Annotated in this window: 63 protein-coding genes and 4 pseudogenes (2 of these 67 only partly in view); 25 read left to right on the top strand and 42 right to left on the bottom strand. The window is 68.1% G+C overall.

Annotated features, from left to right (window positions below; genetic code table 11):
* The 5 genes from ACFE6Z_RS12605 to ACFE6Z_RS12585 form a co-directional block, all read right to left on the bottom strand.
* Positions 1–285, bottom strand: the 5' portion of a protein-coding gene (locus tag ACFE6Z_RS12605; protein WP_375386032.1) for an HtaA domain-containing protein. Its footprint begins 216 nt before the window's first position; 285 of the gene's 501 nt are visible here — the first part of the coding sequence; it begins with the start codon at positions 283–285; its stop codon lies off the left edge, out of view.
* A 204-nt stretch (positions 286–489) separates the two neighbouring features.
* Positions 490–1104 carry a TetR/AcrR family transcriptional regulator gene (locus tag ACFE6Z_RS12600; RefSeq protein ID WP_375386031.1) on the bottom strand — a complete coding sequence of 205 codons (615 nt, stop codon included), beginning with the start codon at positions 1102–1104 and terminating at the stop codon, positions 490–492.
* Between the two features lie 85 nt (positions 1105–1189).
* On the bottom strand, positions 1190–1657 hold the full coding sequence (locus tag ACFE6Z_RS12595) for an SRPBCC family protein (RefSeq protein ID WP_375386030.1): 468 nt from the start codon (positions 1655–1657) through the stop codon (positions 1190–1192).
* A gap of 10 nt (positions 1658–1667) precedes the next feature.
* A complete protein-coding gene (locus tag ACFE6Z_RS12590; protein WP_375386029.1) occupies positions 1668–2075 on the bottom strand; it encodes a nuclear transport factor 2 family protein in 408 nt (135 codons plus the stop codon).
* Between the two features lie 147 nt (positions 2076–2222).
* Positions 2223–3080 carry an SDR family NAD(P)-dependent oxidoreductase gene (locus tag ACFE6Z_RS12585; RefSeq protein WP_375386028.1) on the bottom strand — a complete coding sequence of 286 codons (858 nt, stop codon included), beginning with the start codon at positions 3078–3080 and terminating at the stop codon, positions 2223–2225.
* A 184-nt stretch (positions 3081–3264) separates the two neighbouring features.
* Between ACFE6Z_RS12585 and ACFE6Z_RS12580 the strand changes: the two genes are divergently transcribed.
* Together ACFE6Z_RS12580 and ACFE6Z_RS12575 are read left to right on the top strand one after the other, a co-directional pair.
* Positions 3265–4152 carry a helix-turn-helix domain-containing protein gene (locus tag ACFE6Z_RS12580; RefSeq protein ID WP_375386027.1) on the top strand — a complete coding sequence of 296 codons (888 nt, stop codon included), beginning with the start codon at positions 3265–3267 and terminating at the stop codon, positions 4150–4152.
* A gap of 13 nt (positions 4153–4165) precedes the next feature.
* Positions 4166–5188 carry a LacI family DNA-binding transcriptional regulator gene (locus ACFE6Z_RS12575; protein WP_375386026.1) on the top strand — a complete coding sequence of 341 codons (1023 nt, stop codon included), beginning with the start codon at positions 4166–4168 and terminating at the stop codon, positions 5186–5188.
* A gap of 10 nt (positions 5189–5198) precedes the next feature.
* On the opposite strand, the gene ACFE6Z_RS12570 is transcribed toward ACFE6Z_RS12575, so the two are convergent.
* Together ACFE6Z_RS12570 and ACFE6Z_RS12565 are read right to left on the bottom strand one after the other, a co-directional pair.
* Complete coding sequence (locus ACFE6Z_RS12570) at positions 5199–6686, bottom strand: aldehyde dehydrogenase (RefSeq protein ID WP_375386025.1); 1488 nt, start codon at positions 6684–6686, stop codon at positions 5199–5201.
* 28 nt (positions 6687–6714) lie between these two features.
* Entirely contained in the window at positions 6715–8076 is a 1362-nt protein-coding gene (locus ACFE6Z_RS12565; RefSeq protein ID WP_375386024.1) for an adenylosuccinate lyase family protein, read from the bottom strand.
* Positions 8077–8199: 123 nt separating this feature from the next.
* On the opposite strand from ACFE6Z_RS12565, the gene ACFE6Z_RS12560 reads away from it, so the two are divergent.
* Positions 8200–8904 carry a type 1 glutamine amidotransferase domain-containing protein gene (locus ACFE6Z_RS12560; RefSeq protein WP_375386023.1) on the top strand — a complete coding sequence of 235 codons (705 nt, stop codon included), beginning with the start codon at positions 8200–8202 and terminating at the stop codon, positions 8902–8904.
* Between the two features lie 45 nt (positions 8905–8949).
* The gene (locus tag ACFE6Z_RS12555; RefSeq protein ID WP_375386022.1) at positions 8950–9270 is read left to right on the top strand and encodes a Dabb family protein; all 321 of its coding nucleotides are present in this window, start codon (positions 8950–8952) and stop codon (positions 9268–9270) included.
* 25 nt (positions 9271–9295) lie between these two features.
* On the opposite strand, the gene ACFE6Z_RS12550 is transcribed toward ACFE6Z_RS12555, so the two are convergent.
* Positions 9296–10132, bottom strand: coding sequence for a ribokinase (locus ACFE6Z_RS12550; protein WP_375386021.1), 837 nt, complete (start codon positions 10130–10132; stop codon positions 9296–9298).
* A 96-nt stretch (positions 10133–10228) separates the two neighbouring features.
* Between ACFE6Z_RS12550 and ACFE6Z_RS12545 the strand changes: the two genes are divergently transcribed.
* Entirely contained in the window at positions 10229–11191 is a 963-nt protein-coding gene (locus ACFE6Z_RS12545) for a nucleoside hydrolase (protein WP_375386020.1), read from the top strand.
* 37 nt (positions 11192–11228) lie between these two features.
* Here the strand turns inward: ACFE6Z_RS12545 and ACFE6Z_RS12540 are convergent, their stop codons facing one another.
* From ACFE6Z_RS12540 to ACFE6Z_RS12530, 3 genes are all read right to left on the bottom strand, one after another.
* Entirely contained in the window at positions 11229–11597 is a 369-nt protein-coding gene (locus ACFE6Z_RS12540; RefSeq protein WP_375386019.1) for a hypothetical protein, read from the bottom strand.
* Positions 11598–11719: 122 nt separating this feature from the next.
* A complete protein-coding gene (locus tag ACFE6Z_RS12535; protein WP_375386018.1) occupies positions 11720–12595 on the bottom strand; it encodes a DMT family transporter in 876 nt (291 codons plus the stop codon).
* A gap of 10 nt (positions 12596–12605) precedes the next feature.
* Positions 12606–13883, bottom strand: a complete 1278-nt coding sequence (locus tag ACFE6Z_RS12530) for a serine hydrolase domain-containing protein (protein ID WP_375386067.1) — start codon at positions 13881–13883, stop codon at positions 12606–12608.
* Between the two features lie 80 nt (positions 13884–13963).
* Here ACFE6Z_RS12530 and ACFE6Z_RS12525 point away from each other — a divergent pair, with 80 nt between their 5' ends.
* Together ACFE6Z_RS12525 and ACFE6Z_RS12520 are read left to right on the top strand one after the other, a co-directional pair.
* Positions 13964–14275: a DUF2470 domain-containing protein gene (locus tag ACFE6Z_RS12525; protein WP_375386017.1), complete on the top strand. Its 312-nt coding sequence runs from the start codon at positions 13964–13966 to the stop codon at positions 14273–14275.
* Between the two features lie 41 nt (positions 14276–14316).
* A complete protein-coding gene (locus tag ACFE6Z_RS12520) occupies positions 14317–14970 on the top strand; it encodes a heme oxygenase (biliverdin-producing) (protein ID WP_375386016.1) in 654 nt (217 codons plus the stop codon).
* A gap of 278 nt (positions 14971–15248) precedes the next feature.
* Here ACFE6Z_RS12520 and ACFE6Z_RS12515 read toward each other — a convergent pair whose 3' ends face one another.
* The gene (locus ACFE6Z_RS12515) at positions 15249–16607 is read right to left on the bottom strand and encodes an ATP-dependent RecD-like DNA helicase (protein WP_375386015.1); all 1359 of its coding nucleotides are present in this window, start codon (positions 16605–16607) and stop codon (positions 15249–15251) included.
* Positions 16608–16736: 129 nt separating this feature from the next.
* On the opposite strand from ACFE6Z_RS12515, the gene ACFE6Z_RS12510 reads away from it, so the two are divergent.
* Positions 16737–17822: a hypothetical protein gene (locus ACFE6Z_RS12510; RefSeq protein WP_375386014.1), complete on the top strand. Its 1086-nt coding sequence runs from the start codon at positions 16737–16739 to the stop codon at positions 17820–17822.
* A 38-nt stretch (positions 17823–17860) separates the two neighbouring features.
* Here the strand turns inward: ACFE6Z_RS12510 and ACFE6Z_RS12505 are convergent, their stop codons facing one another.
* From ACFE6Z_RS12505 to ACFE6Z_RS12425, 17 genes are all read right to left on the bottom strand, one after another.
* Entirely contained in the window at positions 17861–19939 is a 2079-nt protein-coding gene (locus ACFE6Z_RS12505; RefSeq protein WP_375386013.1) for a cytochrome c oxidase assembly protein, read from the bottom strand.
* A 141-nt stretch (positions 19940–20080) separates the two neighbouring features.
* Positions 20081–20368 carry an HU family DNA-binding protein gene (locus ACFE6Z_RS12500; protein ID WP_150449442.1) on the bottom strand — a complete coding sequence of 96 codons (288 nt, stop codon included), beginning with the start codon at positions 20366–20368 and terminating at the stop codon, positions 20081–20083.
* Between the two features lie 313 nt (positions 20369–20681).
* Positions 20682–20987: a 30S ribosomal protein S14 gene (rpsN, locus tag ACFE6Z_RS12495; RefSeq protein ID WP_375386012.1), complete on the bottom strand. Its 306-nt coding sequence runs from the start codon at positions 20985–20987 to the stop codon at positions 20682–20684.
* A 3-nt stretch (positions 20988–20990) separates the two neighbouring features.
* Positions 20991–21161, bottom strand: a complete 171-nt coding sequence (gene rpmG / locus ACFE6Z_RS12490) for a 50S ribosomal protein L33 (RefSeq protein WP_150449444.1) — start codon at positions 21159–21161, stop codon at positions 20991–20993.
* Positions 21161–21397, bottom strand: a complete 237-nt coding sequence (gene rpmB / locus ACFE6Z_RS12485) for a 50S ribosomal protein L28 (protein WP_036301133.1) — start codon at positions 21395–21397, stop codon at positions 21161–21163. The genes rpmG and rpmB overlap by 1 nt, the downstream gene beginning before the upstream one ends.
* A 202-nt stretch (positions 21398–21599) precedes the next feature.
* A complete protein-coding gene (locus ACFE6Z_RS12480; protein WP_375386011.1) occupies positions 21600–22277 on the bottom strand; it encodes a DNA-3-methyladenine glycosylase in 678 nt (225 codons plus the stop codon).
* On the bottom strand, positions 22274–23719 hold the full coding sequence (locus ACFE6Z_RS12475; RefSeq protein WP_375386010.1) for a hypothetical protein: 1446 nt from the start codon (positions 23717–23719) through the stop codon (positions 22274–22276). Before ACFE6Z_RS12475 ends, ACFE6Z_RS12480 begins: the two co-directional genes overlap by 4 nt.
* A complete protein-coding gene (locus tag ACFE6Z_RS12470) occupies positions 23709–24518 on the bottom strand; it encodes a DUF1980 domain-containing protein (protein ID WP_375386009.1) in 810 nt (269 codons plus the stop codon). Before ACFE6Z_RS12470 ends, ACFE6Z_RS12475 begins: the two co-directional genes overlap by 11 nt.
* Before the next feature lies 1 nt (position 24519).
* A complete protein-coding gene (locus tag ACFE6Z_RS12465; protein ID WP_375386008.1) occupies positions 24520–25566 on the bottom strand; it encodes a permease in 1047 nt (348 codons plus the stop codon).
* Entirely contained in the window at positions 25563–25964 is a 402-nt protein-coding gene (locus tag ACFE6Z_RS12460; RefSeq protein WP_375386007.1) for a Fur family transcriptional regulator, read from the bottom strand. The genes ACFE6Z_RS12465 and ACFE6Z_RS12460 overlap by 4 nt, the downstream gene beginning before the upstream one ends.
* 65 nt (positions 25965–26029) lie before the next feature.
* Positions 26030–26863 carry a metal ABC transporter permease gene (locus tag ACFE6Z_RS12455; protein WP_375386066.1) on the bottom strand — a complete coding sequence of 278 codons (834 nt, stop codon included), beginning with the start codon at positions 26861–26863 and terminating at the stop codon, positions 26030–26032.
* 23 nt (positions 26864–26886) lie between these two features.
* Positions 26887–27702 carry a metal ABC transporter ATP-binding protein gene (locus ACFE6Z_RS12450; protein ID WP_375386006.1) on the bottom strand — a complete coding sequence of 272 codons (816 nt, stop codon included), beginning with the start codon at positions 27700–27702 and terminating at the stop codon, positions 26887–26889.
* Positions 27699–28622, bottom strand: a complete 924-nt coding sequence (locus ACFE6Z_RS12445; protein WP_375386005.1) for a metal ABC transporter solute-binding protein, Zn/Mn family — start codon at positions 28620–28622, stop codon at positions 27699–27701. Before ACFE6Z_RS12445 ends, ACFE6Z_RS12450 begins: the two co-directional genes overlap by 4 nt.
* A gap of 91 nt (positions 28623–28713) precedes the next feature.
* Complete coding sequence (locus tag ACFE6Z_RS12440) at positions 28714–30048, bottom strand: dihydrolipoamide acetyltransferase family protein (protein ID WP_375386004.1); 1335 nt, start codon at positions 30046–30048, stop codon at positions 28714–28716.
* Between the two features lie 11 nt (positions 30049–30059).
* Positions 30060–31058, bottom strand: coding sequence for an alpha-ketoacid dehydrogenase subunit beta (locus tag ACFE6Z_RS12435; RefSeq protein WP_375386003.1), 999 nt, complete (start codon positions 31056–31058; stop codon positions 30060–30062).
* The gene (locus tag ACFE6Z_RS12430) at positions 31055–32200 is read right to left on the bottom strand and encodes a thiamine pyrophosphate-dependent dehydrogenase E1 component subunit alpha (RefSeq protein WP_375386002.1); all 1146 of its coding nucleotides are present in this window, start codon (positions 32198–32200) and stop codon (positions 31055–31057) included. Before ACFE6Z_RS12430 ends, ACFE6Z_RS12435 begins: the two co-directional genes overlap by 4 nt.
* Before the next feature lie 9 nt (positions 32201–32209).
* On the bottom strand, positions 32210–33334 hold the full coding sequence (locus tag ACFE6Z_RS12425) for a histidinol-phosphate transaminase (RefSeq protein ID WP_375386001.1): 1125 nt from the start codon (positions 33332–33334) through the stop codon (positions 32210–32212).
* A gap of 79 nt (positions 33335–33413) precedes the next feature.
* Between ACFE6Z_RS12425 and ACFE6Z_RS12420 the strand changes: the two genes are divergently transcribed.
* Genes ACFE6Z_RS12420 through ACFE6Z_RS12410 form a run of 3 tightly spaced genes read left to right on the top strand, consistent with a single transcriptional unit; the run spans position 33414 to position 34408 of the window.
* Positions 33414–33620: a ribbon-helix-helix protein, CopG family gene (locus tag ACFE6Z_RS12420; RefSeq protein ID WP_375386000.1), complete on the top strand. Its 207-nt coding sequence runs from the start codon at positions 33414–33416 to the stop codon at positions 33618–33620.
* A gap of 1 nt (position 33621) precedes the next feature.
* Positions 33622–34008, top strand: coding sequence for a type II toxin-antitoxin system death-on-curing family toxin (locus tag ACFE6Z_RS12415; RefSeq protein ID WP_375385999.1), 387 nt, complete (start codon positions 33622–33624; stop codon positions 34006–34008).
* 7 nt (positions 34009–34015) lie between these two features.
* Entirely contained in the window at positions 34016–34408 is a 393-nt protein-coding gene (locus ACFE6Z_RS12410) for a phage holin family protein (RefSeq protein ID WP_375385998.1), read from the top strand.
* Here the strand turns inward: ACFE6Z_RS12410 and ACFE6Z_RS12405 are convergent.
* Positions 34380–35738: a hypothetical protein gene (locus tag ACFE6Z_RS12405; protein ID WP_375385997.1), complete on the bottom strand. Its 1359-nt coding sequence runs from the start codon at positions 35736–35738 to the stop codon at positions 34380–34382. The two genes, ACFE6Z_RS12410 and ACFE6Z_RS12405, sit on opposite strands and share 29 nt — an antisense overlap.
* On the bottom strand, positions 35735–36028 hold the full coding sequence (locus ACFE6Z_RS12400; RefSeq protein ID WP_375385996.1) for a hypothetical protein: 294 nt from the start codon (positions 36026–36028) through the stop codon (positions 35735–35737). The genes ACFE6Z_RS12405 and ACFE6Z_RS12400 overlap by 4 nt, the downstream gene beginning before the upstream one ends.
* A gap of 162 nt (positions 36029–36190) precedes the next feature.
* On the opposite strand from ACFE6Z_RS12400, the gene ACFE6Z_RS12395 reads away from it, so the two are divergent.
* On the top strand, positions 36191–36697 hold the full coding sequence (locus ACFE6Z_RS12395; protein ID WP_375385995.1) for a low molecular weight protein-tyrosine-phosphatase: 507 nt from the start codon (positions 36191–36193) through the stop codon (positions 36695–36697).
* A 42-nt stretch (positions 36698–36739) separates the two neighbouring features.
* Entirely contained in the window at positions 36740–38119 is a 1380-nt protein-coding gene (gene purB / locus ACFE6Z_RS12390; protein ID WP_375385994.1) for an adenylosuccinate lyase, read from the top strand.
* A gap of 61 nt (positions 38120–38180) precedes the next feature.
* Here the strand turns inward: purB and ACFE6Z_RS12385 are convergent, their stop codons facing one another.
* Entirely contained in the window at positions 38181–38513 is a 333-nt protein-coding gene (locus ACFE6Z_RS12385; protein WP_375385993.1) for an amino acid transporter, read from the bottom strand.
* Positions 38510–39202 carry an acyl-CoA synthetase gene (locus ACFE6Z_RS12380; protein WP_375385992.1) on the bottom strand — a complete coding sequence of 231 codons (693 nt, stop codon included), beginning with the start codon at positions 39200–39202 and terminating at the stop codon, positions 38510–38512. The genes ACFE6Z_RS12385 and ACFE6Z_RS12380 overlap by 4 nt, the downstream gene beginning before the upstream one ends.
* A gap of 179 nt (positions 39203–39381) precedes the next feature.
* Here ACFE6Z_RS12380 and ACFE6Z_RS12375 point away from each other — a divergent pair, with 179 nt between their 5' ends.
* Positions 39382–40116, top strand: coding sequence for a sulfurtransferase (locus ACFE6Z_RS12375; RefSeq protein WP_375385991.1), 735 nt, complete (start codon positions 39382–39384; stop codon positions 40114–40116).
* Here the strand turns inward: ACFE6Z_RS12375 and ACFE6Z_RS12370 are convergent.
* Together ACFE6Z_RS12370 and ACFE6Z_RS12365 are read right to left on the bottom strand one after the other, a co-directional pair.
* Positions 40088–40315, bottom strand: coding sequence for a hypothetical protein (locus ACFE6Z_RS12370; RefSeq protein ID WP_375385990.1), 228 nt, complete (start codon positions 40313–40315; stop codon positions 40088–40090). The genes ACFE6Z_RS12375 and ACFE6Z_RS12370 overlap by 29 nt on opposite strands.
* The gene (locus ACFE6Z_RS12365; RefSeq protein ID WP_375385989.1) at positions 40309–41790 is read right to left on the bottom strand and encodes an SDR family NAD(P)-dependent oxidoreductase; all 1482 of its coding nucleotides are present in this window, start codon (positions 41788–41790) and stop codon (positions 40309–40311) included. Before ACFE6Z_RS12365 ends, ACFE6Z_RS12370 begins: the two co-directional genes overlap by 7 nt.
* Positions 41791–41874: 84 nt before the next feature.
* Between ACFE6Z_RS12365 and ACFE6Z_RS12360 the strand changes: the two genes are divergently transcribed.
* The 9 genes and pseudogenes from ACFE6Z_RS12360 to ACFE6Z_RS12320 all read left to right on the top strand — a co-directional run bounded on the left by ACFE6Z_RS12360 (position 41875) and on the right by ACFE6Z_RS12320 (position 48028).
* Positions 41875–42033 (top strand): hypothetical protein, encoded by a 159-nt coding sequence (locus tag ACFE6Z_RS12360; protein WP_375385988.1) that lies wholly within the window; start codon positions 41875–41877, stop codon positions 42031–42033.
* 19 nt (positions 42034–42052) lie between these two features.
* Positions 42053–43126, top strand: coding sequence for a DNA polymerase IV (locus ACFE6Z_RS12355; protein WP_375385987.1), 1074 nt, complete (start codon positions 42053–42055; stop codon positions 43124–43126).
* Between the two features lie 42 nt (positions 43127–43168).
* Positions 43169–43618 (top strand): annotated as a pseudogene (locus ACFE6Z_RS12350) (NAD(P)-binding domain-containing protein); the annotation flags it as partial.
* Positions 43592–44059 (top strand): NAD-binding protein, encoded by a 468-nt coding sequence (locus ACFE6Z_RS12345; protein WP_375386065.1) that lies wholly within the window; start codon positions 43592–43594, stop codon positions 44057–44059. The pseudogene ACFE6Z_RS12350 and the gene ACFE6Z_RS12345, both read left to right, overlap by 27 nt.
* Before the next feature lie 70 nt (positions 44060–44129).
* Positions 44130–44770, top strand: a pseudogene (locus ACFE6Z_RS12340) (dihydrofolate reductase family protein).
* A gap of 8 nt (positions 44771–44778) precedes the next feature.
* Positions 44779–45453: pseudogene (locus ACFE6Z_RS12335) on the top strand (cyclodeaminase/cyclohydrolase family protein).
* 71 nt (positions 45454–45524) lie between these two features.
* The gene (locus tag ACFE6Z_RS12330) at positions 45525–46715 is read left to right on the top strand and encodes a CE1758 family FMN-dependent luciferase-like monooxygenase (protein WP_375385986.1); all 1191 of its coding nucleotides are present in this window, start codon (positions 45525–45527) and stop codon (positions 46713–46715) included.
* Between the two features lie 17 nt (positions 46716–46732).
* Positions 46733–47413 (top strand): CE1759 family FMN reductase, encoded by a 681-nt coding sequence (locus tag ACFE6Z_RS12325; protein WP_375385985.1) that lies wholly within the window; start codon positions 46733–46735, stop codon positions 47411–47413.
* 51 nt (positions 47414–47464) lie between these two features.
* Entirely contained in the window at positions 47465–48028 is a 564-nt protein-coding gene (locus ACFE6Z_RS12320) for an NADPH-dependent FMN reductase (RefSeq protein WP_375385984.1), read from the top strand.
* An 88-nt stretch (positions 48029–48116) separates the two neighbouring features.
* Here ACFE6Z_RS12320 and ACFE6Z_RS12315 read toward each other — a convergent pair whose 3' ends face one another.
* The 4 genes and pseudogenes from ACFE6Z_RS12315 to ACFE6Z_RS12300 all read right to left on the bottom strand — a co-directional run bounded on the left by ACFE6Z_RS12315 (position 48117) and on the right by ACFE6Z_RS12300 (position 49696).
* Complete coding sequence (locus ACFE6Z_RS12315; protein WP_375385983.1) at positions 48117–48638, bottom strand: MarR family winged helix-turn-helix transcriptional regulator; 522 nt, start codon at positions 48636–48638, stop codon at positions 48117–48119.
* A 185-nt stretch (positions 48639–48823) separates the two neighbouring features.
* Positions 48824–49288, bottom strand: coding sequence for a hypothetical protein (locus ACFE6Z_RS12310; RefSeq protein WP_375385982.1), 465 nt, complete (start codon positions 49286–49288; stop codon positions 48824–48826).
* Positions 49245–49334: pseudogene (locus ACFE6Z_RS12305) on the bottom strand (transcriptional regulator); the annotation flags it as partial. The gene ACFE6Z_RS12310 and the pseudogene ACFE6Z_RS12305, both read right to left, overlap by 44 nt.
* 29 nt (positions 49335–49363) lie before the next feature.
* Positions 49364–49696, bottom strand: coding sequence for a helix-turn-helix domain-containing protein (locus ACFE6Z_RS12300; RefSeq protein WP_375385981.1), 333 nt, complete (start codon positions 49694–49696; stop codon positions 49364–49366).
* 150 nt (positions 49697–49846) lie between these two features.
* Between ACFE6Z_RS12300 and ACFE6Z_RS12295 the strand changes: the two genes are divergently transcribed.
* A complete protein-coding gene (locus tag ACFE6Z_RS12295; protein WP_375385980.1) occupies positions 49847–50686 on the top strand; it encodes an SDR family NAD(P)-dependent oxidoreductase in 840 nt (279 codons plus the stop codon).
* Between the two features lie 151 nt (positions 50687–50837).
* Here ACFE6Z_RS12295 and ACFE6Z_RS12290 read toward each other — a convergent pair whose 3' ends face one another.
* Both ACFE6Z_RS12290 and ACFE6Z_RS12285 read right to left on the bottom strand, forming a co-directional pair.
* Entirely contained in the window at positions 50838–51485 is a 648-nt protein-coding gene (locus ACFE6Z_RS12290; RefSeq protein ID WP_375385979.1) for a GNAT family N-acetyltransferase, read from the bottom strand.
* A gap of 249 nt (positions 51486–51734) precedes the next feature.
* Positions 51735–52946, bottom strand: coding sequence for an FAD-dependent oxidoreductase (locus tag ACFE6Z_RS12285; protein WP_375385978.1), 1212 nt, complete (start codon positions 52944–52946; stop codon positions 51735–51737).
* A 57-nt stretch (positions 52947–53003) separates the two neighbouring features.
* On the opposite strand from ACFE6Z_RS12285, the gene ACFE6Z_RS12280 reads away from it, so the two are divergent.
* Positions 53004–53483, top strand: a complete 480-nt coding sequence (locus ACFE6Z_RS12280) for a MarR family winged helix-turn-helix transcriptional regulator (RefSeq protein WP_375385977.1) — start codon at positions 53004–53006, stop codon at positions 53481–53483.
* A gap of 35 nt (positions 53484–53518) precedes the next feature.
* Here ACFE6Z_RS12280 and ACFE6Z_RS12275 read toward each other — a convergent pair whose 3' ends face one another.
* Positions 53519–53522, bottom strand: the final stretch of a protein-coding gene (locus ACFE6Z_RS12275; RefSeq protein WP_375385976.1) for a helix-turn-helix domain-containing protein. Its footprint extends 590 nt past the window's final position; 4 of the gene's 594 nt are visible here — the last part of the coding sequence; its start codon lies off the right edge, out of view; its stop codon occupies positions 53519–53521.

The raw sequence follows: 53522 nt of genomic DNA, 5'->3' as shown, positions 1-53522 counted from the left end.
ACCCGCTCCAGCGGAGATCCGCAGCAGCGGATCGCGCACGGTCACGTCGAGCCCCCCGAAATGGCCGGTGAAGCGCACCGAGCCGCGGAAGCCGAGCTCGCCGTCACCGCTGGCCGGGTCGAAGTGGCTCGCTCCGGGCGCGAACACCAGATCCCACTCAGGCAGCACCTCGGCACCGTCGCCGATGGTGATTCCGCCGCCGGGCGAGGCGGCGACGTAACGGGCGAAGCTCTGCTTGACCGGCCAGCTCAGGCCCGACAGCGCGATGCGGGGGAGAGTCCACACAACTGCTCCTTCGGAGTCGTGGCGAATGACGGATCCAAAATGGACACGTGTCTATTCTTGTGTCGAGTATCAGCATCCCCCGCGTCCGCGTCAAGCGACTGATCCAGTGAGTGGAATGCAGGCGCGACGGAGCACTCGGCCGGGCGGCGTGCGTGTCGCCGTTATCGATGAGGTCGAGAGATTGCCTGACAGATCGAGGTGTGTTCAGGCGCCCCAGTCGGGCAGCAGCACCACGAGGCGTGCCACCATCGTGTCGACCTCCATGTGCGGGTCGGTGCGCAGCCAGTGGACGATCAGCGAGAGCGTGCCGCTGGCGATGAAGCGGGCCGCGTCAGTGAGCTCGACGTCGGGCGGCACCGCGGGCATCTCGGCGATCGTGCCGGCGATCACGGCCGACAGTTCCCGTACCGCGGCCTCGAAGGCGGTCGAGCTGCCCGGCATCCCGAGCACGCTGAGGTAGAGGCCGCGGTGGTGCACCATCTGCTCCACGTTGCGCGTGAGCGTGGCGATCGAGGTTTCGCGCCAGCCCGCGTGCGTGGTACGCCGCGCCTGGAGGTCGAGCGTCGTGATCTTCGCCAGCATGTCGTGCATGATCGCGATGGCGAGCTCGTCGAGTCCGGCGAAGTGCGTATAGAACGCCGCCCGGCTGATCCCGGCGCGCCGCACCACTTCGCTCACCGTGACGGGCTCCCCTGCGGGCATCGATTCGACCGCGTCGAAGATCGCCTGCCGAGTCCGCGCCACCCTGGTGGCCCCCGAGCGGCTCATGCTGCGGCGCGTGTCCTCGATCGCGGAGATCTCCGTCGGGCGGCCCGTCACGAGTCCATGCTAACGAAATGGACATCCGTCCAGATGCGCCGCGCAGCGGCCCCCGGATCAGAGGGCCGCCGCTGGGAGCGGTTCGTCAGGCCGCGGCGATCGACTCGTCCGCCGTTCGGCGCACCGCAGCGAGCGTCGAAGCCACGGCTTTGAGGTAGTCGGCCGTCATGCCTTCCGCATACCGCGACTCTTCTGCCGAGCCGGGCTCGACGTCGCTCACCACGAGCGCGAAGCTGAATCGCAGCCTGAGGTCGTCGTCGGTGCCTTCGATCTCATTCGCGATCGTTCCCAGCACCGGTCCCGCGATCCTCGTGAAGACGACACGCACCGGCTCCTGCAGGGTGATGCGCTCGGTGTGCGGCTGCCCGCGTAGGACGATGTCCCTGTCGAAGACCGTGTCGCTCCGTCGGTCGGTCACGACGCAGTCCGTCATGGAGGCAACGAACGGCAACGCGTTGTTCGCCTTCATGACGAGACCCAACCAGACCTGCTCCCGCGATAGTCGTGTGAGGCCTTCTTCGTTCACTGGCAGTACATGGCTGACGAAGATCATGAGTCTTGCCTCACGCGTGGGCGGATGCCGGCGTGCGAACCGCGGCCGGGACCTGGTCGATCGGCGAGTAGACGGGGGCGACATCGATGAAGATCTGCCAATCGCTCACCAGGTCACCGTCCCACTTCAACACGTCGACGTTGGGGATGTACACGGTCTCGCCGTCGTGGCGGCGATATTCGACGTCGATGTGCGCGATCGTCGTGGACCCGTCGACTTCCCAGACCTTGAGGATGTGGTGCGTCAACCCCTGGATCGACGAGTAGAAGCCGGTGAGTGCGTCCTTCACGGCCTCTTTCCCGACGGCGGGGTCGGCATTCCCGAACCGAAATACGACATCTTCGGTCAGGTGGACGATGAAATCATCCGGGTTGAACCCGTCGATGTCAGCGAAAATCTGGTTTACGTCGCGAGTCATAGCTGCTCCTTCGAAGCTCGTTGCGCCCGGCGATCCCGGTGGCCCGAGGGTACCTCCGGCATCTTGCCGAGCGCACGAAGTGACCCGCTGGGCGGAACAAAGTCCTCCCACGGCTCTGCGCAGCTGCCGGTCACGGAATTCAGAGACCTACGACGAGGGGATATCCGTCGTGACCGCGAGGGCACGCCCCGCCTCGATGTCGGCGGCGAGCGCTTCCACCGTCGCGGCTGCGAGCGACAACGAGTCGGATCCGAGCACCTGGTGAAGCGGTGCGTCGCCGGCGACCGCGATGCTGATGATCGCGGACGCTGCTTTCGCGGGGTCTCCGAGTTGCGAACCGGGCATTGCCTGGTGTGTGGCGGTCATCGTCCGGATAGCCTCGTATCCGGTCGCAGTCGCCGCCGGGAGACCGAGCGAAACGGGCTTCAAGAAGTCGGTGCGCATGTAGCCGGGCTCGACGAGGTTGACCGTGATCCCGAACTCGGCCACCTCACCGGCGAGCGAGCCGGTCAATCCTTCCAGCGCATACTTGCCGGCGGCGTAGAGTCCCCAACCCGGGAAGGGGATCAGGCCCACGATCGACGAGATGTTGATGATGTGGCCGCTGCGCGCGCCACGCATCTGCGGCAGAACCGCGCGCAGCACGTTCCACACACCGAAGATCTGCACGTCGAACATCGCGCGAACTTCGGAGTCGCTCGTCTCCTCCACCGCGCCGAGGTAGCCGTATCCGGCGTTGTTGACGACGACGTCGATGCCGCCGAAACGATCGTTCGTCGCTGCGATGGCCGCCGCCACCGCTGTTTCGTCGGTGAGGTCGAGACTGATGGGTAGAAGCCGCGAGGTGTCGGCGGTGCCCAACGCCGCGGTCAGCCGCTCCACTGAGCGGGAGGTGGCAGCCACATTGTCACCGCGTTCGAGGAGCTGCCCGACGAGCTCGAGGCCGAGGCCACGCGATGCTCCGGTGACGAACCAGGTGGCGGGGGACGCTGCGGGGTAGACCATTTCAGGACTTCTTTCGTTGAGTGGGAGTGGAGCGGCGCGCTTCGTCCGGGAGGAGGCGCACATCAAGTGTCGAACCGTCGAAGGCTGAAAAATGTGGCATATCGCGCCCTGTCCGAACTCGGACTGATCCGCATAGGACTGAGACGCCCAGGCTGAAAATCAGGCGGTCCGGCAAGATGGAGGTATGCCCGCCGATAATCAGGAACTCGCCGATTTCCTTCGGCGCGCCCGGGGTGGCATCGACCCACTTCGCGCGGGACTCCCGGCCGATGATCGGGTTCGGCGGGTTCCTGGGTTGCGGCGTGAAGAGGTGGCGCGGCTCGCCGGCGTATCGACCGACTACTACGCGCGCCTCGAACAGGGCAGGCGGATGACGCCGTCCCCCGGAGTCGTGGACGCGATCGCACGCGCCCTCGAATTGGACGCGGCGGGCCGCACCCACCTCGACCACCTGATCGGCATTCCTTCTGCGCGCAAGCCGCGGCGTCCGGCCACGGTCCAGCGGGTTCGCCCCGGACTCCACCAGTTCCTCGACGCACTCGAAGGACAGCCGGCATTCATCCTCGGCAGGCGAACCGATGTGCTCGCCAGCAACCGAATGGCCAGAGCCCTGCTCACCGACTTCGACCGGCTGAGCCCTCGAGAGCGCAACTACGCGCGGTGGGTTCTGCTCAGCGATGATGCCCGCAGCCTGTTCGTCGACTGGGAAGTTCAGGCCAGAGCCGCCGTGGAGAGCCTGCGGCTCGACCTCGGAATCGATCCGGAAGACCGCGCATCCCAGGAGCTGGTCGCAGACCTCATGGAACGGAGTGCGGAATTCGCGCTGTGGTGGCGCGAACACCGTGTCTATCAGCGCACCTTCGGTTCGAAGCGGCTCCGGCATCCCCTCGTCGGTGACGTCACGATCGACTACGAATCGTTGACCTTGCCGGGCGATCCGGATCAGACTCTGTTCGTCTACTCGACCGAAGCCGGGACGTCGTCTCGCCACGCTCTGAACCTGCTCGCCAGTTGGACGGTCGGAACGGCGCAGGCAGAGGCTCGCACATCGCAGACGAAAGAGACTCGTTGAGGAGGTTCGTCGCGTGACCACAACGCCTCGGCGGGCCACCCTCGTCCAGGTCGCGCAGTTGGCGGGCGTCGACAAGGCCATCGTTTCGCGCGTGCTCAACGGCGATCCGACGTTGCGGGTCAAGGACGACACACGGCGTCGCGTCGAATCCGCGATCGCCCAACTCGATTACGTGCCCAATTACGCCGCGCGGCAGATGCGCACGGCCAGGTCCGATACCTACGGTCTCGTGATTCCGGATTTCTCGAACCCGGTGATCGCCCGGATCATCTCGGGAGCGCAGGATGAAGCAGCACTGCACGGGCGTCTCATCACCGTGGTGTCTGAGGGGCTTCGGATCGGGGGGAAACCCGGCTTCCTGCGCCTGTTGACCCAGAACCGGATCGACGGACTGCTGATCGCCGGAGACAGTGTGTCCGGCGAGGCGTACGGCGCTCTTCGTTCGAGCGAGATCCCCTGGCTGTTCGTCAACCGGCAGGACCCCGACCACACTCGATACGTCGTCTTGGACGACTACCGCGGCGCGCGGGTCGCGGTCGAGTACCTGATCGGGTTAGGACACCGATCCATCGGGCACATCGCGGGGCCCGACGGGATCGACACCGCGGATCGGCGCCGAAGAGGCTACGAGGACGCCCTGACCAACGCACCGGACATGAAACCTGCCATCGAAGTGCCGGGGGGATACTCGGCCGAGGGAGGCTATGCCGCCACCGCAACCCTGCTCCGCTCGCCCGAACTGCCCACCGCGCTCTTCGTCGCGAATATCGTCTCGGCCGTGGGCAGCATCCGCGCCATCCTCGACGCCGGACTGCGCATCCCCGAAGACATCTCCGTGATCGCCCTGCACGACCACGCCCTCGCCGCCCACCTTGCTCCCACCCTCAGCGTGGTGCAGATGCCGCTCGAGGAATTGGGCGCCACCGCCGTGCGACTGCTCCACTCCGCTCAGCGCGACGACGTCGTGACCGAGCAGGTATCCGAGCCGATCGTGCTGATCCCGCGGCAGTCCACGGCGCCGCCGCCGCACCGGTAGCGGGGCCGGATCATCCGATTCTGAACGGGTCGCGCGTCTCTCCCGACAGCTCGACCCAGATCGCCTTGGTGACGGTGTACTCCTTGACGGCATCGATGCCGCTCTCCCGTCCCCAGCCGCTCGCCCCCGAGCCGCCGAAAGGAACATTCGGAGCGACCACCCGATAGCTGTTGATCCACACGTTTCCGGCCCGCACCGCGTGTGCCACCCTGTGGCCAGTGCGCATGTCGTTCGTCCACACGCCGGCTGCGAGTGCGAAATCGGTGCCGTTCGCGATCGCGATGGCCTCATGCTCGTGCTCGAAGTCCAGGACGGCGAGCACCGGTCCGAACACCTCCTTCTGCGCGATCTCCATGTCGTTGGTGACATCTGCGAGGATGGTCGGGCGATAGAAGAGTCCGCCGAGCGCATCGTCCACCCGCCCGCCCGTGACGACGTTCGCGCCATCCTCGACCGCACGCTGAACGAAACCCTGAGTGGTCTGCAGCTGTGCCGCGTTGGCCAACGGGCCCATTTCCGTCTCGAACGAGAGCGGATCCCCCAGAACGATCTCTTGCGCTCGCTCGGTGAGACGTCGAACGAAGGCGTCACGGATGTCTTTGTGGATGACCAAGCGAGAGCCTGCGACGCAGGTTTGTCCCGACGCCGCGAAGATCCCGGAGATCACCCCGTTCACGGCGCCTTCGATGTCGGCGTCGGCGAAGACGATCTGCGCCGACTTTCCGCCGAGCTCCAGGAGCGTGCGCGCGAAATGCGAAGCCGCGGACTGCGCGATGCTCGCTCCCACCTGCGGCGAGCCCGTGAAGGCGACCTGGTTGACTCCCCGGTGCGCAACGAGCGCCTTCGCGGCGTCGGCACCGTTCGCGGTGATGACGTTGAACACCCCGTCCGGGAACCCGGCCTCGCGAACGCGCTCCGCCAAAGCCAACGCCGATACCGGGGTGTACGGGGACGGCTTGACGACCACCGTGCATCCGGCCGCCAGAAGTGGCGCGAGCTTCCACATCAGCAACGACAGGGGCGAATTCCACGGCACGATCGCGGCGACGACGCCCACCGGCTCGTGCCGGGTGTAGATCATGAAGTTCTTCCGATCCGAGGGGATCACCTCCCCTTCGAGCTTGTCGGCCACGCCCGCGAAGTAGTAGAGCCACTGGGAGAGCGCTTTGGCCTGCGCAGACGTTTCGCGGATGAGCTTGCCGTTTCCGCGAGTCTCGATTTCTGCCAGGGCGTCCGCATCCCGCTCCAGAATGCCGGCCAAGCGGCGCATGAGCGTCGCGCGCTCGAATCCGGTCGCCTGCCCCCACGGGCCCTCCAGGGCGCGGGTCGCCGCGGTCACTGCCGCGTCGACGTCATCCGCATCGCTCTCCGGAACACGCGCCCATGGTCGGCCGGTGTAGGGGTTCAGGGTTTCGTAGTACTCGCCGGAGGTCGGAGACTGCCACTTCCCGTCGATGAAGAGCTCATACGTGGGGATGTCGCTGGTCGTGAGGGTCATCGGTTTTCCATTCGATCGTTCGAAGCTGTCAGGATGCGGCGCGCAATGCGCGATCGACGAGTTCGCCAGACAGGCCGGTGTAGTTCTCGGGCACGAGCAGGCGCGACAGTTCGGCGGCCGTCACTCCAGCTTGCGCGAATCCGTCCTGCTGCACGAGCGAGCCGATCAACGACTGGCCGGTCGACCAGGATTGCATGGCGGCCGCATATACGAGGTCGTGCGCTTCCACTTTGCCGAGGCCTTTGGACAGTGCCATCATCGCGACCTCGGAGAGCATGAGATCTCCGAGCTGATGCAGATTCTTGTGGATGTTCTCCCGATGGACGATCAGACCGCTGAGCAGAAAGTTCGTCTTGTCGAGCAGGCCGGAAGCCAGGGTGAACGCATCCGGGATGACGGTCCACTCGACGCCCCACATGGTCATGTCCCTCTCATGCTCCTGCATCATCGCGGTCAGCATCCCTGCGGGCTTCTCTCTCGCGAGGATGGCGTTGGCGATGATGAATTCCGCGTACATCGGGTTCTTCTTGTGGGGCATGGTGCTGCTGCCCACCTTCCCGTCGACGAACGGCTCTTCCAGCTCAGCAACCTCGGTGCGCTGCAGCACGCGGATTTCGTTCGCGATCTTTCCGCACGACGCCGAGATCATCGCCAGCACGCTCACCAGTTCGGTGAAGCCATCGCGTGATGTATGCCACGGCGTGACCGGAACTTCGAGATCGAGGTGAGCCATCATCCGCTCGAGGATGTCGATACCGCGGTCGCCGAACGCGGCGAGAGAACCGACGGCGCCGCCGAGCTGCCCGACCAGAACGCGTGGTTTGAGCTCCCGCACTCGTTGCTCGTGACGCTGGAATTCGGTCAGGAGGACGGCGAACTTGAGTCCGAGAGTGATCGGGAGCGCGTGCTGGGCATGAGTACGCCCCACCATCGGAAGGTCGCGGTAGCGCTCGGCAAGGTCTCGCAGAACTACTTGGACGGTGCCCAGCTGCTCCTCGATCACGGCGATCGCGGCCTTGCACTGCAGCACCAGTCCAGTGTCGGTGATGTCTTGCGTGGTCGCTCCCAGGTGTACGTAGGGCTCGCCATCGCGCGACGCCGCGGCCAATTCGCGGATCACGGAGATGCAGGGGTGCGCCGTGAACGCGACGTCTTTGCCGAGCTCGTCGAGGTCGAAGTCGTGGTCACTCGCGGCGCGGGCGATGTCGACCGCGGCCTCTGGGGGAATCACGCCCAGCTCGGCCTGGGCCGTCGCCAGACCGACTTCGGCCTGCAACCACGACCTCACCATCGCCTCATCGGTGAACAGGCCCTGGACCCGTTCGGACGAGAAGAGTCCGCCCAGCACGCGCGAATCGGTCAGGTGGGATGACGGCGGAGGGGGTTTCATGATCTCATTCCTGGCTTCGAGGTGCCCTCCGCAGTCAGCGGAGTGAACTCGGGGTGTTGACAATCTCGGTGCTACTGGAGAATATAGTAAAACGTTTGAACGCATTCAGCAAGGGAGCAGATGATGGCGAAAGTATTGATGGTGGTCTCGGCCGCAACCCATTGGACTCAGGCGGACGGCAGCAAGCATCCGAGCGGATACTGGGCGGAAGAACTCGTGGTGCCGCACGAGGCGCTCACGCGAGCGGGGCACACCGTCGACATCGCGACACCGGGGGGCCGCGCACCGACGGTGGACCAGACGAGTTTCAATCCCGATATCGCGGGGCCCGAGGTCGAGCGCTTCGCGGCGTATATCGACGGGATCTCGGATGTGCTCGAGAACACCGTGCCGCTCGAAGAGGTGGATGTCGCCGGGTATGACGCCGTCCTCATTCCCGGCGGGCACGGACCGATGGAGGACTTGGCGGTCGACCGCTCCATGGGGCGGGTGCTGCGCGCAGCGCACGCGGACGACAAGATCATCGCAGCCATCTGCCACGGTCCTGCGGCGCTGCTCAGCGCCGCCGATGGCGACGGGGAGTGGCCCTTCGCCGGCCGAACGGTCACGTCGCTGACCGACGAGGAGGAGACGCTGTTCGGCACCGCCGCGAACGCAGCGTGGCTCTTGGAGTCTCGGCTACGCGAGAACGGCGCACAGTTCGTCGGAAGCGTTCCGTGGCAGTCTCATGTGGTTGTCGATGGGCGGCTCATCACGGGCCAGAACCCCGGTTCGAGTGCCGAGACCGCACAAGAACTGAATGCCCTGCTCGCGTCGGACGCGAACTGAGACACGGCGCTAACGACATCCGTTTCCCGGTGAGGATGCACTCGAATGATCGCTCACGTCGTCACCTTAACCTTCGTGGAGGGAGCAGGCCCGGCCACGATCGATGAGTTTCATACCGCGTTGACGCGGATGCGGGTTGAACTCGGAGACCGGATCGTGTCGTACCACCACGGCCCCGCGCTGGGCCTTCGTCCCGACGGGGCCGACTACGCCATCGTGTCGGTCGTACGAGACGAAGAGGCGCTGCACCACTACCTGGACAGCAGCGCGCACCAGGCCGTCAACGCCGAATTCGCAGATCGGCTCTTCGCCGAGCGCCGGGCGGTGCAGATCGACTACGTCGCCGAAGGAGGCTCGCCAGACTGATTCGCCCTGCGGGGCGCAGCCCGCCTCAGCGGTACGAGTGGAGCGTGCGCAGCGGCGGCTGCGCTTCCGCGTGGGTGACAGCATCCGCTCCCACAGCGCTCGCGGCGCGCAGCGCCTCGTCGTCCGCCCACCCGGCGTGCAGGGCGAGAGTGATCGCCGCGCAGAACGCGTCGCCCGCTCCGACCGAGCTCACGACCGAGACGCGCGGCGCTGACACCCGGGCGACCTCGCGACCGTGCCGCCGCAACGCAGCCCCATCGGCCCCGTACGTCACCGCGACCAGCCGCGCGCCTGTCAGTTCCGGCAGCAGCGCGAACTCGTTCTCGTTCACGATGATCAGGTCGGCCCGACGGACGAGCGAGTCGGGCAGCGGGCGGGCGGGCGCCGCGTTGATCGCGAGGAATCCGGCGACATCGGCCAGGGCCGTCACGATCTCGAACGGGATCTCGAGCTGGGCGAGCACCGCTTCGTCGGGCGAGAAGCTCACGCCGTCCAGCGACACGTCCGCGTTCGCCCCCGGGCACACCACGATCTGGTTCTCGCCGGCCGCATCCACGGTGATCAGCGCGGTGCCCGTCGCCGACTCGCCCAGCCAGACGTCGGCGGTGTCGACTCCGGCATCGCGCAGGCTCTGCAGCATCCACTGGCCGTCCGAATCGTCGCCCACAGCGCCGATCATCCGCACCCGGCCGCCGAGCCGCGCCGCGGCGGCGGCCTGATTGGCACCCTTGCCTCCGGGAAGGCGCTGCAGGGTGCCGCCGAGAACGGTCTCGCCGGCGCCGGGAAGACGGGCGACGGATGCGGTGAGGTCGACGTTGATGCTGCCGACGACCGCGAGCGAACCGAGCTGCGACGAGGTCATGTGCTCATTCCATCACGGGCAGGCGGCCGGGCCGGGGTATAACCGATGGTGGGCCGGCTGCACTGCGCGAGCCGACGAATCACGACGAGGAGCGCCATGACCGACCCGATACCCGTCTACCTCGACTGCGATACGGGAGTGGACGACGCCGTCGCGCTGGCCTATCTGCTGCGCTCACCGCACGTCGATGTGGTCGGCATCGGCACCGTGAGCGGCAACACCTCGGCCGCCCAGGCGGCGCGCAACACCCTCGACCTGCTCGGCCTCGCGGGCGTCGACAGCATTCCCGTCGCGATCGGCGCGCACCACCACTCGTCGCACGAGTACGCCGGCGGCGCCGCGCACGTGCACGGCGACAACGGCATCGGCGGCGTCGAGCTGCCCCGTTCGGCCCGGGAGCCCGAAGACGTCACCGCGGTCGAGTTGCTCATCGACCTCTCGCACCGCTACGAGGGGCGCCTGCACCTGGTCACGATCGGACCCCTGACCAACATCATCGAGGCCTTGGCGGCCGACCCGACGCTGCCGACGCGCATCGCGGGCGTGGCGACGATGGGTGGCGCAGCATCCGTCCCGGGCAACATCACGCCGGTGGCCGAGGCGAACATCTTCAACGATCCGGCCGCGGCCGACGCGCTGCTGACGGCTGAATGGGACGTCACGCTCGTTCCACTGGACGCCACGATGGAGCACACCCTCAGCGAAGACGATCGCGTCACGCTCGCCGAAGCATCCGATCCTCTCTTGCGCGCAGTGGGAGCGATGCTCGACCACTACTTCGAGTTCTACCTGCCCACCTACGGCGTGCGCACCAGCGCCCTGCATGACCCGCTCGCGGCCGTGATCGCGGCGGGCGGTACGACGATCACGCGCGGACCGAGGGTGCCCGTGCGGGTCGACACCACCCACGGCCCCGGGCGCGGTCAGACGATCGCCGACCTGCGCGGGCAGCGGCTGGGCGATCGCGATCACCCGGAGGCGCGCACCCGCGTGGTGCTGGAGGTCGACGGATCGATCTCGGCGCACCTCATGGAAGTGCTCACCGGCGAGCGCCCCTAGCGGCGCACCGCGGGATCAGCGGCGGATCAGCGGCGGATCAGCGGCGGAAGAACGCGCTGGCCGCCTTCGTCCAGAGCAGGATGATGCCGATCAGCGCGAACAGTCCGCTCACGATGGCCGACCACGCGTTCGCGGGCGTCGCGAACAAGGTGAAGACTGCGTTGACGAGGTTGAGCACGAACACGATGGTCGCGATGAGCCGCGCGGCCGGGCTGCCGCGCCAGAGCCCCGCACCCACGAGGATCGTGATGACGCCCAGCGCGATCGAGATCCACGCGGCGACCGTGATCGCCGACGAGATCGGCACTACGAACAGGGCGAGGATGCCGGCAATCAGCTGCAGAAGCCCCGAGATCCAGGCGAGGATCGATACGACAGTGACTCCGCCGGGCCGGGTTCCCGCCATGACGACTCCTCCGTTCGGCGCACTGTGCGCGGTATGAGTTCGCGCGCTGTGCGCGGTATGTGCCGCCAGGATATACCCGCGCCGGGCCGCGACCGCGGCGCCCAGGGCGGTGTATCGGATGCTCAGCCCAGTGGCTGCGCCGTCTCACGCGCCGCCCGGTTGGAGGCCAGCACCGCGCCGATGCTCGCCGCGATGACCAGCGCGATGCCGACCACCTCGACCCACGTGAGAGCCTGACCGAGGAGCACGAATCCGGCGAGCGCCGCCGTCGCCGGCGAGACCGCCATGAGGATCGCGAACACGGCCGGCGGCAGCCGGCGCAGGGCGATCAGCTCGAGCGCGTACGGGATGGTCGAGGAGAGCAGCGCGACGGCCGCTCCCAGCGCGAGCAGGTCGACGCGCAGCAGCGCGGATCCGGCCGAGACCACACCGAACGGCAGCGACAGCAGGGCGCCTGCGGTCATCGCGAGCGCGAGGCCGTCGAGTTTGGGGAACTCGCGGCCGACCCGTGCCGAGGCGAGGATGTAGAACGCCCAGCTCGCCGCAGCGCCGAGGGCGAACATCACGCCGATCGGATCGAGGCGGTCCCAGCCGCCGCCGCCCAGCGCGACGACGCCGGCCAGGGCCAGCAGCGCCCAGAGCCAGGCGGACGCGCGGCGGCTCGCGACGATCGAGAGGACGAGCGGCCCGAGCACTTCGATCGTCACGGTCACGCCGAGGGGAAGCCGCTCGAGGGCGAGGTAGAACAGCCCGTTCATGAGGGCAAGGACCCCACCGAGCCAGAGCACCGACCGCCAGGCGAAGCCAGAATGGCCGCGCAGGCTCGGCCGGGCGATCAGGAGGAGCGCGATCGACGAGAAGACGAGCCGCAGCATCACCATGCCGAGCGCCCCGACCGACGGGAAGAGCAGCACCGCGAGGGATGCCCCGACCTCCTGGCAGATCAAGCCGACAACGACGATCAGGATGGCGGGGGTCGTCCCCGCGCGGGTGATCAATGACGTCGGGTCATTGCGCCGGGGCGCACATCGCACCGGCGGTGATCAGATCGCGGTACTGTTCCGGCGTCCAGGGCAGGCCGGCGTCCGGGGCGGTCTGCCCCGCCGCGGGCGGCGCCTTCGACGCGATCGCGGCGAGCTCCCAGCTGAGCGCCGAAGCGAAGCCGGGACCGGCGGCCGAGTTGTTGAGCACGACGGCCACGGTCAGCCCGCTGTCGGGATCGGAGAAGGCCGCAGTGAGGTAACCGGGAACGGCGCCGTACTGACCGATGAGAGACCCTGCCTTGTACACGCCCCCGCCCGTCGTGAACCACGACGGCGCTCCGTCGGCCGGCGGCGTCGCCGTGGCGAGCCGGTCGGTTCCTGCGGGAAGGAGCGAGCCCTGCGCGAGCGCCCGCGCATAGTGCCCGAGATCCTGGATGTCGGTGACCGCGCCCGAGTCGGTGAACGCCGAGCTCGGCGACAGAGCGGTGATGTCGAGCGGCGCGGCGCAGTTCACGACGCCGTCGCCGCCCCGTTGGGAGTAATAGCCCTTGAGCACGGTGGCACTCGCGGAGTCGGGTGCCGAGTCGGGCAGGCTGCTCGCGTCCATGCCGAGCGGGCCGAACACGTCCTCCTGCAACAGCTCCGCTGCGCTCTGGCCGCTGGCCCGCTCGAGCGCGAGACCGAGGAGGAGGTAGCCCGCGTCGGAGTCGCGCCATGCCGCGCCCGGCTGAGTCGTGCGAGCCTGACCGAGTCCGAAGCTCGCGAATTCCCGGGGGTTCCACACGCGCGACGGGTTGGCCAGGAGCTCGCCCATCAGCACCGCAGACGACGAGCCGATCCCCGACGTGCCGTCGCACAGCTGGCGGAGGGTGACGTCCTTCAGGTCGGGCACGCCCGACACCCACTTCGTGACGCTGTCGTCGAGACCCATCGTCCCTGCCGCGGCGAGCCGGTAGAGCACGTCGCACGTCATGGCGCGCGTCACGGTGCCCGCCCGGAACTGAGCATCGACGCTCACCGCATCGCTGCCGGCCGGAGTCTGCGTGCCCAGCGCGGTCACCCAGGTTCCGCTCCATGGCGCCCACACCCCCACGATCGCCCCCGGTGACCCGGTCGCCGTCATCGCGGCGGTCACGGCATCCTGCAACTGCTGCACGGTCTCAGCGGTGAGCGTCGCCTCGACCTGAGCGGGACTGTCGACCCGGACGCGGGCGTCGGCGGCACAGCCGGCGAGCACCACGATCATCGCGACGACGCCCGATAGCGCCGCGACGACGCGGTGACGTCTAGGACGGGCCCGCATACTCACCCCCGAGGAATTATGCATTGAATTCAAACACACCGCGGCCGCTGCACGATCATCGGCGTCCGTAGGCTGGATGGATGACGCACCTCTTCGACGACGCCGCCCGCGCGGGTGTGCTCGGCCACATGAACGACGATCACTCCGACGACAACCTGCTGATCGCGCGTGCATTCGGTGAGGATCGGGATGCTGCGGCCGCCGTGATGACGGGGTTCGACGGTGACGGCGGCACATGGCTGGTCGAGCTCTCCGACGGTGCGCCGGCGACGCTGAAGGTGCCGTGGCCGGGCGGGGCGATCACCGAGCGTCGCGAGGTGCGCCGCGAAATCGTCGCACTGTACGACGAGGCGTGCCTCCGCCTCGGACTGGAACCCCGCCCACACGCGTGATCATCAGTAAGGGGCGCCTTACCTTGAGCTATGATGAAGGTATGGCCGACCTCGTCTCCTTCTCCGCAGCCTTGCGCGAGCGCTCCAGCGGAGCGCACTCCGGCAGCGAGCATGCCGGATTCATGTCCGACCTCATGCAGGGCAGAGGTACCCGCGAAGACTATGTCGCCCTCGTGGCCCAGCACTGGTTCATCTACGCCGCGCTCGAGAGCGCCGCCGAACGGATGCGCGTCGACCCCGTGGCATCCGTCTTCCTCAGCGACCGCCTCACCCGGATTCCCGCCCTCGAGGCCGACCTCGAGTTCTTGATCGGCGCTGAGTGGCGCGAGCGCATCGAGCCGCTGCCGACCACGCAGCGCTACGTCGACCGCATCAACGCGGTGGCGGCCACGTGGCCGGGCGGCTTCGTGGCGCACCACTACACCCGCTACCTCGGCGACCTCTCGGGCGGACAGTTCATCGGCCGCCTCATGGCCAGGCAGTTCGGGTTCGAGACGAACGGCATCGGGTTCTACCTTTTCGCCGACATCGCCGATCCGAAAGCGTTCAAGGAGTACTACCGCGAGCAGCTGGATGCCGCGCCGTGGGATGCCGCGGAGCAGGAGCGCGTGATCGACGAGGTGCTGGTGGCCTACGGGTTCAACACCGACCTGTTCGTCGACCTTGCCGAGGCGAAGGCGCGGCAGGTCGCCTGATCCACCCCCCTGCGGTGATCGAGTAGCGAGCTTGCGAGCGCCCTTTGCGGTGATCGAGTAGCGAGCGCCAGCGAGCGTATCGAGATCCCCCGGACCGACGTACTACGCAGGCCCTGATCTCGATACGGCGCTGGCGCGCCTACTCGATCTCCGCGGGGCACGGCGCTCGCGCGCCCCTTGCGGTGATCGAGTAGCGAGCTTGCGAGCGTATCGAGATCCCCCGGACCGACGTACTACGCAGGCCCTGATCTCGATACGGCGCTGGCGCGCCTACTCGATCACCGCGCGGCCCGGCGCCGCTCGGCCATGAACCGCTGCACGTCGGGGTCCACGCGGATGTCGCTCGGGCGCAGCGGCCGCGACAGGTACAGCCCGTCGAGCGAGGTCAGCCGCGACAGCGCCACGTACGTCTGCCCCGGGGCGAACGCGCCCGAGCCCAGGTCGATCACCGCGCGGTCATAGGTCTTGCCCTGCGACTTGTGGATCGTGACCGCCCACGCCAGCCGCAGCGGAAACTGCGTGAACTCGGCCACGATCTCGCGGGTCAGCGCCTTCGAACCCGGGTCGTACGCGTAGCGGTACCTCTCCCACACGGCCGGTTCGACGTCGTGCGTCTCGCCGTCCACCTCGACGCGCACGCTGCCGCCCGCGATCCGCGTGACGGTGCCGATCGTGCCGTTCACCCAGCGCGGCGGCTCGCCGAACGTCGACGTGTCGTTGCGCAGGAACATCACCTGGGCGCCGACCTTCAGCTTGAGCTCGGCATCCGCGGGATACGAGGCATCCCCCCTCCCGAAGTCGCCGCTGATCTCGGCATTCGCGGTCTGCTCGCGGCCGACCAGCTCGGTCAGATGCCGGCGGTTGATGCTGTTGACGATGTCGTTGCGGGTCGCCAGGGTGATGATCGGATGCTCGCCATCAGCCGGATCCGGAGGCGTGCGCGCGCCGGTGTCGTTGAGCACCTGCGCGATGTCGGCGGTCACGTGCCCGTACCGCACCGCGTTGAGCATGGCCTTGAAGGCTGGATCGGCCTGGCGGTGGATGTCGACGAGTTCACGGATGTGCAGGTGCGCACCGTAGGCGCCGAGATCCATCAGCCCGTCGCTCGCGACGTCGCCGACCCATACCTTGGCGTCGAAGAACCAGAACGAGCGGTAGTGGTCGTTGACGTAGCGCAGCTCGTCGCCTCGGGGTGGCACGGGGGCGAGCTGGTACGGGTCGCCGAACATCACGATCTGCACGCCGCCGAACGGCTCGGCCTTGCGCCCACGAGCCTGCCGCAGGGAGCGGTCGATGCCGTCCATCAGGTCGGCGTTGACCATCGAGATCTCGTCGATCACGAGGGTGTCGATCGCGTTGAGGATCTTGCGTGTGGCGTCGGACTGGTCGAGCTCGCCGTCGGCGATGAGACCGATGGGTAAACGGAAGAGGGAGTGGATCGTCTGACCTTCGACGTTGAGCGCCGCGACACCGGTCGGCGCACACACGGCGATCTGCTTCGACGTGTTCCACGCGAGGTGCTGCAGAAGCGTGGATTTGCCTGTACCCGCGCGACCGGTCACGAAGACGTGGTCGCGCGTGTCTTCGATGAGCCGGAACAGCGCCTCCTGCTCGGCGGACAGGGCAGGCGCGTTCACCGCTTCATGCTAACCGCGGGCGTGCTGAGGCCCGTGCGCCGCACCCGCAACGGTGGACAGCCCAGCGAACCCGTGTCGGGAATGACCGCGCCCAGCACCATCCCTGGCGGCCTTTCCTAGACTGAGCCCGTGGACCAAGGGGCGGTGGATTCGACGACGCGCCCCCGCGCGCGCGCTCCTCGGCGCAAGGGCCTCGCCTTCGACATGACCGCGCTCGCCGTCGTGGGCATCCTGCTCATCGCCGCCGTCGCGGCCGGTGCCCTGTCGATCTCGCAGGAGTTCTACAGCGCGCGGGCCTTCGTCGAGCGCTACCTCGGACTGCTTTCGGAGCGACACGCGGCAGATGCGCTCGCCCTCCCCGGCGTCGCGATCGAGAGCGAAGACCTCGCCGCTGCCGGCATCCCCGCTCACGCGGACGATGCTCTGCTGCGCCGTGACGCTCTCGCCAGCCTCACCGATGTGCGCACGGTGTCGGAGGAGGTATCGGGCGAGCTGACCCGCGTCACCGTCTCGTACGTGGCGGGCGGCCACCCCGGGACGACCACGTTCGAGGTGGAGCGCGATGGATGGATCGGCATCGCGCCTGTCTGGCGCTTCGCGACGAGCCCGCTCGCGGTGATCGATCTGACGGTCCGCGGCTCGATGACCTTCGACGTCAACGGCTTCGCGCTCGACAAGCGCCAGGTCTCGCCCGACGGCCTCGACGCCGCTGGCATAGCGCCGCTCCCTCTGCTGGTGTTCTCACCGGGTGTCTACTCGGTGTCGGTGAACACCGCGATCGCCACGACGCCGGGTGTCGCCGTGCTCTCCGACAGCCCGCTCACCTCGGTTCCCATCGAAGTGCAGGCACAGCCCACGCCCGAGTTCATCCAGGTCGTGCAGGAACGCGTCGACGACTTCCTGGCCACGTGCGCCCGGCAGCAGGTGCTGCAGCCGACGGCATGCCCGTTCGGCTATCACCTCGAGGATCGCGTCGTGTCACCGCCGACGTGGTCGATCGCACAGTCGCCCGCCGTCGCGGTCGTGCCGGACGGTGCCGGCTGGCAGATTCCGGCGACCTCGGCCCTGGCCCATATCCAGGTCGAGATTCGCTCGCTCTACGACGGCTCGCTGAGCGAGGTCGACGAAGACGTGGCGTTCGATGTGAGCGGCTCGATCGTGATCCTGCCGGACGGCAGTGCGTCGATCATGGTGAGCGGGCCCGGTTCGTCCTGAGAGGGATGCTGTCGCTTCGCGCACCGCCTCCCGCAGCGTCAGCGGCCGGCCCGCGCGTCGTGCTCGGCCAGCGCCGCGAGTCTGGCGTTGTAGGCGTCGAGTTCGGAGTCGCCCGAGCGGTCGACCTGACGGTCGCGACGCTTCTGCGCCCTGTCGTCGTTGCGGCTCCACTGGATCGCGACGACGATCGCGAGGATCAGGGTCGGCAGCTCGCCGATCGACCACGCCACGCCGCCGCCGATGTATTGATCCTCGAGCGGAGTCGCGCCCCACGTTCGCCCCAATGCCCCGAACCACTCGGACACCATCAGGCCGGACTGCATCATGATCGCGATGCCGAAGAACGCGTGCATCGCCATGATGCCGATGAGCACCACGAGCCTGCCCGCGTACGGCAGACGGTAGGGGACGGGGTCGATGCCGATCAGCGTCAGCACGAACAGGTACCCGGTGATGAGGAAGTGGGCGACCATCCACTCGTGACCGATGTGATCGTACAGCGACCAGCGGAACAGATCGGTGAAGTAGAACACCCAGAGCGACCCGATGAACAGCCCCGCCGCGACGAACGGATTCGTCAGCACTTTGGCCAGGGGCGACTGCACCGCCCAGAGGATCCACTCCCTGCCCCCGCGCGATCCGTCGTCGCGCTTGCGGATCGCACGGGCGGCGAGCGTGACCGGCGCCCCCGACACCAGCAGGAGCGGGATCGCCATGGTCAGGAGCATGTGTCCGACCATGTGCACACTGAACAGGTAGTCCTGGTAGGCGTTCACCGGGCCGCTCGTGACCCACAGAAGCAGCAGCATCCCGAGCACCCAGAAGACGGTGCGGTAGAGCGGCCACCGGTCGCCTCGGCGATGCATGCGCCATACGCCTGCGAGGTAGAAGAACAGGCCGAACCCGACGACGAACGCCCAGAGCATGTCGACGTCCCACGACGTGAACCAGCGCGCGAGGGTGAGCTCGGGAGGCATCGCCGAGCCGGTGAGGATGACGGCGGGTGTCTGCTCGGGAAGAGCGCCGCCCGTCGGCGGCGGTGTGCGAGCGAGGGCCGCGGCCGTGCCGCTGGCGACGCCCATGAACGCGAGCTCGAGCGCGATGAGCCACCAGAACAGACGCGATGCGCTGCCACTCGGTGACGTCGTCGCTGTCGGTGGTGCGGTGGGCGCAGCATCCCCCATCCGTGCGATCAGGAAGCGACGGTAGATCGCACCGAGCACGCCGATCGCGATCAGCGCCGAGGCCTTCACGAGCACCAGTGCGCCGTAGGGCGACGAGAAGAGGGCCTCCCACGTGCCCACGCCGATTGCGGCGCGCACGGTGCCGGAGACGGCGACCACGACGAATGCGCCCAGCGCGATGCTGGAGTACCTCAGCAGCACGGCCTGCATCCGCTCGATGGTCAGCAGCGGTCGGATCGCGACGAGCAGGATGAGCCCGCCCAGCCACACCGCCGCGGCGATCATGTGCAGGACGAGCGTCATCACGGCCGTGGTGTGGTTCGACTCCTCGCCCGAGTGGCCGAGCGTGCCCATCGGCACGACTGCGGCGACGGCGAGGATCGCCACGAACAGCGTGGCCGTCCACGATCGCACCGCGAACGTGAGGACGGTCAGGCCGGCTCCGGCGATCGTCGTGATGAGCCAGCCCCGACCCGTCTCGACGTCGACCAGGAAGCGCCCGAGCTGCTGACCGAACGCGGCGTCAGGGCTGACTGCCGCCGGGATCACGTTGAGGAATGTGAGGAATCCGGTGACGCCCGCGGCGATGGTGAACAGGGCGGCGGAGATGGATGCCACATCCAGCGCCGTGTCGAACTCCTGCTCGCCGGCGCGCAGTGCGAACAGGGCGAGCACGAGCGACCCGACCATCCCGGCGGCGCTGAGATTCACCGCGAGCGTGGCGATGGGAAGCCCCCACCGGACGACCACGCCGGGGTCGCCGATCACGAGCGGCACGGCGCCGCCGCCGAACGCGAGCCCGCACAGCAGCGCGACGAGCGCGACCACGATGAGGATCGCGGGGCCGGCCACGCGGAGCGCGCGGGCGGGGACCCCAGGCGCCGGGGCTCGGCTCGGCGCTTGAGCGCCGCGCTGAGTGGGCGTGAGGGTCATCGTTCCAGCCTACGTTCACGATCGGAGCCGGTGCGTTCCGTCTCCTCGCTGCGCTCGTCGCTCAACGACCGCCTCGCTCGGACCAACGAGAAGGGGGGATGCCGCAGCATCCCCCCTCTCGAGGGTCGAACCGAGTCGCGTCTACTTGACGGCAGCCTTCAGCTTCGAGCCGGCCGTGACCTTGACGCGCTTGCCCGCGGGGATCTTGATCTCGGCGCCCGTCTGCGGGTTGCGGCCCGTGCGAGCCGACGTCGCGACCTGCTCGAAAGCGATCCAGCCCGGGATCGACACCTTGCTGCCCTTGGCGACGGCCTCGGACACGGTGGAGAAGAGGGAGTCGAGCACGCCCGACACAGCAGCCTGGCTCTGACCGGTGGCGCTGGCGATGCTCGCGACGAGCTCGGTCTTGGTGATGGACTTGTCAGCCATGGGGTTGTCCTCCAAGGCGGCAAGCGCCGCCTTTTCATTGCTCGGACCGGACGGCGTCTGCCTTCCGGCTGGTCGGATCGACCGCCCTCGACTATAGCCAGAATCCGCGGAAATACGCGGATTTCCGGCCGCCGCGGGCGATTCGACCGGCGTGTCGTCGTGTTTCGTGTGATTGGTGGTGCCCCTGTGGCTGGTGCTGACCATCGGGCACACGCACTCTTCATCCCCTCGAGAATCGGTGTGGCGCGTGGGCGAGAGCGCGAAAGGCCCGCAGATCCGAGGATCTGCGGGCCTTTCGCGTGGTGCGGGTGGGCTACCAGCTCGACTTGGTCACGCCGGGCAGCTCGCCGCGGTGTGCCATGTCACGGAAGCGGACACGCGAGATGCCGAACTTCGTGAGGACACCGCGGGGGCGACCGTCGATGACGTCGCGCGAACGCAGACGCACCGGCGACGCGTTGCGCGGCAGCTTCTGCAGACCGACGCGAGCGGCTTCACGCTCTTCGTCGGTCGAGTTCGGGGCGATGAGCGCCTTCTTCAGTTCGGCGCGCTTCGCGGCGTAGCGGTCGACGACCACCTTGCGCTGCTCGTTGCGCGCGATCTTGCTCTTCTTGGCCATGGATCAGCGCTCCTCTCGGAAGTCGACGTGCTTGCGGATGACCGGGTCGTACTTCTTCAGCACGATGCGGTCGGGGTTGTTGCGGCGGTTCTTGCGCGTCACGTAGGTGTACCCCGTGCCGGCGGTCGAACGCAGCTTGATGATCGGACGGATGTCCTGGGCCTTCTTCGCCATTAGAGCTTCACACCCTTCGCGATGAGGTCTTTGACGACGGACTCGATTCCGCGGGCGTCGATGACCTTGATGCCCTTGGCCGAGACGTTGAGCTTGATGTTGCGGCCCAGCGACGGCACGAAGTACGTCTTCTTCTGCACGTTCGGGTCGAAGCGACGCTTCGTCCGGCGGTGCGAGTGGCTGATCGAGTGACCGAAGCCGGGAACAGCTCCAGTCACCTGGCACACTGCTGCCATAGTGATTTCTCCTTCAATACCGTGAGACCGGACGGCCTCACCCAAGATCCCTTGTCTGTCCCGCACACCATGACGCGGCCCTGTGGAGGACCGAGAGGAGTGTGGGGGCGAACTGCTCGCGTGGAAGGCGCGCAGACAAAGAGTCAGTCTAGCACGGGCCGCGTCTCGCGCCGGGTGACGGACGGATGCCGGAGCCCGGCGCTCACGACGGTCCGGCCCCGCGCCCCCACCGGAAGGGTGAGACCGTCGGGTCGTCCGCGATCCAGAAGCGCCAGGGGAAAGCATCCGTCCCCGCGACTCCCGCCACTCCGACGCGCGGACCGGCGACGACGTCGGCAAGGGGGGAGCTGCGCAGTTCGAGCCGGGCGGTCGCGCCGTGCCACTCGGCGCCCGAGATGGCATCGATCCCGTCGTGGAGGGGATGCCGCAGCCCGATCGCATCGCCGAACCGGCCAGGGCCCCGTGCCAGGTCGCGATCGCTGCGCACGACACCCCCACGCTCGAGGCGATGGCGGAGCGCAGCATCCCGACCGACGACGATCTCGCCCGCCCGCAGCAGGATTCCGCCCGCCGTGCCGTCCGGGCCGGACACGACATTCACGCAGGAATAAATGCCGTGGCTGAGGTAGACGTAGAGGTGACCCGGTTCGCCCCACATGGTGGCATTGCGCGCGGTCGGTCCGCTGCGCGCGTGCGAGCCGGGATCGGGGACCGGACCCGTGCCGAGGCCGTGATAGGCCTCGACCTCGGTCAGCCGAACGGTCACGACATCACCGCCGCTTCGGACGGTCAGGTGCGCACCCAGCAGCCGAGGGGCAACCTCGACGGGCAGCCCGATCAGGTCGGCGCGCGTCGCGGGACGCAGCTCCGGCGGGCTCATTTGGGCGGGATCTGGCACCACGACGCATCGAATCCGGTCACGTTCACGGTCTCGGCCCCCGTGGACAGGTCGACGATGTGGGTGTCCATGCGGGCAGGGAGCGGCAGCTGATACGTGTCGAACCTGTTGCCGACGATCTTCGGCGCGACCAGGATCGCGACGTACCGGCCGCTCGGCGACACGCAGGTCTGGATCACGGAATCTTCGGGCGGTGAGGAGAACACCGGAGTGGTGGTGCCGTCGGCGGCGACCACGGCGACGCTGGTGCCCAGCACCGTGACGGCGTTCTCGATCTTGTTGATGATCTGCACCGTCCCGGCATCCGAGCCCGGCAGCGGGGTGACCGCCGCGACTCGTCCGAGGTCGACCGCAGGGTCGACGAAGGGCGTCTCGGTGCCGTCGGTCAGGTTGACGACGTGACGACCGTCGGGGCGGAGGACGACGGCCTGCGACGACCCGCGGGCGATGCCGTCGATACTCATCGCGTTGCCGAGCGACACCGGGTCTGCGCCTGACGAATCGGTCAGCAGCAATCTGCCGTCGAACGCGAGGAGCAGGATGCTGGAGGTGTCGGGCACGAACCGCCACTCCGAGACGCGCACGTCGCCACCCGCCACGGCCACAGGAGTGGGGGCGTCGGAGGCCGCGGAGTTCTTGAGCGACGCAGTGAAGAGTGCACTCTCGCGCCCGGAGGTGGCGTTGAGCGAAGCATCCGAATAGGTGTACCCGATCAACTCGCCGCGATCGGCGCTCTGCAGATTGGTGACGAATCCATCGCCGGGCAACGGCAACTCGCGCTGCGCCCCGCCGTCCGGATCGGTCACGATCAGCGCCGCCTTCCCGCCCGCGGCGGTGCCGTCGCCGGTGCGGACCGAGACGACGAGGTGGTTCGTGGTCGCGCGGAAGTCTTCGATGTGCGGATGCGAGAACACCGGAACGGCGGTGACCCCGGCGAGGTCGGTGCGGAAGATCGTGTCGCCCTGCGCCGCTCGCCGCAGCACGTAGATGTCGACCGGCGGCGTGGAGAACGTCTCGGTCACCGATCCGGTCGGCCCGCCGCCGATCCCCTCGAGACCGGCGATCGTGACCGTGTAGTCGGTCGCATCATGCAGCGGCAGCACGAAGCGCACGCCGACACTGCGCCCCGAGGTGTCGACGGTGAACGGCGTCGCCGGAGTGACCGTGACCTGGCTCGCATCGACCGGCGTGAGCGACTGGGTAGTCGTGAGGATCAACCGCGAGCCCGACGCCTGCACCGCCGCGGTCGGATCGATCTGGACGTCGGTGATCCGTGGACCCTGCGCCATGATGCCCGCGGCGCCGGCCAGGCTGACCACCGACAGCACGCCCACGACCAGGGCGAATCCGACGGCGAACGCCCGGCCGCGCCGACGATGGGTGCGCGCACGACGGGTGGACTGCGGCATCCCGTCAGTACTCATACGGGTCCTGCGGCTCCGGCGTCGAGGCGACCGAGGTGGGGCTGATCTCCAGCTTCCCGTCGGGGTTCGTGCGCACGGTTCCGGTCACGGTGACCCACTGGCCGGTCTCGGGCGGCGATCCGTCTGCCGCGATCGGCACGCTCGCCGTCTGCGCGTCGATCACGCAGTGCGTGATCACCAGGCGGGTGAGCTGGAAGCCGGTGCCGCCTGTCGCGGGGGTGGCGAACCCGGTGAGCGTCACGGTGTCGCCGTCGAACGCGTCGGGGTTCGTCGAGGTCGCGAATGCGCTCGCCCATGCGCCGATCCCGAACGACGAGGTGTCTCCGGTGGAGGCGAGGGCGACAGCATCCGCTCCGGCGAACAGCGGAGGGGCACCGACGTCGCGCGACATCGCGAGCTCGGCCGACAGCGAGGCCGGCGGCAGCAGGAGGATCGAGAGGACGACGGCGGATGCTGCGACCCCGCCGACCACGGTGACGCCGATGCCTGCCCGCTCGGCCCAGTTGCGGCCTCCGCGCGGGGTGAAAGGTCGCTCGTCGACGGGCTCAGCGACCGGATGGTGGTGGTCGTGGATCTCGCCGGCACCGTGATCATGGCCGTGGTCGGCCTCGGCGCCGAGCGGCAGCAGGAACGACAGCACCGCGCCGACGAGCACGAGCACGGACATCCCGGCGGCGAACCACGTCGAATCGGGGTTGATGTAGAGCGCGAGACGGCCGGTGAGCGTGAGAGACAACGTCACGACCGCCAGGCATGAGGCGAGGCCCACGCCCAGCCACCGCGTTCCGAGTCTGCTCATCTCACGCAAGGAGATTCACCACCGTTCCGATGGCGAACGCCGAGAGCACGACGACGACGACCATGCCGACGAGCACCGGTGTGCGGAATGTCGTGCGCAGCAGGGCGAGCATCTTGACGTCGACGAGCGGGCCCACGAGCAGGAACGCGACGATCGAGCCCGGCGTGAACGTCGACGCGAACGACAGGGCGAAGAACGAGTCGACGTTGGAGCAGATCGAGACCACCATCGCGAGCGCCATCATCGCGACGATCGACAGGGCAGGGTTCGAGCCGATCGCCAGCAGCGTGTCGCGGGGGATGAGCACCTGCACCGCTCCCGCGATCGCCGAACCGATCACGAGAGCCGGCATCACCGACCGCAACTCGACGATGAACTGCGCGAGGCTGCGGCGGCCGCGGCCGCCGGATTCCTGCGTCACGATCTCGCGCGTCTCGAGGAAGCGCTCGGTCAGCAGCGAGTCGGGGTCGGGGTGGCGGCTGTACAGCCAGCCGATCAGGTTGGCGATGAGGTAGCCGCCGACGAGGCGGGCGATCAGGATGCCGTCGCTCCAGCCGAACGCCTGGTGGGTCGTGATGATGACGATCGGGTTCACGATCGGCGCGGCCACGAGGAAGGTGAGTGTCTCGGGGACCGAGAAGCCGCGCATCAGCAGGCCTCGGGCGAACGGTACATTCCCGCATTCGCATACCGGGATCACCATGCCGAACAGCGACAGCACGGCGCGGCGCGCCCACGCTCGCCGCGGCATCCATCGCTCGATCACACCGGGCGGAACCCACACCTGGACGACGATCGAAAGGACGACGCCGAGCACCACGAACGGCAGCGACTCGATGAGCACGCTGATCGCGAGGGTGAGCCCGTCCTGAGCTCTCGTGGGAAGGGATGCCGGGTAGAAGGTCGGCGCGAGCGCGTCGACGAGGAAGAGCGCGACGACGAATGCGACCCCGACTGCGAGCCAGACCGCGGCGCGCGCGACCGGGCTGCGGCCGGGTGGGGGTGCCGACGTCTGCACCGGCCCGGCTGCGGTACTGCGCAGGCTCACGCGCTCTCGCGTGCCTTCGCGCAAGACGAGCACAGCCCAAAGATGTCGACCACGTGCTCGGCCTCGATGAAGCCGTGCGTCGCCGCGGTGCTGCGGGCCCACTGCTCGACAGCCGTCGCCTCGATCTCGACGGTCAACCCGCACGACCGGCAGATCAGGTGATGGTGGTGGCCGGGGCTCGCGCACGCGCGGTAGAGGCTCTCGCCCTCGGGGCTCTGCAGCGAATCGGCTTCGCCCTGCGAGGCGAGGCCCGCCAGGGCTCGATAGACGGTGGCCAGGCCGATGCCCGTATTCTCGTCACGCAGCGTGGCGTGCAGACTCTGGGCGCTCACGAATCCGCGCGATTCGGCCAGCGCTTCGCGGACGCGATCGCGCTGCCACGTGTTGCGCTGAGTCATGGCGGCGATTATAACGAGGCGTCCTGTGCGTGGGCTGGCTGTGCCGGCCGGAGCATCCTGCCTGGTCAGTCCGCGCGCGACACCCGGTCGCGCCGCGCGCCGACCAGTCTGCAGACGAGGTAGATGACGAACGAGATGGTCGTGATGTACGGGCTCACCGGCAGAGTGCCCATGATCGCGAGCAGGATGCCGCCCACCGCCGACACGAAGCCGAACACCGCTGCCAGCACCGGCACCGAGAGCGGGCCGGACACCACGCGCATGGCGGCCGCGGCCGGCGTCACGAGCAGCGACATCACCAGCAGCGCACCGATGATGTGCACGCTGACGGCGACGATGAGGCCGAGCAGGATCATGAAGGCCAGCGACACCGCGGTCGTGGGCACACCGCGCGCTGCGGCGGACTGCGGGTCGAGCGAATCGAATCGCAGCGGGCGCCAGATGAGCAGGATGCCCAGCAGCACCACCACGGCGATGGCGATCAGCAGACCGAGCTGGGTGTTCTGCACCGACACGATCTGCCCGGTCAGCAGACTGAACCGATTGGCGCTGCGCCCGTTGTAGAGCGAGAGGAACAGGATGCCGAGGCCGAGGCCGAACGGCATCAGCACGCCGATGATCGAGTTGCGATCGCGAGCGCGGGCGCCGAGCCAGCCGATCAGCCCCGCCGCGACCAGCGAACCGACGACCGAGCCGGTGACGACATCCACGCCGAGCAGCAGCGCCGCCGCCGCGCCCGCGAACGAGAGTTCGCTGATGCCGTGCACGGCGAACGCCATGTCGCGCTGCATGACGAACACCCCGACGAGGCCTCCGACCAGACCGAGCACGGCCCCGGCCACCACCGAGTTCGACACCAGTCCGAGGATCTCGCCGTAGTCGCTCAGCCCGCCGAACATCGCGTCGGCGACATCCGACCAGTTCACTCGGGAACCTCGTCGTGGTGATGGTGCGCCGCTTCGGCGTCGGGGGCGCCAACGACGACGAGTTGACCGCTGGCGCGTAGCACCGACACCGGCACGCCGTACAGCGCCGTCAGCACCGCCGAGTTGAGCACTTCGTCGGGGGTGCCGAGCGAGAAGGTGCCGTTGGCGAGATAGAGGATGCGGTCCACGCTGCCGAGCACCGGATTGATGTCGTGCGTCACCAGCAGAACTCCCGCATCCGACTTCCGCCGGTGCGTGTCGATCAGGCCGACGACCGCGCGCTGGTTCGCCAGGTCGAGGCTCGTGAGCGGCTCATCGCACAGCAGCAGTCGGGGGTTGTCGGCGAGCGCTTGGCCCGCGCGCAGCCGCTGCTGCTCGCCGCCCGACAGCAGCCCCACCGGGCGATCGGCGAAGTCACGCGCGCCCACCGCGTCGATGAGGGCGTCGATGCGCTTCTTGTCTCCGCGGCGAGGAATGGGCAACCCGAAGCGGTGTCCGTCGACGCCGAGCGAGACGAGGTCTCGCCCGCGCAGCGCCGCATCCCGCGGCAGCGGTCGCTGTTGCGGGATGTAGCCGATGTTCCGGTTTCCGGCCGAGTTGACTTCAGACCCCAGCGCCGTGATGGTGCCGGCGCTGAGCCTCTCCAGCCCGAGGATCGCCCGCAGCAGCGTGGTCTTGCCTGCACCGCTCGGCCCGAGAACCGCGATGAGCTCCCCGGGCGCCACGGTGAGGTCGAGGCCGCTCCAGAGCTCTCGGGCGCCACGCCGAAGCGCCGCGCCCGAGATTTCGAGGGGATTCGCTCGGGAGGTCACTGCTTCAGTGCGTCTCCGAGTTCTTTGACGTTCGCCTGCATCCACGAGATGTAAGTCTGTCCTTCGGGGAGGGTTTCCGAGAATTCGAGCACCGGCACCCCGGCGGCCTTGGCCGCATCGATGATCTGAGTCGTCTCGGCGCCGCCGGTCTGGGCATTGACGATGACGACCTGCACGTCTTTGTTCTTCACGAGGTTCAGTGATTCGAGCAGCGTGGCCGGGGGCACATCCTGGCCCTCTTCGACCGCTTCGCTGAACTCCGGTGGCGTCGCGTTCTGGATGCCGGCGGCGGTGGTCAGGTAAAGCGGCACCGGCTCGGTCACGAAGACCTTCTCACCTGTGTGATCGGCCGCGATCGCACCGAGCGAGTCGCGAAGCTCGGAGAGCCTGCTCTTGAACGCAGCGACTCTGGTGCTGAAGTCATCGGCGTGATCGGGGTCGAGCTTCGTGAGCTCGTCGGCGATCTCGTCGGCCACGACCGACATGGCCTCCTGGTCGTACCAGACGTGCTCGTTGAATCCCTCGAGGTTGTCTTCGCCGGGATAGTCCGACTCTGCGGCGGCGCCGACGATGACCGGGGCCGTGGACCCCGACGAGGTGATGAGCGACTGGATGAACGAGTCGTAACCGCCGCCGTTCTGCACGATGAGGTCAGCGTTCTTCACGGTCAGCTGGTCTTTCGCGCTGGCCTCGAACTCGTGCGGATCCTGCGATGCCGACGAGATGATCGAGGTGACGTCGATGTCGTCACCGCCGATCTCGTCGAGGATCTCGCCATAGACGTTGGTCGAGGCGACCACGTTGAGCTTGCCGTCATCCGAAGACGACGCGGACGAGCCGGTGGCGGTTCCGGCGCAGCCGGCGAGCAGGAGAGCGGATGCTGCGGCCACGCCGAGCAGCAGAGGAAGACGTCGGGTCATCCCGCCAGCGTACAGCTACTGATAATCATTCTCAAACCACGATGGACGACAGCGAGACCCTGCGCATGTCTCAGACGGTGGTCGACGAGGCTCAGTCGAGCAGGAGAGCCGGCTCCTCGAGGATCGATGCGATGTCGGCGATGAACCGCGACACCCCGTCGCCGTCCACCACGCGGTGATCGAACGAGCCCGACACGGTGGTCACCCAGCGAGGGCGCACCTCGCCGTCGACGACCCACGGCTTCTGGCGGATCGTACCCAGCGCGACGATGCCGACCTCGCCGGGGTTGATGATCGGGGTACCGGCATCCATCCCGAAGACCCCGATGTTGGTGATCGTGATCGTGCCGCCGGACTGATCGGCGGGCGTGGTCTTGCCTTCGCGTGCCGTGATCGTGAGCTTCTCGAGCGCGCGCGCGAGGCCTTGCATGTTGAGGTCTTGCGCGTCCTTGATGTTCGGGACGAGCAGTCCTCGGGGGGTGGCGGCGGCGATCCCGAGGTTGACGTAGTGGCGCACGCGGATCTCGGCGCCGTTCTCGGCGTCGATCCAGGCGGCATTGACCATGGGCGTGCGGCGCACGGCCCAGATGACGGCCCTGGCCATGATCAGCAACGGCGAGACCTTGGTGTCGGCGAAGTCGGGCGAGGCCTTCAGCCGCTTGACGAGCTCCATCGTGCGCGACGCGTCGACGTCGGTCCACACCGACACGTGCGGCGCGGTGTAGGCGCTTCGGACCATCCCCGACGCGGTCGCCTTGCGCACACCCTTGACCGGGATCGTCTCTTCGCGCTCCCCTGCCGCCGGAACGGGCACGGGCGCCTGGGGTCGCGGGGTCGTGACGGCGGCCGGAGCGACGGGGATCGTCTCCTCCCGCACGGCACCCCATTCGGGCGTCTCGATGTTGCGGAAGACGCTGGCCTGCGACGCGTGCCCCACGACATCGTCTCGGGTGATCTCGCCTGCCGCGCCCGTGGGCGTGACATCGGCGAGGTCGACGTCGAGGTCGCGGGCGAGCTTGCGGATGGGCGGCTTGGCCGCGACGCCGACGGATGCTCGGACCACCGCGTCGGCTGCCGGCTTGCGCCGGCGCGACTGGACATGCCCCGCGCTCCCGTAGCCGACGAGCACCGCACCGCCGGTCTCTTCGGCCTCGAGCGGGGCGGACGGCACATCGGTGACGGTACCGGTCCCGGCGATCGTGATGATCGCGGCGCCCACATCCACGGTGTCGCCCTCACCCACCAGCAGCTCGCCGACGACTCCCTCGAAGGGGGAGGGCAGCTCGACGAGCGATTTGGCCGTCTCGATCTCGACCAGGACGTCGTTGATCCCCACTGTGTCGCCGGGGGCGACGTGCCACGCGACGATCTCGGCCTCGGTCAGCCCCTCACCCACATCGGGCAGATGGAACGTCTGGGTGCTCATCGCTTGTCCAATCAGTAAGCCAGCGCGCGGTCGACGGCTTCGAGGATGCGGTCGGCGTCGGGCAGATACAGTCCCTCGAGCTTGGCCGGAGGGAACGGTGTGTCGAACCCCGAGACGCGCAGCACGGGCGCCTCGAGTGCGTAGAACGCGCGCTCCATGACCGTCGCGGCGACCTCGCTGCCGAGAGAGGTGAATCCCGGCGCCTCCTGCGCGTAGACCATGCGCCCGGTGCGCCGCACCGAGTCGAGGATCGGGCCGTAGTCGACGGGCGACAACGAGCGCAGGTCGATGACCTCGCAGCTCGTGCCCTCCGACTCGGCGAGCGCGGCGGCCTGCAGCACTGTGGCCACCATCGCACCGTGCGCGACGAGAGTCACGTCGGTGCCGCGCCGGACGATGCGGCTCGCATGCAGCGGGAGGGCGGGGGCCGAAGCATCCACCTCGCCCTTCTGCCAGTAGCGGCTCTTGGGCTCGAGGAAGATCACCGGGTCGTTCGAGCCGATCGCCTCCTGGATCATCCAGTACGCGTCGTTCGGCGTCGACGGGCTGACCACGCGCAGACCGGGCGTATGCGTGAAGTAGGCCTCGGGGCTCTCCTGGTGGTGCTCGATCGCCCCGATGTGGCCGCCGTAAGGGATGCGGATCACGACGGGCATCTGCAGCGCCCCCTCGTGGCGATACGTGAGCTTCGCCAGCTGCGAGGTGATCTGGTCGAAGCCGGGATAGACGAATCCGTCGAATTGGATCTCGCACACCGGGCGGAAGCCGCCCATCGCCAGGCCGATCGCCGTCCCGATGATGCCGGATTCGGCCAGCGGGGTGTCGAGCACCCGTCGTGCGCCGAAGTCGGCCTGCAGGCCTTCGGTGACGCGGAACACGCCGCCGAGGAGCCCGATGTCCTCACCCATCAGGATGACGCGGTCCGAGTCTTCCAGTGCCCTGCGCAGCCCGGCGTTGAGCGCCCGGCTGAACGGCATGGTCGAGATCGCGCTGGATTCCTCGCCGCTCATGAGGCCCCCTCCTCGAAGGATGCCTCGTACCCCGCGAGCCACTCGCGCTCGGCCTCGACGAGCGGATGCGGATCGGAGTACACGTTCTGGAAGATCTGACCGGCTGGAAGGCCGCCCAGGCTCATCGTCCGGGTGCGCACATCGTCGGCGAGCGCCCGCGACTGCTCCTCGACGTCGGCGAAGAAGGCGTCGGAGGCTCCGCGGCCGCGCAGGAACACCCGCATCCGCTCGATCGGGTCGCGTCGCGCCCACGACTCCTCTTCGGCGCTGCTGCGGTACTTCGTCGGATCGTCGCTGGTGGTGTGCGCGCCCATCCGGTAGGTCATCGCCTCGATCGCGCGGGGTCCGCCCCCGGCGCGCGCCTCATCGAGGGCGACCTTCGAGACGGCGTAGCTGGCGATCACATCGTTGCCGTCGACCTGCACGCTCGGGATGCCGATTCCCTCGCCGCGCCGGTAGAGCGGCGAGCGCGACTGGGTCGAGACCGGCACCGAGATCGCCCACTGGTTGTTCTGCAGGAAGAACACCTCGGGCGTCTGGTAACTCGCCGCGAACACCATCGACTCGTGGACATCGCCCTCACTGGAAGCGCCGTCGCCGTAGTAGACGATGACGGCTTCGTCGCGCTCGGGGTCGCCCGTGCCGCTCCTGCCGTCGAACGCGATTCCCATCGCGAGGCCGGTCGCGTGCAGCGTGTGCGCACCCAGGACGAGGGTGTAGATGTGCGTGTTGCCGTTCTTCGGGTCGAAAGGATCCCACCCCCCGTGCGTCAGCCCGCGCATCACGCGGATGATGTCGACGAGGTCGACGCCGCGGATCATGCACACGACGTGCTCGCGATACGAGGGGAACAGGTGGTCCTGCGGCCGCGCCGCGCGCGCCGAGCCGACCTGCGCGGCCTCCTGGCCGAAGCTCGGCGGCCACAGCGCCAGCTGGCCCTGCCTCTGCAGATTGGTCGCCTCGCGGTCGAACGCGCGGATCACGGCCATGTCGCGATAGAAGCCTTCGAGGTCGGCATCCGTCAGCGCGTCCACGAGCGCGAGGTAGGGTTCGGCGGCCGGCGTCGGCGCCAGCGAACCGTCGGCGGCCAATACCCGTACGAGTCGGGGATCGTCGAGCCCGGCTCCTTGTAGCGACGTCACCGTTCCACGCTACCCTCGCCCCGCATGACCTTCTGGGAGAGTCCGGACAACGGATGCCGCGATCCGTAGGATCTTCTCCACAGACTCATGCTCGCCCACGGATATACGCAGGCCGTCGCCGGCGAACGGCCGGACGATGAGCCCGTCGGCCTCGAACAGCTCGGCGGCGGCCGCCGTCTCGGCTCCCGTCGCGAGCCAGACGAAGTTGCCTTGCGCATCGGGCACGCGCCAGCCGACCTCGCGAAGCCCCTCGGCGAGCCGATCGCGACGCCCTGCGATCACGCGCACACGCTCGAGCAGCTCCGACTCGGCGGAGAGGCTCGCGAGCGCCGCCTCTTCGGCCTGCGCCGTCACGGACAGCGGGATGCTGGTGGTGCGCGCAGCATCGAGGATCCGGGGGTGCCCGATCGCATATCCGATCCGCAGCCCCGCGAGTCCGAACGCCTTGGAGAAGGTGCGGAGCGCGACCACGTTGTCGTGACCGGAGGTGCCGAGCACCCGCATCCCGTCGACGGCGTCGCTCGCCGTGACGAATTCGGCGTACGCCTCGTCGAGGATCACGAGGATGTCGCGGGGGACCGCCGCGAGGAACTCCTCGAACTCGGCGTGGGTCACGATGGGTCCGGTCGGGTTGTTCGGGGTGCAGACGATGATCACACGCGTGCGCTCGGTGACCGCCGCGGCCATCGCGGGCAGGTCGTGGCGGGCGTCGGCATCAAGGGGCACCTCTACGGGAACCGCGCCGGCGATCAGCACAAGCCCCGGGTAGGCCTCGAACGACCGCCAGGCGTAGATCACCTCGTCGCCGGGACCGGCCGCGGCGAGGATGAGCTGCGCGAGGATCGAGACGCTTCCGGCACCGATGTGGACCTCGTCGGGCGAGACGCCGAATCGCGCACTCAGACGCTGGCGCAGGCGGCCGGCCGTGGCATCCGGGTACCGATTGAGTGCGATCGCACCCTGCAGCGCGACCAGCACGCTCGGCAGCGGATCGAAGGGGTTCTCGTTGCTCGACAGCTTGTAGGCATCGCCGGTGGCCTGCTTGCCCTGCCGATAGGGCGGCAGAGCGGCGATCTCGGGGCGGATGCGGACGGGGGCGTCGGCACGGGAGGAACGATCGGGCGACTCGGTCACCCGCCCGAGTCTACGAGCGGCGGGGCTCCGACGCGGCTTCCACGTTGATACCGAAGTGGTACCTCGATACCATTGTGGTATGGCTATGACCCTTCGCATTCCCGCTGAACTCGATGCGCGGCTCGACGCCCTCGCCGCTGAGCGACGGACGTCGAAGCATGCCCTCATCATCGAGGCCACCGACAGGTTCGTCTCCAGCCAGTCCAAGACCGCTCGCGTGCTTTCGGCGATCGATGAAGTGGGTGATCGCTACTCGGACGCTTTGACGAGGCTCGAGGACGCCTGACATGGGGGAGACGATCGAATACATCGAGCCGGAACAGGCCCACGCGGTCATCGCACGACTCGGCTTCCACGTGCGAGACGACGGCTTGCTCCAGTCCGCGCTGGCGCGGGCATCGGCCAGCATGTTCGGGCAAGACGCCTACGCGACGCTCGAGCTGAAAGCGGCGGCGGTGTTCTCGTCGCTCGCACAGAATCACGCCCTCTTCGACGGCAACAAGCGCCTCTCGCTCTACCTGACCTTCGCCTTCCTGCGGATCAACGGATACCGAGTCACCTTCACGAACGACGAAGCCTTCGATCTCGTGCTGGACGTCGCCCAGAGCAAGGCCGAACTCCAGGCGATCGCCCGAGCGATCCGTGATCATCTCGGCCCCCGCGTGGCAGACTGACCTCACTATGGGCTTCCTCATCCGCGTCGTCGTCAACGCATTCGCGATCTGGGTCGTGACCCTGATCCCCGCCCTCCAGGTCTCGGTCATCGCCTTCCCCCCGGGCGAGACGCTGCAACTGGTGCTGACCCTGCTGATCGTCGCGGCCATCTTCGCGCTTGTGAACACGATCATCGGCACGGTGATCAAGATCCTGGCGTTCCCGCTCTACGTGCTCACGCTGGGGCTGATCTCGCTCATCATCAACGCGTTCCTGCTGTGGCTCACGGCGTGGATCACGGGCTTCTGGAACTGGGGCCTGCGCGTCGAGGACTTCTGGTGGGGCGTTCTGGCCGCGATCATCATCTCGATCATCAACTGGATCTTCGGCCTCATCCTTCGCCCCCGCCGGAAGCGCTGAACCCGGTCGCGACTCGTGTCGCGGAGTATTCGACGACGTCGACGGATGCCGCGGCCCCCAGCTGATCGAACAGCTCGCGCACCGGTGCCATCCGTGGATCGGCCGAGGCATCCAGCATCCTCGCCGTCTCGGTGTAGCCCGCGATCCCGTGGGCCGGAAGGGTCACGTCGTGCGGGCCCAGGGCAGGATCGGCGAGCCGCTCGGCGACGAAGCTGCCGGGACCGCCGACGCCCTGAGGGTTGCCGCCGCCCTCGAGGAACGCGACCGGGTCGTCGGTGTGGCGCAGCGAGACGCTGAGCGTTTCCGCACCGACGTCGGCCTCGACCGGCGAGCCGAACGACACGAGGGTGCTCGTGTCGTAGCCGCCCTCGAGCGCGAGGTGCGCGGTGATCATCGCGCCCTGCGAGTGCCCGAATGCGTGCACGACATCGCCCGGCTCAGCCCCGGCCCGTTGCAGGGCCTTCACTGTGGCTTCGTACGACGCCGACTCCTTGCCGGTGTACAGCTCGACGTTCGAGGTCATGTCGAACGGGTCGCGAGAGCCCGCGGCGATCGCCTGCGTGCCGGCCACGTAGACAGCGAACTGCCGCGAGCCGTCGGCCATCGTGTAGCGCTCGACCCGCACGCGGGCCGAGCTCGAGCCGCCGGGAATGCGTGCGGCGACCTCGGCGAGACTCGCGGGGGCGGCGGCGGGCGCAGGAGGGGCGAGCGCAGTCACTCGCGCATGGGTGGATGCCGGCGTCAGGCGTGCACCGGAGGGGATCGTGCCCGCCCCGGCCGCCGCGACGCCCAGCCCGAGCGCGAGGGTGGCCGCCGGCATGAACGGCGCCCCGCCGGCCAGCGCGTGCACCGGCCACGCGCCGATGCCCTGCACGGCGAGGTCGATCGGCCACGCCACGCGCCAACCCCCTTCGCGCATCGTCGCGAGCGCTCCCGCCCACGGGTACGCACCGCTCAGCGCGCTGATCCGGGCCGAGATCTCGGCCTGCCGGGCGGCGCCGGCCGATCCGTCGAAACCGGCGGTCGTGCGCAGCTCCACGATCTCGTACACCGCCGCGGCGAACCGCAGCCGCTCGGCGAGCGATCGCGCGGCGGCGGATGCCGCATCCGTCCGATTCGCGAGCGCGCTCGCGGTGTACCCGCTGTCGGGGACGAAGCCCGAGGAGGCGACGGGGGCGATGCCACCGAGCAGCATGACGACCGACCGCACCAGGTCTTCGATCCGGGCGAGGTCGCCGCCGGCCCGCTCATACCTCTCGGCGGCGGCGCGCAGCGACTCGGGGTCGACGGCGACCAGCCCGCCGCTGCGGATGTCGAGGTCGTCGCTCATACGCCCGCCCACCATGCGGCGAGGAGCGCCTGGCTACGTGCCGCGCCCACTTCGTCCTCCAGCAGACGCGCGGTGTCGCGGAGCCCGTCGAGGTCTGCCTGCCAGGCTTCGGCCCGGCGATGGAAGTGCCGCGCCGACGCGGTCTGCCAATCCGTCGCGTTCAGCAGGTCGGCGGACGCGGCCCGCGCGGCATCCAGACGATCGACGATGTCCGAGATGGTGCGACCCGCCAGCTCGAGGGTGCTCACGGCGTGGGCGACCTCGGGCGGATAGCGCGGCTGCACGGACATGTCAGCCAGCGTCGCGGATCGAGGAGAGCGGCGAGCGTGCCGGAGGGCAGGTTGCGCAGAACACGTCGCGTGACGGCGCTGGGGAGGGGTGCTCGAGGGGGGCGACAGCGCGGCCTCGAAGGCGCGTACACCGCATCCGGCACGCGGCACCAGAATGGAAGCATGACTGCGAGCGCCGACGAGCCGTTTCGCGTCGTCTTCGTCTGTACGGGCAACATCTGCCGCTCGCCCATGGCCGATGTCGTCTTCCGTTCGTTCGCCGGTGCCGCCGGCCTGCGCGATCGCGTCGCCTCGACCAGCGCGGGCACCGGCGACTGGCACGTCGGGGAGCGAGCCGATCAGCGCACACTTGAGGCCCTCGAGCGGCGCGGCTACGACGGCAGCCGGCACCGCGCACGGCAGTTCACCCACACCGACTTCGCCCAGAGCGACCTCGTGGTGGCGCTCGACCGCAGCCACGAGCGGATCCTGCACGGATGGGCGCGGGGCGAAGGCGATGCCGACAAGATCGCGCTGCTGATGTCGTTCGATCCGGCCGCGACCACCCTCGATGTGCCCGACCCGTACTATGCCGGCCCCGGAATGTTCGACGATGTGCTCGGTATGATCGAGAGTGCGAGCCGGTCGCTCTTCCGGCAGCTCGAACCCGCGATCCGCTCGACGACCTGACCTGCCGGTCAGCCGGCGCTGCAGGTCCACGACGGGAGCCTCGTGCCCACTCTTTCCCCCCAGCCCCTCAGCCCCCTGGACGGGCGCTATCGCGCCGCCGTCGCAGACCTCGGCGACTACCTCTCCGAGGCGGGACTGAACCGCGCGCGCGTCGAGGTCGAGGTCGAGTGGCTCATCGCGCTGACCGACCGCTCACTGTTCGGCACGAGCCCGCTCGCCGATACCGACAAAGAGCGCCTGCGCGCGGTATACCGCGACTTCGGCCAGCCCGAGATCGACTGGCTCGCCGAGAAGGAAGCGGTCACCCGCCACGACGTCAAGGCCGTCGAGTACCTCGTGCGCGACCGGCTGTCGGCACTGGGTCTCGACGCGATCGCCGAGCTGACGCATTTCGCCGCGACCAGCGAAGACATCAACTCCGCCTCCTACGCCCTCACGGTGCAGCGCGCGGTGACGCGCGTGTGGCTGCCTCGACTCCGCACGGTGATCGACACGCTGCGCGCGATCGCGGTGCAGCACCGGGATGCCGCGATGCTCGCCCGCACGCACGGACAGCCCGCAACCCCCACCACCATGGGCAAAGAGATCGCGGTGTTCGCGCATCGCCTGGAGCGTGTCGCGGCGCAGGTCGAAGCATCCGAATACCTGGCGAAGTTCTCCGGCGCCACCGGAACCTGGTCTGCCCATCTCGCCGCCGAGCCCGACGTCGACTGGCCCGAGCTGACCGGCTCGTTCATCGCGGGTCTGGGGATCGGATTCAACCCGGTCACGACGCAGATCGAGTCGCACGACTGGCAGGTCGAGCTGTACGACCGGGTGCGGCATGCCGGCGGCATCCTGCACAATCTCGCGACCGACGTGTGGACCTACATCTCGCTCGGGTACTTCTCGCAGATCCCCGTCGAAGGTGCCACCGGGTCATCGACGATGCCGCACAAGATCAACCCGATCCGGTTCGAGAACGCCGAGGCCAACCTCGAGATCTCGGGGTCGCTCCTCACCTCGCTGGCCCAGACCCTCGTCACTTCGCGCCTGCAGCGAGACCTCACCGACTCGACCACACAGCGCAACATCGGTGTCGCCCTCGGCCACTCGCTGCTCGCGCTCGACAATCTGCAGCGCGGACTCGGCGAGATCTCTCTCGCGCAGCAGGTGCTGAATGCTGATCTCGAGGCCAACTGGGAGGTGCTGGCCGAGGCGATCCAGACCGTTGTGCGCGCCGAGATCGCGGCGGGGCGCTCGTCGATCTCCGACCCCTACGCGCTGCTGAAAGACCTCACGCGCGGCCGCCGGGTCGGTGGCGCCGAGCTCGCGGAGTTCGTCTCGGGACTCGACATCGGGGATGCGGCCAAGCAGCGTCTGCTCGCGCTTACGCCGGCCGGCTATGTCGGCCTCGCGTCGCAGGTCGTCGACTTCCGCTGACTCTGCCCGGCCCCTGCGGCGGTGATCGAGTAGGCGCGCCAGCGCCGCACCGCGACCCGCGTCAGGGTCGAGGGTCGGGATCACCGGATGCCGCAGCATCCGGTTCATCGTCCTCATCGTCGTACAGCACCGGGCGATCGATCGTCTTTTGGACCTGCACCGGATCGATCACCAGCAGCAGCAGGGCGACGCCCACGAGCACGACGATGAACGTGACGCCGAGCACGATCAGGGCGACCACGAGCGCGCGTTCGGACTGACCGGGCTGACGCTGCTGGAAGAAGCCCATCGAGATCAGGGTCACGACGGCGGCGAACAGCGCGGCGCCGAAAGCCAGCCCCAGCAGCTGCACGGGCTTCATCAGGTCGCGCCTGGTCGGCTTGTCGTCGGTCACGCGGCGCCTCCCGTCGTGTCATCGGTCGGCGCTGCGACAGCCGCGTGCCGTCGGGGCGAGAATCCGGCGATCGCGAGGTAGACCGCGACGACCGCCGCGTATCCGCCGAATACTCCGACCGCGATCACGATGCCGGTGAGGGTGAAGGTCTGTCCCGCGGCTTCGATGTGATAGTTCAGGGCGTACTGCGCCGGGACCAGCAGGAGGCCTGCGGCGAGCACGAGGGTGATGATCCCGATCGTGAGGGAGTCACGGGCCTCGCCGCGGCTCGGAGTGGACGCATCGGTCTGCGCCACAGCATCCGTGCCCGGGTCGCGCCGCAGCGCGTGCAGCGTGCGGGCGCCGACGATCGTCTCAACCAGCCCGCTCGCGATCGCCCACGCGATCACCACGGCGAAGAACATGAGCGTCGAGCGCAGCGAGGTGACACCGGCGACCATGCCTGCGGCGACCCCGATGATCCCGAGGAGCATTGCGGGCCAGCGGGCGCCGGTGGGATGCACGAGCCATGCGGCCAGCAGGAACACGAGGCCGGTCGCGATCGCGAACCCGCTGAAGACGGCCAGCCCGAGGTTTCCGGAGTGGTCGGGCGAGAACGTGATCATGATCGCCGCGATCGCCGCGAAAGCGGCGCGCGCGAGCTGCACATGCCGCACCTCGAAGGTGCGGGGCGCGGAAGCTGACGACACGTGTGTTCCTGTAGAAGAAAGGGGGATCGACCCAGTCTAAGTCGTCGTATGCGACGGCCTCGCGCCGAGACGTCGTCGATCGCGCAACTTCGGAGAACTGCGCGGTTTCGGGCGCGCAGTCGCTCTCGCACCCGAAGAACCGCAGGCCTCCGAATATCCGACAGGTAGACTCCCGCGCGATGGATCGCGTGCTCAACGTCTCGGCCTACCTGTTCACCCCGCTGGATGACCGGGCCGCTCTGCGCGCCGCGCTGAAGGCCGATGCCGAGGCGCGGGGCCTCAAGGGCACCATCCTGCTGGCCGAGGAGGGGATCAACCTCGTCCTCGCCGGCGACGCCGACGGCGTGCGCGGCTTCATCGCGCGCCTTCGGACCGATCCGCGATTCGCCGCGCTCGCGACGAAAGAGAGCTGGTCTGCCGAGCAGCCATTTGGGCGCATGCTCGTCAAGCTCAAGCGCGAGATCATCCGGATGGACCACCCGAGCATCCACCCCGCCGCCGGGCGCGCGCCCTCCGTCGACGCGCGGACGCTGCGCCGCTGGCTCGACGACGGCCACGACGACGATGGCCGCGAGGTCGTCATGCTCGACACCCGCAACGCATTCGAGGTCGAGTACGGCACGTTCGAGAACGCGATCGACTGGAAGATCACGCGGTTCACGCAGTTCCCGGATGCTGCGGCCACCCACGCCGCCGACCTCGAGGGCAAGACGGTGGTGAGCTTCTGCACCGGCGGCATCCGGTGCGAGAAGGCGGCCATCCATCTGCGGGATGCCGGTCACCCGAACGTGCTGCAGCTGGACGGGGGCATCCTCACCTATTTCGACGAGGTCGGCGGCGCGCACTTCGACGGCGACTGCTTCGTGTTCGACGAGCGCGAAGCCCTCACGCCGGCGCTGACGGCCCGCGTCTGAGCCGAGGCTCCGGCGGTGGGGGCACCTCTTTCGCGGCGACCACGTCGGCGACGGCGATCGTCTCGATACCCCGGACCCCGTCGACGACGAGGGTGACGGCGTCGGCTTGCAGCAGCATCCCGAGCGCATCCGTCGCCTGCCCGGTCGGCAGCAGGTAGCGCACGACCACCCGCATGCCGGGCTGCAGGCCCGTCACCATGCGCCGGGCGCGTAGTCCTTGAGGAAGACGCCGAAGAGGTCTTCGCCGGCTTCGCCGCGCACGATCGGGTCGTACACGCGGGCAGCGCCGTCGACGAGGTCGAGCGGGGCGTGGAAGCCCTCTTCGGCGAGCCGCACCTTGGTCGGGTGCGGGCGCTCGTCGGTGATCCAGCCCGTATCGACGCTCGTCATCAGGATGCGGTCGCTCTCGAACATCTCGCGCGCACTGGTGCGGGTGAGCATGTTGACAGCGGCCTTGGCCATGTTGGTGTGGGGATGCCCCGGACCCTTGTACCCGCGACCGAAGACGCCCTCCATCGCACTGACGTTCACGATGTAGGTGCGGCGCGCGGGGCTCGCCGCGAGCGAGGAGCGCAGCTTCGAGATCAGGAGGAAGGGCGCCGTGGTGTTGGCCAGCTGCACCTCGAGCATCTCGAGCGGATCGACTTCTTCCACGCGCTGGGTCCACGAGTTGACGTCGTGGAGGTCTGGCAGAAGACCGCCCGCGTCGATCGCGGTGCCCGCGGCCAGGCGCTCGAGCGAACTCGAGCCGGGCGCCATCGCCTGCTCGGTGAGCTCGTCGGCGCGGGCGGCCGCGGCGGCGAGCACGGGGTGCGCGGCGACGGAGCGCTCGAGGGCCTGCGGATGCTGGTCGTTGGTGTGGCCGAACGTGACGAGCGCGGGCAGCGGCCCGTCGGGCAGAGGTGCGAGCTCGGCGTCGACAAGCGGCTGGTACGCCCCCGGCGAGCGCCGCACGGTCTGGGTGGCGTTGTTGATGAGGATGTCGAGGGGCCCTGCGGCCGCGACGTCTTCGGCGAGCCCGATCACCTGGGCCGGATCGCGCAGGTCGATGCCGACGACCTTGAGCCGGGCGATCCACTCGGACGAGTCGGGCAGGCTCGTGAAGCGGCGCACCGCGTCGCGCGGGAACCGGGTGGTGATCGTCGTGTGTGCGCCGTCGCGCAGCAGCCGCAGGGCGATGTACATGCCGATCTTCGCGCGGCCGCCGGTCAGCAGCGCGCGTCTGCCGGTGAGGTCGGTGCGGGCATCGCGCTTGGCATGGCTCATCGCCGCGCAGTCGGGGCAGAGCTGGTGATAGAAGGCATCGACCACCGTGTAGGGCTGTTTGCAGATGTAGCACCCGCGGGCCTTGAGGAGGACTCCGGCCGTCGGCGCGGTGGTCGCGGTGGTGATCGGGATGCCGCGAGTCTCGTCATCGATTCGGTCGGGCGCACCGGTGGCCGTGGCGGCGACGACTGCCCGATCGGCGTCGTTGACGGCATCCCGCGCGACCCTGCGGCGCTCGCGCTTGACGGCCTTGAACATCTTGGCGGTCGCCCGGCGGACCGCGACGAAGTCGGGGTGGGAGTCGTCGACCGTGACCAGGCGCTCGAGCACATCGAGCGCGACCGCCAGCTCGGCGGGATCGATGCCGCTGGGGGCGAGGTCGTCGGTGGGCACAGCATCAGAGGGCACAGGGAATTCTATCGGCGCACGCCTGGACGAGGCCCGAAAGGTCAAGTGGGTGCGGGTGTCGGGCGTGCGGCGTAGCGTGCGGCTATGACAGATCACGGCAAGCCCGACGAGCACGACGACGAGCGCCCCGCAGGCGACCATCCGACCGGTGGCGATGAGACCACCGAAGAGCAGCTGACCGCTGACAACGCGGTCGAGGAAGACACGCTGAAGGCCCTCGATCCCGACGCGCCCTCCGCCTGAGCTCGGCGTCAGCCTGCGCATGTCTCCTCGTCCGTGGGTGCTGCACGTCGACATGGACCAGTTCATCGCGGCCGTCGAGGTGCTGCGACACCCCGAGCTCGTCGGCAAGCCGGTGATCGTGGGCGGTCGGGGCGACCCCACAGAGCGGGCCGTCGTGTCGACCGCGTCGTACGAGGCCCGGCAGTTCGGGGTGGGTTCGGGCATGCCGTTGCGGATCGCGGCGCGCAAAGCCCCCGACGCCATCATCCTTCCAGTGGATGCTCCGGCCTACCTGGCTGCGTCCGAAGAGGTGATGTCGACGCTGCGTGACCAGCCCGGTGCCGTGGTGCAGGTTCTCGGCTGGGATGAGGCGTTCGTCGGGGTGAGCACCGATGACCCCGAGGCGTATGCGCGGCGCGCGCAGGCGGCGGTGATGGAGAAGACGGCGCTGCACTGCAGCGTCGGTATCGGCGACACTCTCGTGCGCGCCAAGGTGGCGACCGGGTTCGGCAAGCCGCGCGGCGTCTTCCGGCTGACGGCCGAGAACTGGCTCGAGGTCATGGGCCACAAGCCGACGATCGAGCTCTGGGGCGTGGGCAGCAAGATCTCGCGCCGCCTCGAGGGGCTCGGCATCCGCACCGTCGCAGAGCTCGCGGCGGCGGATGATGCCGCGCTCATCCCTGAGTTCGGTCCGCGGATGGGACCGTGGTTCGCGCAGCTCGGACGCGGCGAGGGTGCGAGCGTCGTGGACGACACGCCGTGGGTGCCGCGGGGCCACGCGCGGGAGACGACCTACCAGGTCGACCTCGTCACACCGGCCGAGATCGATGCTGCGATCCGCGATCTGCTCACGCGTGTGCTCGACGACGTCGCGGCTGAGGGGCGACCGGCGATCGGGCTGACGCTCAAGGTGCGGTACGTGCCGTTCTTCACCAAGACCTTCACGAAGAAGATCGACACGACCTTCGATCGCGAGGAGGTGCTCGACAAGCTCGGCGAGCTCGTGGCCAAGATCGAACCCGATCGCGCGATCCGCCTGCTCGGTGTCCGCGTCGAGATGGCTATGCCCGACGGCGCCCGGCAAGGCCACACTCCGACGCGCGGCGGCTGGTAGCCGGAACGAGGAGAAGCGGATGCCGCGCGCGGCGCTTCGCGGGATACTGCGGGTATGAGACTTGGAGTGATCGGCCTCGGAGCGATGGGCATTCCCATCGCGATCGCGCTGGCTGAGTCGCATCGGGTCGGCGTCTTCGATATCGACCCAGACTGCGTGGTAGCCGCGGGAGACACCGTCTCGCCCTCGGCATCGATCGCCGAACTGGTGAGCGGGTCGGATCTCGTGGTCACCGTGCTGCCCGGCCCGCACGAGACCGAAAACGTCGTCGTCGAGGCGGCCGAGCACTTCGCCGCGGGGGCGTGCTGGGTCGACCTCGGCACGGGTGATCCACGGGCGACCCGGCGCCTGGCCGACCTGGTGCGCGAGCGGGGCGTGAGCGCTGTGGCCGCTCCGATGGCGGGAGGCCCGTCCGCCGCCCACGCGCGCACACTGCACTTCACGGTCGCCGGCGATGCTTCCGCAGTGGAGGGGCTCGGGCCCGTGCTCGACGCGCTCGCCGCTCCAGGCGGCGTCGAGGTGATCGGCACCGACCCCGCCGATGCGCAGACGGTCAAGCTGCTGTCCAACCTGCTCTGGTTCGGACAGGTCATCGCGGTGACGGAGGCCCTGCTGCTGGGGCGGGCGATGGGCCTGGAACCTGCGACGCTCCGGGCGCTGCTGGCGACGAGAGCCGGGTCGAGCGTGGTGCTGGAGCGCGACTACGAAGCGGTGCTGCGCGGCGACTACATGGCGTCGTTCAGCCTGGATCGTGTCATCGAACAGCTGGCGACAGCATCCGCTCTGGCGACCGAGCTGCACGTGCCGTTCGAACTGTCGACGCTGGTGGAGAAAACTCATCGCGCGGCCCGCGAGGCGTTCGGCCCGATCGCGGGAGAACTGCTCGCGGCGCGCCTCCTCGAGGAGCGCGACGGGCGCGCGCTGCGCGCGTGATCGCCCGGGCGATGTTCAATGGGCTCGTGCGGTGTTCAATGGGCAGCAGCCACACTTCGAGGAGAACACCATGACCCGAGTCCGCGTCGATCTCAACATCTCGCTCGACGGCTTCGCGACCACGACCGACCAGACGCCGGAGAACCCGTTCGGGCAAGACTGGGGTCGCCTCACGGCGGCGTATGTCGGCACCCGCACGTTCCGCGAGCGCGTGCTGCACGACACGAGCGGAGCCGGCACTACGGGCGTGGATGACGACTACGCCCAGCGGTACTTCGAGGCGGTCGGCGCCGAGATCATGGGGGCTGGGATGTTCGGGTTGCACGACCACCCCGACGACCCCGACTGGAAGGGGTGGTGGGAAGACGAGCCGCCGTTCCGGGTTCCGGTCTTCATCCTCACCCACACGCCTCGATCGAAATGAAGGGCGGCACCGTCTTCCACTTCCTCGAGGCGTCACCCGAAGAGGCGCTCGCACGCGCTGTCGCCGTGGCCGATGGCGGGGATGTCCGCATCGGCGGCGGCCCGACGACGGTGCGTGACTTCCTGCGCGCCGGGCTCGTGGATGATCTCCACGTCGCCATCGCCCCCATTCTGCTCGGCCAGGGCATCCGCCTCTGGGACGATCTGCGCGGGCTCGAGTCGGGCTACGACGTGACGACCGAAGCTGCGCCGAGCGGCATCACTCACCTGACCTTCCGTCGCGGCTGAGCCGCAGCATGCCTTCCGATCCCGTGTCTGACGCGCCGACGACCTCCACGCACGACTCGACGGTCGACGACTGGACCCGGGCGCTGTCGGAGGCTTCGGGTTCTCCCGGCGGAGGCGCGGGTGCTGGCGTCATGCTGGCGATCGCCGCATCGCTGACGTCGATGGCCGCGCGGTACACGCGCCCGAAGGAGGGTCACGAGCAGCGGCTACGGGATGTGATCGAGCGATCCGCCGCGCTCCGCGAGGACGCGCTGCGCAGCGCCGATGAGGATGCGTCCGCGTCGCGCGCATTCGGAGCGGCCTTTCGCCTGGATGAGGGTCAGGCGCGCGATGATGCCATCGCCGCGGCATCGATCGAGGCCGCACGAACCTCCGCCTAGTTGGGCCATCTGGCCGTCGCCGCCGTTGACGATCTCGCGTGGCTCACCGACCACGGCAACCCGGCACTCATCGCCGACGTGGTCGTGGCTTTCGGGGCGCTGCGCGCCGCGCTCTCCGGCGCCCGCGTGAACGTGGGATTCGACCTGGCGAATCTGCAGAGCGCAGGGATGTCGCTCGACGAGATCAGGATGCAGCAGCCGCTCCTGTGGGCGTCGACCACCGACTTCGATCGTGCGATTGACCGCATCGACGGATGCGTGAGCGCTGCCCGCAGAGCAGGGGCGCTCCGCGATTCGCCCTGATCGATGAAAAAGTGGCCGGGAATACTTGCGCGCGCATGTATGTTGTGGATGTCATCAGGAAGGTGGCACTCATGCAATTCGGAATCTTTTCGGTCAGCGACATCACCCGCGACCCGGTGACGGGGCACACACCCAGCGAGGCGGAGCGCATCGACGCGATGATCGCGATCGCCAAGCGCGCTGACGAGGTGGGTCTCGACGTCTTCGCCATCGGCGAGCATCACAACCCCCCGTTCTTCTCGTCGTCGCCCACGACCGTGCTCGCGCACATCGCGGCGGTGACCCAGCAGATCCTCTTGAGCACGTCGACGACTCTCATCACGACGAATGACCCGGTGCGCATCGCCGAGGACTACGCCATGCTGCAGCATCTGGCGAAAGGCCGGATGGACCTGATGCTCGGCCGCGGCAACACCGGACCGGTGTACCCGTGGTTCGGCAAAGACATCCGCGACGGGGTGGCTCTCGCGCTCGAGAACTACAACCTGCTGCACCGCCTCTGGCGCGAGGACGTCGTCGACTGGGAGGGCCAGCACCGCACGCCCCTGCAGGGATTCACCTCGACGCCTCGCCCGCTCGATGGTGTCGCGCCCTTCGTGTGGCACGGGGCGATCCGCACGCCCGAGATCGCCGAACAGGCCGCGTTCTATGGCAACGGCTACTTCGCGAACAACATCCTCGCCCCGAATCTGCACTTCAAGCCGCTCGTCGACTTCTACCGCCAGCGCTTCGAGCACTACGGCCACGGCACCCGCGAGCAGGCGATCGTGGGCCTGGGCGGTCACACCTTCATCGGCGCGACCTCTCAGGGCGCTCGCGAACGCTACCGCCCGTACTTCGAGGGCTTCGCGATCTACGGCCAGTCGTATCCGCTCGAGGAGTACATCCGCGACACGCCCTCGAGCGTGGGCAGCGTGCAAGAGGTCATCGACAAGACCCTGACCTTCCAAGAAGGATTCGGCGACTATCAGCGTCAGCTCTGGAACCTCGACAGCACGGGCCTCCCGCTCGAGATGGCCCTGGAGCAGATCGAGTTGCTCGGCACAGAAGTGGTGCCGGTGCTGCGCAAAGAGATGGCCTCACGCCGGTCGCCGAACGCGGCCGAGGCGCCGACACACGCAGCGCTCGTGAAGGCCCAGTACGGGGATGCTGAGCCACGTCAGGCTCGTCCGCGCGCCAACCGCGGCGACAACCTCACCGTGGCGGCACCGTACGAAGACACCGTGCTCGTCGGCGCCGGCGACACCCGACCGCGATTCTGACACCGGGAAGCATCGACATGCACACCACCGACCGCACGTACCGGATCGTGGCGATCAGCGCCGGAGTCAGCGAACCGTCGTCGACGCGGCTCCTCACCGACCGACTCACGCAGAAGAGCCTGCAGCACCTCGAACAGCTGGGCCTGGTCGCCGAGGGTGGAGTCATCGAACTGGCGCCCATCGCGGGCGAGATCGCCCGCGCGACGACGACCGGCTACCCCGGCGAACTGCTGCGCGAGAAGATGCGCCAAGTCGCCCAGGCCGACGCGATCATCGCGGTCACTCCGGTTTACAAGGCGGGGCCGAGCGGTCTGTTCAAATCGTTCTTCGACATCCTCGACGACGACGTCCTGATCGCCAAGCCGGTGCTGCTCGGCGCAACGGCCGGAAGTGGCCGGCACGCGCTGGTGATCGACCAGCAGATGCGGCCGCTGTTCGCGTACTTGCGGGCGCTGACGCTGCCGACGTCCGTCTTCGCCGCGTCGGAAGACTGGAGCTCGACCGAGCTCGGGTCTCGCATCGACCGTGCCGCGATCGAGCTCTCGCAGCTCGTCGCGAGTGATGTCGCCGCACAGATCAGCGGAAAGACGTGGGATGCTCACCGCCACGACGACAGTCGGACGACGTCTGAGCAGCTCATCGAGGACGACGCTTTCGACTACGACTCGCCGCTGATGCGGCTTGCCGTCGGTCGCTGATCAGCCTCTGCCCCCGCACATCCGGCGGGGCAGCCATCAAGAAAGGAACACATGTCCGACCTGAAGATCGCCATCATCCTGGGCAGCACCCGTCCGGGTCGTAACGGTGCCGCCGTCGCCGAGTGGGTACTCGAGCGCGCCGCGAATCGCGAGGCCACCTACGAACTCATCGACCTCGCCGATTTCCCGCTCCCGCACCTCGACGAGCCCGTCCCGCCTTCGATGGGCAGCTACACGAACGACCACACCAAGGCATGGGCCGAGAAGATCGGCGCGTACGACGGATTCGTCTTCGTCACCCCGGAGTACAACCACTCCACCTCTGGCGTGCTGAAGAACGCCATCGACTATCTCTATGCCGAGTGGAACAACAAGGCCGCAGGTTTCGTCGCCTATGGCTCGCTCGGTGGCGCGCGCGCGATCGAGCACCTGCGCGGTATCTCGGCCGAGCTCCAGATCGCCGACGTGCGTCAGCAGCTGAGCTTCTCGCTGTTCACCGACTTCGAGAACTTCAGCACGTTCGCTCCGGGACCCCAGCACCAAGCCGCGGCAGACACGCTGTTCGACCAGCTCGAGGCGTGGGCCGGCGCCCTGAAGCCGCTTCGCGCGGCCTGACCCGGCAGACGACCTAACGGAAGAGCTTCCCCGAGATCTCGGGGAAGCTCTTCCTGCGATTACGCTGCGAGCGGCTGGTCCGCTGGCCTCAGCCGGTCGGCGACGGCGGGTGACCAGCATCCCCCTGCTCATCGTCTCCCGCGCCGATGAGCTTCGCGCAGAGTCGTGTCATCTGCTGAAGTTCATCGGGTGAGAGGCGCTCGCTCATCGCCGTCAGGATCTCGCGCGCGTGGATGCGGCCTATTCGGCGCTGGGCGTCGGCGCCGGCGGTGGTGAGCACGAGCCGGGTTGCGCGTCCATCCTCGGGATCGGGCACTCGCTCGACGAGGCCCTTCTCGACGAGCCTTCCGGCGAGACGAGAGATGCCCGCCTGGGTGAGCAGCACGTCCTCGCCGAGGTCGGTGATCCGGACGCCGTCGGGAGCTTTCGTCAACTCATAGAGCACGCCGTACTCGGGGCCGGCGAGTTCGCCCCACGCGTCGCCCGCTCGCAGATCTCGCTCGATCGTGGCGCTCGCGCGAAAGAGCGCCTCCCAGGCCTCGACGGCGATGCGTCCGACGCTCTCCATGGCCCACGTCCCGTGATTCTGCAAGATGCGCTCTCGCAGCATCGACCCTAGCCGACGCTCAGTGACCGCTGAAGGGCGTCGGTGTCGCGGTAGAGCGTGCTCCTCTCGGTTCGCTCTGAGCGAACGCCTCGACGGGATGCTGAGCATGCGACCTCGTCGTTACAATCGTGCTCGGCATCCCCGTCATCGGCCTCGTAAGCGAATCAGCTTGCGGACTCGTTCGGTGCTCATCGGCTCGCTTCCTGAGTCGCCGTCTCTGTGAGGTTGGCAAGCAGCTGCAGGCGTTCGTCGGTAGCTGATCCGGGTGCGGCCGAGAAGACAAGCATCTGCAGACCCCTGTCGGATGCGAGGTCCATGGCCTGGAAAGTGAGGTCGAGATCTCCGACTACCGGGTGATGAACGGTCTTCAAGCCCGTGCGGTGCTCGCGTACGTCGTGGGCGCCCCACAGTTTGCGGAACAGGTCGCTGCGTGTGGAGAGTTCGCCGACGAGGTCGCTCAGTTGCCGGTCGTAGGGGGATCGACCGGCTTCGGCGCGGAGTATCGCGACGATCTGGCGGGGTTTGCGCTTCCCATTCGCGGTAGAAGGTCTGCGCGCGAGGGTCGAGGAAGATGAACCGGGCGGCGTTAACCGGTGGTCGCGCGTCGTCGAACATCTCGGAGAACAGAGCGCGCCCGAGCTTGTTGGTGGCAACCGCGTCCAGGCGTCCGTTCTGTACGAAGACGGGCACGGTCGACATGGCGTCGATAGTCTGCTGCATTCCGGCGGTCAACTGAGACTTGCGAGCTGTCCGCGGGCGTTGCTGCGGGTGGGCGCCGGCGTTGCGGCGCGGACCAGGTCGTAGAGGTGGGCGTGCTCTGCGTCGTCGAGGTGCAGGGCGCGGCTGATGCCGTCGATGACCACATCCGAGACCCCTTTGGCGTTTCCCCGTTCGAGCCGTTTGTAGTACTCGGCGCTCATCCCTGCCACCAGGGCGACCTCTTCGCGACGCAGCCCCGGCACGCGGCGGCGACCACCGAAATCGGGTAGCCCCACTTCCGCGGGGGTGAGTTTTGCTCGCCGGGTGGTGAGGAACTCGCTGATGTCGCCGTGGGTGTCCATGTCTTCGACGGTACGCCGCTCCCACGGCTGTAGGGGGTCCCTGATGGGACACCCGTAGGGAGGGCCACGCTAAGTCGGGCGAGAGCGCGTTGACTCAAATCATCAGCCGCCGCAACAGGTGGGCAACAGAATTTGGGAGAGGCAATATTCATGAGCAGAAACGTGTGGTTCATCACCGGAGCGGGCCGCGGCCTCGGCATCGACATCGCCCAGTCCGCCCTCGATGCCGGGCACTCTGTCGTCGCGACCGGCCGCGACGCCGCCCGTGTGGAGAACGCGATCGGTGTGCATGAGAACCTCCTCGCTGTCGCGCTCGACATCACCGACCCGGCTGCGGCCGATACCGCCACAGCGGCCGCGGTGGAGCGGTTCGGTCGCATCGATGTCGTCGTCAACAACGCTGGCAACTTCTACGCCGGCTACTTCGAGAACACCAGCCCGGCGCAGCTCCGCGCGCAGATGGAGACGAACTTCTTCGGCCCCCTCAACGTCACCCGCTCGATTCTGCCGGTGATGCGCAAGCAGCGCTCCGGGCAGGTCATCACTGTGACTTCCGCCGCCGGTCTGATGGGTCAAGAGTTTGTCGCCGCCTACGCCGCTTCGAAGTTCGCCCTGGAGGGATGGATGGAATCGCTGCGCTTCGACGTGGAACGGTTCGGAATCAAGACGATGGCGGTAGAGCCGGGCTTCTTCCGCACCGAGCTGCTAGTCGAAGGCGCATCAACGATCTGGGCCGAGCTGGACATTGAGGACTACGCCGAACTCACCGCGCAGACCATCGAGGCATGGAAGGGCATGAACGGCCTGCAGGCCGGCGACCCGAAGAAGCTCGCCGAGGCTCTGGTCACCCTGTCTGACTCCGACGAGCTGCCGCTGCGGTTCCTCGCCGGTGCCGACGTTATGGACGGTGAGGAGAAGAACCTCGCCACCATCCAGGCCCAGATCGACGCTCGCCGCGAGTTGTCAGCCTCACTCGCATTCGACGCGTGAGCTGAAAAGCTGCAAATCGTGCCCGGGGCAAGGGGGAAAGACCACGAGGAACCCATCACCGCCCTCATCGCCGGCATCGCACTCGCGTTGACCTCGCGGGCGCTACCGTCATCACCGCGACCATCAACGACGTGGGCGACTGGTAGGCGCGTTACTCGAGTCCTGCGTAGGCGCGGAACTTCTCCGCGCCGCGGACGCGAACCGGATGCGGCGGTCTCACGAAGTTCGCGGGATGCAGGATGAATTTGGTGTGAGGAGCAGCCCGGCCGTCTCTTAGTTCGAGTCGTTGCCCATTGCGCTCATAACCCACCTTTTTGCTGACCGCGGCTGAAGCGGGATTGTCGTCGTAGGCGCCGCTCGTGATGGCCACAGCGCCGAGCTCGTCGAAGAGGAACGCACACATGGCCTGACGCATCAGCGTTCCCACACCGCGATTCTGCGCGTCGCTCGCAAGCCAGGAGAAGGTGTCGGGCGTCCGAAGCTCTGGGAACGCCGTCGCCTCGGCTCCTTGAACCCCGACGACCCGCCCGCCGAGGCGCACGACCAGTGACAGCTCCCATTGTTCGGGGGTGAAGGTGCTCCGCTGCCTCCAAAACTTCCGCGCGAGCGTCGCGCCGCGCTCTTGTTCGGGCAGTCCTGCCCAGTTTTCCGGGAAAGGGCGTAGTGAATCGGGATGAACGTCGGCCGCTGCATCCAGGAGCTCGAGCATGTCATCGTCACGGATGGCGGTCAGCTCGAGTGGTCCACACGATATGTGCAGGTGAAAGGGGGGCCATAGGCCCTCGAAAGCGATAGGCATGGTCGGTGCTCCTCGTGGGTTCGATCGGTTGGCCTCGATATCGCGCGAACTCGCCCGCAATCGGCTCGCAGTAGCGAATCACGGATGCATGCAACGGCGCCCGTAGATCACACGAGCGGGCCCGCGACTCACACGAGGTTTCCTGCAGGATGCCGAAAGTGCGCCACCCAAGATCGCGTGGCTCTCATCCTCGTCTCTCTCCAGTCGTGTGCTGTCACTCCTTCCGCGCCCCCAGGGGTGGGCGAAGCGTCAGACGGGGATGGGAGTTATGGGCTTGTCGAACTCGATATGGTGCCCCTGGAGCCACATCATTGACTGGCCGCCATCTTTTGCTGCAGCGCGGAACTTGCCTGGTAGGAACGCGTCGCGGATGACGCGCATGACAGGGCCGGCCGCCTTCTCGGACGATGAGCGGTGGCCGTTCTCAACGATCTTCTCCACGCGCTCACGGCGTAGCGCGTCGTAGGTCGTGAACGCGGAAGCGGTGGTCGGGCAGTCGCGCAGGCACTGGGCGAGGATCACGGCGTCTTCGAGCGCCATGGATGCGCCCTGTCCAGATGCGGGTGAGGTCGCATGCGCGGCGTCGCCGATGACGATCATGCGGGCCCCGTCGTGCCACTTCTTCACGACCGGCAAGTCGTAGGTTGCCCAGCCCTCAATCGGACCGGGGGTCGCGTCGATGATCGCGGACGCGGGGCCGGCGTCGCCGTCCATAAGTTCGTGGAGCGACCGACGCCACTGCTGGTCGGTGATCTTCGCGAGCTCGCCGCGGGCGGGCTCTTGCTTCATCGGTGGGTTAGCGAACCAGATGGCGCCTCCATCGTCGGTGTTCATCCACGCAAAGAATGACTTGGTACCGAACTGCATCCGGAAGTCATGCCTGGGCGCGGGCACCGAGAACCCGGGGATGTATTCACCGACGTTGAGCACCGGAACATACCGCGGCGCGGGGGCGGTGGGGTCGATCAACCGGCGAAGTTTGGAGTGGATGCCGTCGGCTCCGATGAGGACGTCGCCGGTCGCCTCTGAGCCGTCTTCGAACAGAGCGGTCACACCGCCGGGTGCCATCCGGGCGGTGGTGAATCGCTTGTTGTGGTGCACCTTCACGCCGTGCGACCGTGCCATCTCGGCAAGTGCCTGGAAGAGATCGGCGCGCGCAACCATGCGTGAACTGAGGCCGTCAGGGCGCCGGAAGGCCATGGGCATCTGGCCGAGGTCCTTGAGTTTGCCGTTGACGAAGCTCATCGTCTCCACCGGGTAGCCCAGTTGCTCGACCCAGTGCCCCGCTCCGATCGATCGAAGCGCGTCGAGGCCGTTCGCCTGGAAGTTCAGCCATGAGCCCCGCGGGTTCGCATCTTCCGCCTGTGCCTCGAAGAGCTTGACTTCCATCCCGATCTTGGTCAGCGCGACCGCAGCTGTCGGCCCGGCGACTCCGCCGCCGATGATGAGTACTTTTGTCATTCCGTTGTCTCCGGTGTTATCTTGATTGTCAAACGATCTTCACTGGAAGAAGCTTGAATGTCAAGTGACTTGACCGTCAAGGTGCAGCGGCTCGGTGCGAGCATGCAGGCCTATCAGGCAGCCGTTGACGATTTCGACCGCGAATGTGCGCGCCTGCTCGGCGTGAACTCGACCGACCTGCGCTGCCTCGAGATTCTCGTCACCGAGCCGGACGTGGAGATCACGCCCAAAATGATCGCCCAGCGCCTGAACCTCACGAGCGGGAGCGTCACCACGATGCTCGATCGCCTAGAGCGTGCGGGCTATGCGGCCCGTGAGCCCCACAACGTCGACCGCCGGAAGACGGTCGTCCGTGCGACACCCGAAGCGCAGCAGCAATCGTGGAGACTGATCGGCCCGGCGCTCGAGGACGGCTTCGCGGTGAGCTCCGCGTACTCAGCGAACGACATCGATGTTGTGGCTCGGTTCGTGACGGAGGTCACCGACACGCAGCGACATCACGTCAACCGACTACGCGAGATGCCCACGCCGCACTGACGGCAGATGCGCTTCGAGCCGTCGTAGTGGAACGGTCAG

This window comes from uncultured Microbacterium sp., from assembly GCF_964244775.1.
Lineage (GTDB): Bacteria > Actinomycetota > Actinomycetes > Actinomycetales > Microbacteriaceae > Microbacterium.
This window is presented reverse-complemented; position numbering and strand designations above follow the sequence as displayed.

Coding starts and splice junctions, on each gene's coding strand:
- ACFE6Z_RS12585 (WP_375386028.1), bottom strand. CDS start 3,080: ATGGTCTACCCCGCAGCGTCCCCCGCCACCTGGTTCGTCACCGGAGCA.
- ACFE6Z_RS12570 (WP_375386025.1), bottom strand. CDS start 6,686: ATGACCCTCACGACCAGCGACATCCCCACGTATGAGCTCTTCATCGAC.
- ACFE6Z_RS12290 (WP_375385979.1), bottom strand. CDS start 51,485: ATGCCTATCGCTTTCGAGGGCCTATGGCCCCCCTTTCACCTGCACATA.
- ACFE6Z_RS12330 (WP_375385986.1), top strand. CDS start 45,525: ATGCAATTCGGAATCTTTTCGGTCAGCGACATCACCCGCGACCCGGTG.
- ACFE6Z_RS12520 (WP_375386016.1), top strand. CDS start 14,317: ATGGCCGACCTCGTCTCCTTCTCCGCAGCCTTGCGCGAGCGCTCCAGC.
- ACFE6Z_RS12460 (WP_375386007.1), bottom strand. CDS start 25,964: ATGACTCAGCGCAACACGTGGCAGCGCGATCGCGTCCGCGAAGCGCTG.
- ACFE6Z_RS12285 (WP_375385978.1), bottom strand. CDS start 52,946: ATGACAAAAGTACTCATCATCGGCGGCGGAGTCGCCGGGCCGACAGCT.
- ACFE6Z_RS12455 (WP_375386066.1), bottom strand. CDS start 26,863: ATGTTCGGCGGGCTGAGCGACTACGGCGAGATCCTCGGACTGGTGTCG.
- ACFE6Z_RS12595 (WP_375386030.1), bottom strand. CDS start 1,657: ATGATCTTCGTCAGCCATGTACTGCCAGTGAACGAAGAAGGCCTCACA.
- ACFE6Z_RS12470 (WP_375386009.1), bottom strand. CDS start 24,518: ATGAGCAGACTCGGAACGCGGTGGCTGGGCGTGGGCCTCGCCTCATGC.
- ACFE6Z_RS12480 (WP_375386011.1), bottom strand. CDS start 22,277: ATGAGCCCGCCGGAGCTGCGTCCCGCGACGCGCGCCGACCTGATCGGG.
- ACFE6Z_RS12440 (WP_375386004.1), bottom strand. CDS start 30,048: ATGAGCACCCAGACGTTCCATCTGCCCGATGTGGGTGAGGGGCTGACC.
- ACFE6Z_RS12500 (WP_150449442.1), bottom strand. CDS start 20,368: ATGGCTGACAAGTCCATCACCAAGACCGAGCTCGTCGCGAGCATCGCC.
- ACFE6Z_RS12540 (WP_375386019.1), bottom strand. CDS start 11,597: ATGGCGGGAACCCGGCCCGGCGGAGTCACTGTCGTATCGATCCTCGCC.
- ACFE6Z_RS12435 (WP_375386003.1), bottom strand. CDS start 31,058: ATGAGCGGCGAGGAATCCAGCGCGATCTCGACCATGCCGTTCAGCCGG.
- ACFE6Z_RS12325 (WP_375385985.1), top strand. CDS start 46,733: ATGCACACCACCGACCGCACGTACCGGATCGTGGCGATCAGCGCCGGA.
- ACFE6Z_RS12505 (WP_375386013.1), bottom strand. CDS start 19,939: ATGACCCTCACGCCCACTCAGCGCGGCGCTCAAGCGCCGAGCCGAGCC.
- ACFE6Z_RS12280 (WP_375385977.1), top strand. CDS start 53,004: ATGTCAAGTGACTTGACCGTCAAGGTGCAGCGGCTCGGTGCGAGCATG.
- ACFE6Z_RS12405 (WP_375385997.1), bottom strand. CDS start 35,738: ATGAGCGACGACCTCGACATCCGCAGCGGCGGGCTGGTCGCCGTCGAC.
- rpsN (WP_375386012.1), bottom strand. CDS start 20,987: ATGGCCAAGAAGAGCAAGATCGCGCGCAACGAGCAGCGCAAGGTGGTC.
- ACFE6Z_RS12395 (WP_375385995.1), top strand. CDS start 36,191: ATGACTGCGAGCGCCGACGAGCCGTTTCGCGTCGTCTTCGTCTGTACG.
- ACFE6Z_RS12590 (WP_375386029.1), bottom strand. CDS start 2,075: ATGACTCGCGACGTAAACCAGATTTTCGCTGACATCGACGGGTTCAAC.
- ACFE6Z_RS12370 (WP_375385990.1), bottom strand. CDS start 40,315: ATGGTGACGGGCCTGCAGCCCGGCATGCGGGTGGTCGTGCGCTACCTG.
- ACFE6Z_RS12360 (WP_375385988.1), top strand. CDS start 41,875: ATGACAGATCACGGCAAGCCCGACGAGCACGACGACGAGCGCCCCGCA.
- ACFE6Z_RS12320 (WP_375385984.1), top strand. CDS start 47,465: ATGTCCGACCTGAAGATCGCCATCATCCTGGGCAGCACCCGTCCGGGT.
- ACFE6Z_RS12565 (WP_375386024.1), bottom strand. CDS start 8,076: ATGAAACCCCCTCCGCCGTCATCCCACCTGACCGATTCGCGCGTGCTG.
- ACFE6Z_RS12355 (WP_375385987.1), top strand. CDS start 42,053: ATGTCTCCTCGTCCGTGGGTGCTGCACGTCGACATGGACCAGTTCATC.
- ACFE6Z_RS12420 (WP_375386000.1), top strand. CDS start 33,414: ATGGCTATGACCCTTCGCATTCCCGCTGAACTCGATGCGCGGCTCGAC.
- rpmG (WP_150449444.1), bottom strand. CDS start 21,161: ATGGCGAAGAAGGCCCAGGACATCCGTCCGATCATCAAGCTGCGTTCG.
- ACFE6Z_RS12560 (WP_375386023.1), top strand. CDS start 8,200: ATGGCGAAAGTATTGATGGTGGTCTCGGCCGCAACCCATTGGACTCAG.
- ACFE6Z_RS12295 (WP_375385980.1), top strand. CDS start 49,847: ATGAGCAGAAACGTGTGGTTCATCACCGGAGCGGGCCGCGGCCTCGGC.
- ACFE6Z_RS12315 (WP_375385983.1), bottom strand. CDS start 48,638: ATGCTGCGAGAGCGCATCTTGCAGAATCACGGGACGTGGGCCATGGAG.
- ACFE6Z_RS12445 (WP_375386005.1), bottom strand. CDS start 28,622: ATGACCCGACGTCTTCCTCTGCTGCTCGGCGTGGCCGCAGCATCCGCT.
- ACFE6Z_RS12300 (WP_375385981.1), bottom strand. CDS start 49,696: ATGGACACCCACGGCGACATCAGCGAGTTCCTCACCACCCGGCGAGCA.
- ACFE6Z_RS12400 (WP_375385996.1), bottom strand. CDS start 36,028: ATGTCCGTGCAGCCGCGCTATCCGCCCGAGGTCGCCCACGCCGTGAGC.
- ACFE6Z_RS12475 (WP_375386010.1), bottom strand. CDS start 23,719: ATGAGTACTGACGGGATGCCGCAGTCCACCCGTCGTGCGCGCACCCAT.
- ACFE6Z_RS12410 (WP_375385998.1), top strand. CDS start 34,016: ATGGGCTTCCTCATCCGCGTCGTCGTCAACGCATTCGCGATCTGGGTC.
- ACFE6Z_RS12555 (WP_375386022.1), top strand. CDS start 8,950: ATGATCGCTCACGTCGTCACCTTAACCTTCGTGGAGGGAGCAGGCCCG.
- ACFE6Z_RS12415 (WP_375385999.1), top strand. CDS start 33,622: ATGGGGGAGACGATCGAATACATCGAGCCGGAACAGGCCCACGCGGTC.
- ACFE6Z_RS12530 (WP_375386067.1), bottom strand. CDS start 13,883: ATGCGGGCCCGTCCTAGACGTCACCGCGTCGTCGCGGCGCTATCGGGC.
- ACFE6Z_RS12550 (WP_375386021.1), bottom strand. CDS start 10,132: ATGACCTCGTCGCAGCTCGGTTCGCTCGCGGTCGTCGGCAGCATCAAC.
- ACFE6Z_RS12525 (WP_375386017.1), top strand. CDS start 13,964: ATGACGCACCTCTTCGACGACGCCGCCCGCGCGGGTGTGCTCGGCCAC.
- rpmB (WP_036301133.1), bottom strand. CDS start 21,397: ATGGCAGCAGTGTGCCAGGTGACTGGAGCTGTTCCCGGCTTCGGTCAC.
- ACFE6Z_RS12545 (WP_375386020.1), top strand. CDS start 10,229: ATGACCGACCCGATACCCGTCTACCTCGACTGCGATACGGGAGTGGAC.
- ACFE6Z_RS12375 (WP_375385991.1), top strand. CDS start 39,382: ATGGATCGCGTGCTCAACGTCTCGGCCTACCTGTTCACCCCGCTGGAT.
- ACFE6Z_RS12580 (WP_375386027.1), top strand. CDS start 3,265: ATGCCCGCCGATAATCAGGAACTCGCCGATTTCCTTCGGCGCGCCCGG.